Below are 55601 nucleotides of genomic sequence, written 5' to 3'. Positions count from 1 at the left end.
CACTGGAAATCGACATCCAGATGCGTAAGGACGGCTTCAACGACCTGCGTACTTCGGGCCTGCTCAAGGCCATGCAAGGCATCACCAGCCTTGAAGAAATCAACCGGGTCACCAAGGACTGAACATGGCGGTCAAAGCAGCGAAAATCAGCGTATATGCCTGGGAAGGCACAGACAAAAAAGGCACAAAAATGACCGGCGAATTGACCGGCCAGAATCCCGCGCTGATCAAGGCCCAGTTACGCAAGCAAGGCATCAACCCGGGCAAGGTGCGGAAAAAAACCGCGTCCATTTTCAATGCCGGTAAACGCATAAAGGCCTTGGACATTGCCCTGTTTACCCGGCAGATGGCGACCATGATGAAAGCCGGCGTACCGTTGCTGCAATCGTTCGACATTATCGGCGAGGGCTTCGATAACCCGAACATGCGCAAACTGGTGGACGAGGTAAAACAGGAAGTCGCGGCCGGTAACAGCTTCGCCGCGGCCCTGCGCAAAAAGCCCCAGTATTTCGATGAGCTGTACTGCAACCTGGTGGATGCCGGCGAGCAGGCCGGTGCTCTGGATACCCTGCTGGAGCGGGTGGCGACCTACAAGGAAAAGAGCGAAAGCCTCAAGGCCAAGATCAAGAAAGCCATGACCTACCCGCTGGCGGTGGTGTTCGTCGCGATCATTGTGACCGGGATTCTGCTGGTCAAGGTTGTGCCGCAGTTCGAGTCGGTGTTCTCGGGGTTCGGCGCCGAACTGCCAGCGTTCACCGTGATGGTCATCGGCTTGTCGGAGTTCCTGCAGGCCTGGTGGTGGATGGTGCTCGGCCTGTTGGGTGCGCTGGTTTTCGGCGTCCGCCATGCCTTTAAAAAGTCCCCGGGCTTTCGGGACCGGATGGACACTTGGCTGCTGAAACTGCCGTTGGTTGGCGCGCTCATGTACAAGTCCGCCGTGGCCCGTTACGCCCGCACCTTGTCGACGACGTTCGCCGCCGGCGTGCCACTGGTCGAAGCCCTGGATTCAGTGGCAGGCGCAACCGGCAACATCGTATTCAAGCGAGCGGTATTACGCATCAGGCAGGATGTTTCCACCGGCATGCAGCTGAATTTTGCGATGCGCACCTCCGGTATATTTCCGAACATGGCGATCCAGATGACGGCCATTGGCGAAGAGTCTGGCGCACTGGATGACATGCTCGACAAGGTCGCGAGCTTCTATGAAGACGAGGTGGATAACATGGTCGATAACCTGACCAGTCTGATGGAGCCTTTCATCATGGTGGTGCTGGGGGTTATCGTCGGCGGCCTGGTGGTAGCAATGTACCTGCCCATCTTCCAACTTGGCTCAGCGATCTGATATGTCCTTGAACGAATTTCTGAGTCACAACTCGCTGGCCTTCGTGATCACCGCATGGGTGATCGGTTTGCTGATCGGCAGTTTCCTCAACGTGGTGGTCTGGCGCCTGCCGAAGATGCTTGAGCGTGAATGGCGCTTGCAAGCCCATGACGTCCTGGATTTGCCACCCGAAGCCCCCGGCCCGGCTTACAACCTGATATTGCCTCACTCCGAGTGCCCCGACTGTGGCCATCGGATTCGAGCGTGGGAAAACATTCCCGTGCTCAGTTATCTGTTTTTACGCGGGCGATGCTCGAACTGCGCGACGCCGATCAGCAAACGTTACCCGCTGACCGAACTGGCCTGCGGCGTGCTGTCAGCGTTCGTCGCCTGGCATTTCGGTTTCGGCTGGCAGGCCTGCATGGTGCTGGTCCTGAGCTGGGGCCTGTTGGCGATGAGCCTGATCGACGCCGAGCACCAGTTGTTGCCGGACGTGCTGGTGCTGCCGTTGATATGGCTGGGATTGATCGTCAACAGTTTCGGGCTCTTCGTTTCACTGCATGACGCGCTCTGGGGCGCGGTGGCCGGCTACATGGCGCTGTGGACGGTGTTCTGGCTATTCAAGCTGATCACCGGCAAGGACGGCATCGGCTACGGTGACTTCAAGCTCTTGGCGATGCTCGGCGCCTGGGGCGGCTGGCAGATCCTGCCGCTGACCATCCTGCTGTCATCGCTGCTGGGCGCCATCATCGGGGTGATTTTGCTGCGCCTGCGGGACGCAAAAACCTCGACGCCGCTGCCCTTTGGCCCCTATCTGGCGATTGCCGGCTGGATTGCCTTGCTCTGGGGTGGTCAAATAACCGGCTTCTATTGGCAGTTTGTCGGTTTGAAATGAATACCCCTGTGGAAAAACCCTGGATTCTCGGCCTGACCGGCGGCATCGGCAGCGGCAAAAGCGCGGCCGCCCAGCACTTCATTGATCTGGGCGTGCACGTGGTGGACGCCGATCATGCGGCTCGCTGGGTGGTCGAACCCGGTCGCCCGGCACTGGCGAAGATCGCCGAGCACTTTGGCCCCGGCGTGCTGCAAGCCGACGGCCAACTGGATCGCGCGGCGCTGCGCAAGCTGATCTTCGAAGTGCCGGATGAACGCCGCTGGCTCGAAGCACTGTTGCATCCGCTGATCGCCGAAGAAATCGTCCACCATCTGGCCAAGGCACAATCGTCTTACGCGATTCTGGTTTCGCCGCTGCTGATCGAGTCCGGGCAGTACGCCATGACCCAACGGGTCCTGGTGATCGATGCCCCGGAACAGTTACAGATCGAGCGCACCCTGCAGCGTGACCAGACCAGCGAACAGCAGGTCCAGGCGATCCTCAAGGCACAGTCCAGCCGACAGGACCGCGTGAACCATGCCGACGATGTGGTGGTCAACGACCGCGACCTCGCCTGGCTGCACAGCGAGGTCGAACGCCTGCATCACTTTTACCTTACTTTGCGTGGAGGCCAGTCATGAGCCAAACCCCAACCGTCGATTGCCCAACCTGCGGCGCCCCTGTCGAATGGAGCCCCGAGAGCAAGTTCCGGCCATTCTGTTCGGACCGTTGCAAACTGATCGACCTGGGCGCCTGGGCGTCGGAAGAACACAAGATCCCGGTGCCTCCCGATGCCGAGGACGAGATGTTCAGCGGCGACTTCGACCCGCGCCACTAATCCCGCCCCTCAGGGCCGCATAAAGCCATAGTCCTGGCCCTCGTCGAGGTTCTCGGCGAGAAACCGCAACTCATCGGCCAGGTCTTCTATATTGCGTACCGCCTTGCTCTGCTGCACTACCGCACTGAGCAAGGCGCGCAAGCTCAATCCCGGATCGAAGCCCACCTCTTGCGCCACATCCAGACTCTGACGCAACTCCTGCCGGGCCCACTCATACACACTCATGCCATTGCTCCTGAAGGTTTTCCAGAGCATGGATTCGGCAACGTTTTCTGGATTTGATGTGGATCAAGATTTGGGATCGTCGTCTTTCCAGGGCGCCGAAAGGTAGCGGGTGCGATTGAACGTCTCCAGCCATTCGGGGCAGAACACCACCAATGCACTGACCACCATGCCGTTGATAAACGCTTCCGGGAAAATCAGTAGCCACAGGTAGCCGACAAAATCTGTCAGCCAGTACGGCATGGCGAAACGTTCGTCATACCACAGCAGCGTGAGCGCCAGAGTCAGGCACAACAGGGCCGACAACGCAGCGGCAAAAAAACCGGAACAGAAGATATACACAAAGGGATTACGCGGTTGCGCGCGCTCCACCAGGATGGCGCAGCACTCGGTGACCAGCACCGGCAGCAGAATCAGCAGCGCGCCGTTGACCCCCATGGCCGCCATGTCCTGCCGCCCCAGCAGGACCAATCCCGTTTGCGCGACCAATCCGCCGACAATCGCCAACGGCCAATCCAGCAGTAACGTCACCGCCGTCATGCCGATGAAGTGGTAGGACACGCCGGTGTCGAAGTCCCGTCGCACCAGCCAGAGCATGAACAGCGCGAACACCGTGCCGAACAATAGATGCTGGCGGCGGCTGTCGCTGAACAGTTCGACCCAGGGTGCTCGCGCAATGGCCCAGATCAGCACCGGTACGTAGATCAACCACCCCACCGTCAGGGTTTCGGAGGACAGTAACTCGGCACCGATCATGGCTGGGCACACTCCCTTGTCTTGCCGAAAGAGAACAGGGCCTTAGTCTACACCGCCCTTCGTATGCCCTTCGACTTCAGGTCGGCACACACAATTGTGGTGAGAGGATTGGGGTACATATCCGTTTTTGCGGTAACGGCTACCTATGGTTCCGCCCTTACGGCGAGTCACTTTCGAAAAGCGCGAAAGTAACCAAAGCGCTCTTGCCCCTTTCGTTCGGTGCGTGAGGCGTGCATCGCAAAAGCAAAAGCGAGGCGGCCTACCGGCCGGCCTGACTTCAAGTGCACGCATTTCCCTGTAGGAGCTGTCGAGCGAAGCGAGGCTGCGATCTTTTGATCTTGCCGTGGCTCTGCTTTGGTTTTTGATCTTGATCTGCCCCTTTCCCTGAGGCCGAACGCAGGCGTTGCGCAGGGGGCTCCGCGGCATGGATACCGCGGTAGCCGCCCCCGCCGTAAGGGCGGAACCATAAGCAGCCATTACCGCAGAAACGGATATGTACCCGATCAAAAAGAACCAGCGATTGTTACGTTTCCTGTAAGGCTGAATCAGGCCGAGGCCCCTTTATCGGTCGTGGGCAAAGCCTAGAATTGAGCCATCGAAATCAACACGGAGTACGGAAAAATGAAAACCCTGATCAGCCTGTTTTTGACCCTCGCCGCCACCTCGATCTTGGCCGCCGGCAACGAGCCAGCCGCCACCTCGTACAACCCGGCGCAGCCGCTGGACATCGCCAAGGTGGTTTCAGTGACGAACACCGCAACTGCCTGCGGGGTTGTGCCTGCGACCATGGAATATGTCGATCATCAGGGCCAGACCCATCGCGTGACATACGAAGTCATGGGTGACTGCACCACAGATCTGTGACCGCGGGCTCATAACAGCTTCCACGTGTAGCTGAGGATCAGGCGGTTTTCGTCGATATCACTGCGGTAGTTGGAACGCGCCATCACATTGCGAACACGGATGCCGAGGCCTTTGAGGCTGCCGCTCTGCAGCACATAACCGATGTCCAGATCGCGTTCGCGGTCCTTGCCTTCAAAGCCCTTGCCGGTGTCGACGTTATTGCCGGTGATGTAACGCACGGTGCTGGTCAGGCCGGGCATGCCGAGGGCCGCGAAGTCGTAGTCGTAACGCGCTTGCCAGGAGCGTTCATCGGTGTAGGCGAACTCGTAGGTCGGCACTTCATTGCCCAGTGGCGAGATGTTGGCAAACACCCGCGGGAAGGCGCTGTCGCCGAACATGCCCTGATAGCCGAGATAAAACGTGTGGCCGCCGCGCTTGGCCGACAGCAAGGAGAAGAACGCCTGGTTGTCGATATTGCCCAGCAACTTTTTGCCGTCTTCGCGCGAATCGTAATAGCCGAGGTTGGCACCCAAGGTCCAGTCGCCCATCGGCTGGCTGTGTTTAAGACCGAGAAAGCGCTGGCTGTAGATATCTTCCAGTTGCCCGAACCAGGCACTGACCGAGCTGCGTTTGTCATTGAAGGCGTAGTCGGCGCCAGCAAAGTTGAAACCATCGCTGCTGACCTGACGCTGCGGAACATGACCGAGCATGGCTTGCATCTTTTCGTCGCCGGCCTCGTTGCGCAGGCTGGTTGAATTCAAGTGGCCGCCTTGCAAGGTCAGGCCATCGATTTCACTGGAGCTGATGCTTGCGCCCTGATAGCTGGGCGGCAGCAGCCGGATATCGCTGAAGGCCAGCACCGGCAGGTTGGGTTGCAACTCCCCCACTTTCAACTCGGTCTTGGAGTAACGCATCTTCAGCGCACCTTCCAAACGGCTGTAATCATCTGCCGCGCGACCATCATCGTGCACCGGCAGCAAACCGGTATTGACCCGGTCCGGGCTGCTATCGAGTTTGAGGCCAAGCAGGCCGATGACATCCACACCAAAACCGACCGGGCCCTGGGTATAACCGGATTTGACGTTGAGGATGAAGCCCTGCGCCCACTCTTCAGCCTTCGACTGTTGATTGGCCCCGACGATGTCCGAGAAGTCCCGGCTGAAGTAATAGTTACGCGCCTGCAAGGTGGCCGTGGTGTCTTCGATGAAGCCGCCCTCGGCGGCCATTACGCCACTGGAAAAACCCGAGACGACCGCCAGGGACAACACTGAACCGGTTGCTGGAAAAATCTGTTTCATCGCTGTTCTCTTATTGTTATTGATCGACAGGTTGAAGTGCTCCACCCGTGGCGGATTCGCCGCGAGGGATGGTGAAAACGGACAAGGATCGGGGTTGCGGTTACTTACTCGATCAGCGCGCCCCGCTCCTGCGCAGGAGCCGCTTGAGTCGCCGGCACGGGGCGCCGGGCACTCAACAGCACGTGCGTGACCATGCCGAAAATCAGCCCCCAAAAAGCGGCGGACAAACCAAACAACGACATGCCCGAGGCGGTGGTGAGAAAGGTCACCAGCGCGGCTTCGCGATCACTCGGTACGGCCATTGCGCCGGCCAGCGCCCCGGCTATCGCCGCGAACAGCGCCAGCCCGGCCAGGGCTGCGATCAGCTCCTTGGGGAACGCCGAAAACAACGAAACCAGCGTGGCACCGAAGATCCCCAGCACCAGGTAACACAGCCCGCCCACTACTCCAGCCACATAGCGTTTGCGTGGATCTTCATGGGCCTCGCGACCGGTACAAATGGCCGCGGTAATCGCCGCCAGATTCAACCCGTGGCAACCGAACGGCGCCAACAGCGCAGTGCCCAACGCGCTGCTGGCGATAATCGGGCCGGCTGGCGTTGGGTAGCCGCTGGCACGCAGCACCGCCATGCCGGGAACAAACTGGCCGGTCAGCGCCACCATCACCAGCGGCAAGGCGACATTCAGGGTCGCACTCAGGCTGAACGCGGGGGTGATCCATACCGGTGTGGCCAAACCGATCACCAGTGCTTCGCGGTGCAAATCACCGGCGAGAAACGCAATCGAACAACCCACCAGCAGCACCATCAACACCGCATAGCGCGGCATCACCCGCTTGCAGATCAGGTACGTGGCAAACATCGCCAGCACCAGCAGCGGCTTGCCTTGCAGCGAGACGAACAACCCCGTGCCGAAGCTGAACAGAATCCCCGCCAGCATCGCCGCCGCAATCGCCCCGGGCAGTTTGCCGATGATCCGGTCAAACGCCCCCGACACCCCGACCAGAAAGATAATCAGGCTGCTGATCAGGTAAGCGCCCACCGCCTCCGGCATGGAGATCCCCGGCAACAGGGCCACCAGCAACGCCGAGCCCGGTGCCGACCACGCGATGATCACCGGAACGCGGTAACGCAGGCTCAAACCGATGCCGAGCACGGCGCTGCCGATGGAAATCGCCCAGACCCAGGACGACAACACTTCCCGCGAGAGGTGCGCGGTCTCGGCGGCCTGAAAGATGATCACCAAGGGGCCTGCGTAGGAAATCACCGTGGCGATGAATCCGGCGACGGCAGCAGACAGGGAAAAGTCCTGGAATAACGCTTTCATGAAACCTCGCCGCAAGACGCGTCAGGCGATCCGTGGCACAGGCCCGGTCGCTCTTGTTCGGAAAAATGTGTGGGTGACCAGGCCGGCGACACGGCCGGGTTCAGGCGCTGGTCGGCGCCAGCGTCTGGGCGGCACCTTTGGCGCTGCGCTGACTGCTGATGGCGAACACGGTCATGGCGAGAGCGGCCACCGCACCGGGCAAGGCAAACGCCATGAAGTTCAGTTGCAGCGGCAGACTGATCCCCAGCAAGGCACCGCCCAGCAGCGGACCGACGATCGCGCCGTTGCGGCCGATGCCCGACGCCCAGCCCAAACCGGTGGAGCGGATGGTCATGGAGTAGAACTGCGCGGCGCAGGCGTACAACAGAATCTGCGAACCGATGGTGGTGGCGCCGGCAAGGGCGATCAGCAGGTACAACACCGGCATCGGGCTGTTGAAGCCCAGCAAGGTGATCGATACCGCAGCAACGACGAAGAACACCGCCAACACACGCGGCAGGTTGAGCTTGTCGCCGAGTACGCCACCGCCGACCGCGCCGAAAATGGCACCGAAGTTGAGTACCAACAGGAACGACAGACTCGAGCCCAGGCTGTAACCGGCGTTGGCCATCAGTTTCGGTAGCCAGGAACTCAAGGCGTAGACCATCAGCAAGCAGCAGAAAAACGCCAGCCACAGCATCAGCGTGCGCAGCGCACGACCCTCGCGGAACAGTTGCAACACCGGGGTGCCAGTGCCCTTCACTTCGCTCATGTGCAACTGATCGCTAGCGAGTGCAACGTAAGCCGGGTCAACCCGCTCCAGAACGTTACGCGCCTCTTGATTGCGCCCCTGACGCAGCATGAAACCCACCGATTCAGGCAGGAAGTACATGATTAACGGCAACAACAGCAACGGCAGCACCGCCACGTAAAACACCGACTGCCAGCCGAAACTGGGGATCAGTACGATGCCGAGCCCCGCCGAGAGCATGCCGCCCACCGAGTAACCGCTGAACATGATCGCCACCAGCGTGCTGCGGATTTTCTTCGGCGCGTACTCGTTCATCAGCGCCACGACATTGGGCATCACCCCGCCAATGCCCAGCCCGGCAATGAACCGGCAGAGGCCAAACTCGGTGGGGTTACGAGCAAAACCATTGAGCACGGTAAAACCGCTGAAGAGCATCACGCACAGGGTGATGGCTTTCTTGCGGCCGATCTTGTCCGACAGCGGGCCGAAAAACAGCGCCCCGAACATCATCCCGAACAGTGCATAACTTCCCAGTGCGCCAGCTTGCAAGGGACTGAGCCCCCACTCTTTCATCAGCATCGGCAACACCACACCGTAGATCACCAAATCGTATCCGTCGAAGATGATGATCAGGGCGCACCAGAACAGCACCATCCAGTGAAAGCGGTTGAATCGAGCGTTGTCGATCACCTCATGTACGTCGATCTTGCGCATGGCATCTATCTCTTGTTGTTGTTTTTTTAAGAGTCGGTAACGCGGCTAACGTCCGTACAGCCGAGGGTAGAGACGCCGGGCACGGGGCAATAGCCGCTTTGCGCAGATCGCTATCCGTTTTGTGCAATGCCCTGTAGCAATCCTGTAGAGGGTTGATTCATGGACTAGACTCACGCGGTTGGTGATGGAGTTGAACGTCAAGAGCAGAGGGCCGTCCACGACTGACGCCAGGTTTGCTCGAAGCAATGCGCGATCTGCAAGCTGATAGCTGCACCTGCAGGGTCCATCTATCGGTAGTCAGCGACTGGCATAGGTGAGGCTTGGGTCATGGCAAAGGACAAGAAGAAAACCCCTGTTAAAAGCAACTCCGCTGAACCCTTGAAACTGAAGAACAAAGACTATCTTGAGCAGTTACGCCGACTGCATGTCGAACTGGTCAAGTTGCAGGAATGGGTGAAACAAAAGGGCATCAAGATCTGTATCGTCTTCGAAGGGCGGGATGGCGCCGGCAAGGGTGGGACGATCAAGGCGCTCACTGAGAGGGTGAGCCCGCGTGTCTTTCGGGTGGTGGCGCTACCTGCACCGACCGATCGCGAGAAGAGCCAGATGTATATACAGCGCTACCTGGCGCACATGCCCGCGGCTGGCGAAGTGGTGATCTTCGATCGTAGTTGGTACAACCGCGCAGGGGTCGAGCGTGTGATGGGATTTTGTACCGATGATCAGGTGACCCGTTTCCTGGCCCTGGCCCCCCTCATGGAACGCATGATGGTCGACTCGGGCGTCATGCTGTTCAAGTATTGGCTGGAAGTCAGCGAAGAGGAGCAGACTCGCCGGCTCGAGGCGCGGATCAAGGATGGCCGCAAAACCTGGAAACTGACGCCCATGGATCTCAAGTCATACAGCCGCTGGTATGACTACTCGCGCGCACGTGACGACATGTTCAAATGGACCGACACCGATCATGCTCCGTGGCTTGTGGCCAACTCGAACGACAAGAAGCGGGCTCGCCTCAACATCATCTCTGATTTGCTCAGCCGTATTCCGTACAAGAATGTACCGCGCGAGAAGGTGATTTTGCCCAAACGGCAGAAATCAGGCGGCTATCGTGAACCGGATTATCCGCTGCGGCGAATTCCGGAAAAATTCTGACCGGCACGTTCAAGCGGATCTGCGCTGTACACCAAAGGGCCACAGTCCTATGAGCCATTCGGATGCTTCGCCTCCCGTCCCGGAACCGGGACGCATTGCCCATCGCAACACCGGCGGCGACACCGGTTGGAGTCGTTGGCTGCCCGGACTACGCACGCTGCGCGGTTACAAAATAACCTGGTTGCGGCACGACCTCGTGGCCGGACTGGTGCTGACCACGATGTTGGTGCCTGTCGGCATCGCCTACGCGGTGGCATCGGGCGTACCCGGCATCTATGGCCTTTACGCGACCATCGTTCCGCTGCTCGCTTATGCGCTGTTCGGACCCAGCCGGATTCTGGTGCTGGGGCCGGATTCCTCGCTGGCTGCCGTCATTCTCGCCGTCGTGCTGCCACTGTCCGGCGGTGATCCGCATCGTGCCATCGCCCTCGCGAGCATGATGGCGATCGTATCGGGGGTGGTGTGCATCCTGGCCGGCATAGCGCGCTTGGGCTTTGTCACGGAGCTTCTTTCCAAACCGATCCGCTACGGGTACATGAACGGGATCGCGCTGACGGTATTGATCAGCCAACTGCCCAAGTTTTTCGGTTTTTCGATTGAATCCGACGGCCCGCTGAGAAACCTGTGGGCGATCGCTACAGCGATAATGGAGGGGAAAACCAACTGGGCCGCCTTCATGGTCGGCGCAGCTACTCTGGCGGTGATCCTGTTGCTCAAGGGCAACAAGCGCGTGCCGGGCATTCTGATCGCCGTGGCAGGGGCGACCGTCGCCGTGGCTGTGCTGGACCTTGCAGCGCGTGCGGGAGTGTCAGTTCTTGGCTCTCTTCCGCAAGGCTTGCCTGCGTTCGCCATCCCCTGGATCACCCGCGATGACATCGTCCCCGTCCTGATCGGCGGCTGCGCCGTTGCCCTGGTTTCGTTCGCCGATACCAGCGTGCTCTCACGTGTCTATGCGGCGCGGACCCGCACCTATGTGGACCCGAACCAGGAAATGGTGGGCCTCGGCGTCGCCAACCTGGCCGCCGGATTTTTTCAGGGTTTTGCGATCAGCAGCAGTTCGTCACGTACGCCCGTGGCCGAGGCTGCAGGCGCCAAAACCCAGTTGACCGGCGTCATCGGCGCGCTTGCTGTTGCCTTACTGCTGGTGGTGGCACCAGACCTGTTGAAGGATTTACCTACCAGCGCACTGGCTGCGGTGGTGATCGCCTCCGCCATCGGCCTGATTGAAGTCACCGACCTGCGACGCATTTATCGAATCCAGCGTTGGGAGTTCTGGCTGTCAATCGTCTGCACCATCGGCGTGGCCGTGCTGGGTGCGATCGAGGGGATCGGCCTGGCCATCGTGATCGCCGTCATCGAATTTCTGTGGGATGGCTGGCGTCCTTACTCTGCCGTCCTGGGACGCGCAGACGGCGTGAAGGGTTATCACGACATCAAGCGCTATCCCGACGCGCGCCTTGTACCCGGCCTGGTCCTGTTTCGCTGGGATGCGCCGTTGTTTTTCGCCAACGCCGAGTTGTTCCATGACCGAGTGCTGGACGCCGTGGCTGCATCGCCTACGCCAGTGCGCTGGCTGGTTGTTGCGGCGGAACCCGTCACCAGCGTGGACGTGACCTCCGCCGACATGTTGGCGGAACTGGACGAAACGTTGCACGCGGCGGGTATCAAGTTGTGCGTGGCCGAGATGAAGGACCCGGTCAAGGACAAGCTGAAGCGATTCGGGCTTTTTGCGCGGCTTGGCGAAACAGCGTTCTTTCCAACAATAGGCTCTGCAGTCGACAGCTATCTCGCGATACATCCGGTGGATTGGATGGGTCGGGAGGACAAGAGTCGCTGAGCGGCATGTTCACCGGCTCACTTGCGACCAGGGCTGGACTTACCAAATGCAGGCCCTTGCCACTCTCTACAGGAGGTAATCCATGGTTCCCATACCCATGCTCGAAAAGGTTTTTTCCCGAGACCTGCTCGATGTGCTGATTCGTGCCGGAGTGATTGCCGTTCTGGTGATGTTCTGCTTTCAGATATTCAGCCCGTTCCTCGATCTGATGCTGTGGTCGGTGATCCTGGCAATCACCCTCTACCCCTTGCAAGTCAGGTTCAAAAGCAAGATGGGGAATAAAGACGGGCTCACCGCAACGCTGATCGTATTGGTCGTCATCAGTATTCTTATGGTGCCTATTTATTTGTTGGGAGCCTCGATTGCGGATTCCGTGGAGAAGGTCATGACCATGGTCAAGACCGACAGTTTCCATATTCCGCCACCCTCCGATGCGGTAGCCAGCTGGCCACTGGTGGGCGAGCCTATTTATAACTTGTGGGCGCAAGCCGCCACTGACCTGCCCGATCTGGCACACAAGTTCATGCCGCAGATCAAAGGTGTCAGCCTCTCCCTGCTGAGCAAGCTTGCGGGTGTCGGCATGGGGCTCCTTTTATTCATCGTCGCCCTGATTGTTGCCGGTATTTTTTTAGCGTATGGAGAAAGCGGCCATCGTAGCGCGGTGCAAATCGTTACGCGTTTCAGCGGTCCGATCAACGGGCCGAAAATCGCCGATCTGTGCACCGCGACCATCCGGGCAGTGGCGTTGGGGGTGGTCGGCATCGCGTTCATCCAGATGCTGTTGGTGGGCATCGGTTTTGTGTTCATGGGCGTCCCCGGCGCCGGCCTTCTCGCCTTGGCAGTGCTGCTTCTTGGCATCATGCAGTTACCGGCCACCCTGATTACCCTTCCGGTCATCGTCTTTGTTTTCATGAGCGAAGGTGCCAGTACGGCGACCATTGTGTTTGCCATTTATGTCTTCATCGCGGGATTGGTCGATAACGTCCTCAAACCGCTGCTGCTGGGTCGTGGTGTCGATGTGCCGATGCCCGTGGTGCTGATCGGCGCCTTGGGCGGCATGGTCACGGGCGGTATCCTCGGCCTGTTTATCGGCCCTGTGATACTCGCGGTCGGCTATCAGCTGTTCTGGGAATGGGTGGATCAAGCGCAAGAACCCGGGCCAGATAATCAGGGACAGACCTGACACGGCGACAGAGGATATTCGGTGATGAACACCCATAGGCATGCCAGAAAAAACGGCTGAAGAAATCCCGACAGACTTTTTTCTTTTGCGACAGACTTATTATTCAGATCACATTTGAACGCTAAGCTTGGGCCTATGGATGATTCAGATTATTTACGCCTGCTGACCATTGCGGCCGAGCAAGCCAACACGTTCCTCTCCAATGCCCGCAAATGGGAGCGTGAGCGTTGGGTTTGCCAGCGCCTGCTGCAAGGCCTGAACATTCCCTATCGCGCCGACGAATTTGCCCCCGCCGGGGAGCCACCGGACGTGTTGTTCCGCGACGCGAACTTCGAAGTGTTCTTCGTGCTCGACGAGGGCCGACGCCTCAACGACGAATGGCGCGACGAGCTGCAACGTCGACGCAGCGCGTTTTCCCTGAGCCAGCTAGTGCGCCGCGAGGCGAAGCCCCGGCGCATCCCGGCCAATGAATTTCTGCTGAGACTGGCGCCGACCTTGCGCAAAAAAGCCCACAACTACAAAGAGCGTGGCATGGACCTGGGGGATCTGGACATCATCGCCTTCGCCAGCCTCAAGCGCGAAGTGCTGGACCTCAACAGCCACTTTCCGCCGCCCACCGAATACCTGCGTCAGGGCTGGCGCTCGTTGTCGCTGGTCGGCCCGACCTTCGCCCGAGTGTTGTTCGCCCACCCGGAAGCCCCGGATTTCCTGCGCAGCAACCTGGGGCGCAGCATCGTTTTCGACGTCGGGATCAGCCTGTGAGTCCGTTGCAGGAGTTGGTCGCCGAGTGTTACAAAGTGGAATCATTCGCCATTCCCGCCAGCAACTATGCTCCGTTCCATACCGGATAGGTCGCGACATCGCTGCGCGCTGTAGCGTCTACACATTCAGCAACGTCTACCTGACGAGGCCTTTATGACCAGCCGCCTGAACCCCGACGACCAGAAGCATGTCGAAGAGTACCTGAACCTGTCCCAGCACCAAGTCGAGCGCCGGCCTTTCCGGCCGTGGATGCTCCTGGTGCTGGTGTTGGCAGTGACCATGGGTTTAGGCCTGTTGAGCCGACTTATCAGTTACCTGACGCTATGAGCTGCATCGCGCTCGCTCGGTTGACTGCACCGATTTCTTTTAGCCTTGCGAGATATCCCCATGACTCATCGTATTGTCATCGTTGGCGGCGGCGCCGGCGGTCTGGAGTTGGCTACCCGTCTGGGTAAGACTCTGGGCAAACGCGGCACGGCCAGTGTAATGCTGGTCGACGCGAACCTGACCCACATCTGGAAACCGTTGTTGCACGAAGTGGCGGCAGGTTCCCTGAACTCTTCCGAAGACGAACTCAACTATGTTGCCCAGGCAAAATGGAACCACTTCGAGTTCCAGCTGGGGCGTATGAGCGGGCTCGATCGCGCACAGAAGAGAATCCAGCTGGCCGCCACCTACGACGAGGCCGGTCTGGAGCTGGTGCCGGCGCGTGAAGTGCCTTACGACTCGCTGGTGATTGCCGTCGGCAGCACCACCAACGACTTCGGCACTCAAGGCGCGGCGCAGCACTGTCTGTTCCTTGATACCCGCAAACAGGCTGAGCGCTTCCATCAGCAACTGCTCAATCACTACCTGCGCGCCCATGCCGGGCAAACCGACACGGTGCAACAAATCAGCGTGGCCATCGTCGGCGCCGGTGCCACCGGGGTCGAACTGGCAGCGGAACTGCACAACGCAGCCCATGAACTCGCGGCCTATGGCCTGGACCGGATCAAACCGGAAAACATGCACATTACCCTGATCGAAGCCGGGCCACGGGTGCTCCCTGCGCTACCGGAACGGATCGGCGGCCCTGTGCATAAAACCCTGGAGAAACTCGGGGTCAACGTCATGACCAATGCGGCAGTCAGCGAAGTGACGGCAGACAGCCTGATTACCGCCGATGGCCAAGTGATCAACGCCAGCCTCAAAGTCTGGGCCGCCGGGATTCGTGCGCCGGGCTTCCTCAAGGACATCGATGGCCTGGAAACCAACCGCATCAATCAGCTGCAAGTATTGCCGACCCTGCAAACCACCCGCGACGAGAACATCTTCGCCTTCGGTGACTGCGCGGCCTGCCCACAACCGGGCACTGATCGCAATGTGCCGCCGCGTGCCCAAGCTGCGCACCAGCAAGCTTCGTTGCTGGCCAAATCGCTGAAACTGCGGATCGAAGGCAAAGCCCTGCCGGAGTACAAATACACCGACTATGGTTCGCTGATTTCGCTGTCGCGTTTTTCGGCTGTGGGTAACTTGATGGGCAACCTGACCGGCAGCGTCATGCTCGAGGGCTGGCTGGCGCGGATGTTTTACGTATCACTGTATCGCATGCACCAGATGGCGCTATATGGCGCGTTCCGCACGGCGATGCTGATGCTGGGTAGCAAGATTGGTCGCGGGACTGAGCCGCGGCTGAAGCTGCACTAACACACATCCATTGTGGGAGCGGGCTTGCTCGCGAAGAGGTCAGTACATTCAACATAGATGTTGTCTGTGCTACCGCTTTCGCGAGCAAGCCCGCTCCCACATTTGTTCTTCATCAACCCGAAGATCTGTGTCTCACTGTATCTCCTCCACGGATTCCATCCCTTCGCTTACAAAGCCCCCCTTGCGCGACACAGTAGCGATACACCATGCCCGCTAAATGGCCACACCCGAGCAAGGCACTGCCTGCTTCGGTCATCGCCGCACTCACGTGGCGTCCTTTATCGAGCGGTTGTGTTGTGCAACCCAGGAGATTTGTAATGTCCCGTACCACTACTCTCAGCAAAAACACCGTTGGCCTGCTCGGCGCTGTCCTGGCCGGCGGCGTGATGTTGTCCGGCTCCGTATTCGCTTCGCAGCCGCTGACTCAAGGCTACCTGCTGGCCTCGGCGGAACAGGTCGTGAAGACGCCGGAAGGCAAATGTGGCGAAGGCAAGTGCGGCGATGCCTCGATGGCCCGGACCGATACCGATGATGACGGCCAGGTATCCCGCGCGGAGTTTTTGAAAGTGGCGCCCAAGGCCGATTTCGACAAGATCGACACCAACCATGACGGCCAAATCTCGGAACAAGAGGCTTTTGATAACGTGAAAGCCAACTACGAAGCCAATGGCAAAAAAATGCCAAAGGGCTTGTTCGAGCACCTGAAAGACAATAGTTAAGCCTCTGAAGGCCCAAGCCCTGCCTCTGCGTCGAGAAGCAGGGCTTTTTTGCATTTGCAGCAGACAAAAAAAATCCCCGTATCTTTCGATACGAGGATTTTTAATATGGTCGGGGTAAGGGGATTCGAACTCCTGACATCCTGCTCCCAAAGCAGGCGCGCTACCGGACTGCGCTATACCCCGGTAAAAAAAAGGCACCTTTTAAAGGCGCCTTCTGCGAACAGAGCTTTTGGCGTCTGATCTTAAGATTCGATTCCAGCGTTAACTGGTTTCAAAAATGGTGGGTCGTGTGGGATTCGAACCTACGACCAATTGGTTAAAAGCCAACTGCTCTACCAACTGAGCTAACGACCCAAAAATGGTCGGGGTAAGGGGATTCGAACTCCTGACATCCTGCTCCCAAAGCAGGCGCGCTACCGGACTGCGCTATACCCCGGTTTGAAATTGGCTCCGTGACCAGGACTCGAACCTGGGACCCAATGATTAACAGTCATTTGCTCTACCGACTGAGCTATCACGGAACTACACATTTCAATTTACAACTTTGAAGCTTTACTGCGTTCTCTTCGACCCGTTCGCATCGCTGCGTTCGTGTGTCTGAGGCGCGCTATTCTACAATCTTCAGCACCTCTGTCAACCCCCTAAATTGCTTTCAAGTTAATGATTTGCAACTTATTTTGGATTCCAGCTTGGGGAGCGGAAACCCTGGCGGGTGACTGACTGCGGGGCGCACTTTACAAGCCTTTTCCTTTGAGTTCAACAGCCTGGCGAAAAAAAGGCCTCGCGATGCGAGGCCTCTTTCAATTTCTGCCGGCGGGAATCAGACGAAAACGATTTCGTCGTTTTCCACGGTGCCCTTGGCCGTCTCGCCTGGCATGTATCGACCCGACAGAATCAGCTGTGCCAACGGGTTCTCGATCCAGCGCTGGATCGCCCGTTTGAGCGGCCGTGCGCCATAGACCGGGTCGTAACCGACGGCGATCAACTTATCCATCGCTTCCGGGCTCAGCTCAAGCTTCAGCTCGCGCTCGGTCAGGCGGCTACGCAGACGACCCAACTGGATCTCGGTAATGCCGGCGATCTGATCCCGAGCCAGCGGCTCGAAAATCACCACTTCGTCGACCCGGTTGATGAACTCCGGCCGGAAGTGCGTGGAAATCGCATCCATCACCGCAGCCCGCTGCGCTTCGCGATCCCCTACCAGCTCCTGGATCTGCACCGATCCGAGGTTGGAGGTCATGACAATCACCGTATTTTTGAAATCCACCGTGCGGCCATGGCTGTCGGTCAAACGGCCATCTTCGAGCACTTGCAGCAAAATGTTGAACACGTCCGGGTGGGCCTTCTCGACCTCGTCCAGGAGGATCACCGAATAAGGCTTGCGACGCACTGCCTCGGTCAGGTAACCGCCCTCTTCATAGCCCACGTAGCCCGGTGGCGCACCGATCAGTCGAGCCACGGAATGTTTCTCCATGAACTCGGACATGTCGATCCGCACCATCGCCTCTTCGGTATCGAACAGGAATTCGGCCAGCGCCTTGCACAGCTCGGTTTTGCCGACACCGGTCGGGCCGAGGAACATGAACGAACCGCTCGGGCGATTCGGGTCGGACAACCCGGCGCGGGAACGCCGCACCGCGTTGGAGACAGCGATCACCGCTTCGTCCTGACCGATCACACGCTGGTGCAACAGGCTTTCCATCTTCATCAGTTTTTCGCGCTCGCCCTCGAGCATTTTCGCCACGGGGATGCCGGTCCACTTCGACACGACTTCAGCGATCTCTTCTTCAGTCACCTTGCTGCGCAGCAACTGGTTTTCGCTTTTGCCGTGCTGGTCGACCATTTGCAGGCTGCGCTCCAGGTCCGGGATCACCCCGTATTGCAGCTCGGCCATGCGGTTCAGGTCGCCTTTACGGCGTGCGGCTTCCAGTTCCTGACGGGATTGTTCGATTTTCTGCTGGATCTGCGCCGAACCCTGGACTTCGGCTTTTTCCGAGTTCCAGATTTCTTCGAGATCCGAGTATTCGCGCTCGTGACGGGTGATTTCTTCCTGCAGTTTTTCCAGACGTTTCTTCGCCGCGTCGTCGCTTTCTTTCTTCAGCGCCTGGGACTCCACCTTCAGCTGAATCAGGCGACGCTCCAGGCGGTCCAGCACTTCCGGCTTGGAGTCGATCTCCATGCGGATGCGGCTGGCGGCTTCGTCGATCAGGTCGATGGCTTTGTCCGGCAGCTGGCGGTCGGTGATGTAGCGATGACTGAGTTTGGCCGCGGCGATGATCGCGCCGTCGGTGATCGCCACCTTGTGGTGAACCTCGTAACGCTCTTTCAGGCCGCGCAGGATGGCGATGGTGTCTTCTTCGCTCGGCTCATCCACCAGGACTTTCTGGAAACGCCGCTCAAGGGCCGCATCCTTCTCTATATATTGGCGGTACTCGTTGAGCGTGGTCGCGCCGACGCAGTGCAGTTCACCACGAGCCAATGCGGGCTTGAGCATGTTGCCGGCGTCCATCGAGCCTTCGCCCTTGCCAGCGCCGACCATGGTGTGCAGTTCGTCGATGAACAGAATGATCTGCCCTTCCTGCTTCGACAGTTCGTTGAGCAAGGATTTGAGGCGTTCTTCGAACTCGCCGCGGTATTTGGCACCGGCAATCAGCGCCCCCATGTCCAGAGACAACAGACGCTTGCCTCTCAGGCCATCCGGCACTTCGCCATTGATGATGCGCTGGGCCAGGCCTTCGGCGATGGCGGTTTTACCCACGCCAGGCTCACCGATCAGCACCGGGTTGTTCTTGGTGCGGCGCTGCAGGACCTGAATGGTGCGGCGAATTTCGTCGTCACGGCCGATCACTGGATCGAGCTTGCCTTCTTCGGCGCGCTTGGTCAGGTCGATGGTGTATTTGTCCAGCGCCTGGCGTGATTCTTCGTGGTTGGCGTCATTGACTGCCTCACCGCCGCGCAGGTTGTTGATCGCATTTTCCAGGGCTTTTTTGCTCACGCCCTGGCCCAGCAACAATTTGCCGAGCTTGCTGTTCTCGTCCATCGCGGCGAGCAGCACCAGTTCGCTGGAGATGAATTGGTCACCCTTCTGCTGGGCCAGGCGGTCAGCCTGGTTGAGCAGGCGCGCCAGATCCTGGGACATGTTCACGTCGCCGGTCGGGTTCTGGATTTTTGGTAGCTGATCGAGGGCTTTGGTCAGCTCTTTACGCAAGCTGTTGACGTCAAAACCCACCTGCATCAGCAGCGGTTTGATCGAACCACCCTGCTGTTCAAGCATGGCCTGCATCAAATGCGCCGGCTCAATGGCCGGATGATCGAGGCCGACGGCCAGGGATTGGGCGTCGGACAAGGCTAACTGCAACTTGCTGGTTAAACGGTCTATACGCATGGGTCACCTTCCTTTTGAGCAGGCCGGACCTATAAACATCCTGAATGAAGAAACCTGCCAGATACCGCTATAGATGCGGTCGATTCTGGGAGATTCAAGCGTCGTGATGTTGATGCAGATCAGAGAAGTCTAGCGTTCAAGCCAGACCAAGGAGGCAAACCGGCCGGTGCGTGGACTACGGCGGTAAGAAAAGAAGCGAGGATCGGTCACGGTGCATAAACCGCCACCATAAACAGCGGTAACCCCGCGAGCGGCCAGACGTAAACGCGCCAGCTCATAGATGTCGGCCATGAACTTGCCGGCATTCTGGCTCGGCACAAAGGCTTTGGCGGCTTCAGGCAATTGCTGGACGAAGGTATCGCGTACTTCCGGGCCGACTTCAAAGGCTTGTGGGCCAATGGCCGGGCCAAGCCAGACCAGCACGTCTTCGGGCGTTACAGCCAGACTGTCAAGGGTCGCCTCCAGCACACCCGCCGCCAACCCGCGCCAACCGGCATGGGCGGCAGCGACGCGGGTGCCGGCACGGTCGCAAAACAGCGCCGGAAGGCAGTCGGCGGTCATCGCGGTGCAAGCGATACCGGGTGTAGCCGTCCAGCTGGCGTCAGCGGTGGCTACCAGGCCTGGATCCGCTTGGGCCACGACAATGCCGTGAACCTGCTTTAACCAGGCTGGTTGAATAGAGAAATGATCGGTGAGGCGACGGCGGTTTTCGGCGACAGCTTCGGGGTTGTCGTCGACATGATCGCCGAGGTTGAGGCTGTCGAACGGCGCCAGACTGACGCCGCCCGCACGGGTGGTAACGCAGGCTTTCACCCCGGCAGGCGCAGGCCAGTCGGGAATCAGCCAGTCACTCATCCGATGAACGCCTCGCGGTCTTGCTTGAGCAGCGACAGCAACCAGACGAAGTCATCCGGCAGAGGCGATTCCCAGCTCATGCGTTTACCGGTAGTCGGATGATCCAGCTCCAGGAACCGCGCATGCAGCGCCTGACGCGGAAAGTTCTTCAGGGATTCGACCATGGTCACACTGGCAGCCGGCGGAATACGGAAGCGACCGCCGTAGGCAGGGTCTCCGACCAACGGGTAGTTGATGTGCGCCATGTGTACGCGAATCTGGTGCGTACGGCCGGTTTCCAGCTTCACCCGCACGTGAGTGTGGGAGCGGAAACGCTCGAGCACGCGGTAATGGCTGACGGCTTGCTTGCCACCTTCCATCACGGCCATGCGCTGGCGTTGCTGGCCATGACGACCGATCGGCGCGTTGATCTTGCCACCGGCTGTCACGACACCAATCACGATGCACTCGTAGATCCGGCTTACGCTGCGGCTCTGCAATTGCGTGACAAGCTGTGTCTGCGCCTGAATGGTCTTGGCCACCACCATCAAACCGGTGGTGTCCTTGTCCAGGCGATGCACGATACCGGCGCGGGGCACATTGATGATGTCCGGCACGTGGTGCAGCAAAGCGTTGAGCAAGGTGCCATCAGCGTGGCCGGCAGCCGGATGCACCACCAGGCCCGCAGGCTTGTTGATCACCAGGATGTCGTCGTCTTCATAGACGATGTCCAGCTCGATGTCTTGAGCGATCCATTCGCCCTGAGCTTCCTGCTCGGCAGTCAGTTCAAGAATGGCGCCACCGTGAACGATGTCTCGCGGGCGGATAACCGCCCCATCCACAGTCAGGCGGCCGTCTTTGATCCAGGCGGAAAGGCGCGAGCGCGAGTGCTCAGCGAATAATTGTGCGGCGACTTGATCGAGGCGTTGGCCGCCCAATTCGGACGGCACCTCTGCGCGAAGTTCAATTTTATCGGACATGCTCAGACTAGGCGTCGGCACAGCCTTTGGTTTCGGCTGCGCGCTTGTGGTTAAATACGGCGTCTTTTGCCCCGAGGCTTTTCAACGGGGCACTCATCATAACAGGACGGCCCCGCCCAAGACAGCGGCCGTCATAGGGACGCAAGCCGCCATGCAAGTGAAACACCTGCTGCTGATCGCCATCCTCGCATTGACCGCTGCTTGCTCATCGAAGGAAGTCGTAGACGAAAACCTGAGCGAAGTCGAGCTGTACCAGCAGGCTCAGCACGATCTGGACAACAATAGCTACACCGCTGCCACAGCCAAGCTGAAGGCCCTGGAGTCACGTTATCCGTTCGGTCGCTACGCCGATCAGGCTCAACTCGAGCTCATCTACGCCAACTATAAGAATACCGAGCCTGAGGCTGCGAAATCCGCCGCCGAGCGTTTCATTCGCCTGCACCCGCAGCACCCGAATGTCGATTACGCCTACTACCTCAAGGGTTTGACTTCTTTCGACCAGGACGTCGGCCTGCTGGCGCGCTTCCTGCCGCTGGACATGACCAAGCGTGACCCGGGCGCCGCTCGCGACTCCTACAACGAGTTCGCCCAGCTGACCAGCCGCTTCCCGAACAGCCGCTACTCGCCGGACGCCAAGCAGCGCATGATCTACCTGCGCAACCTGCTGGCTTCCTACGAGATTCACGTTGCCGACTATTACCTGACCCGTCAGGCCTATGTCGCCGCCGCGAACCGTGGTCGTTACGTGGTGGAAAACTTCCAGGAAACACCTTCGGTCGGTGACGGCCTGGCAGTGATGACTGAAGCCTACCAGCGTCTGCACCTGGACGAACTGGCCGCAACCAGCCTCGAAACCCTGAAGCTCAACTACCCGAACCACCCAAGCCTGGTGGACGGCCAGTTCGTGCCCTCGAAGGACGAAGCCGACAACCGTTCGTGGCTGAGCAAGGCCACCCTGGGCCTGATCGAATCCCGTCCGCCGCTGCCACCGGGTGAAACCCGCGCCAACCAGGACGTGCAGAGGCAGTTCCAGGACGCCAAGGACTCGATTCCGAACGAGCTCAAGCCTAAAGATGAAAACGGCGATGTGATCGAAGAAGAGCAGCACGAGTCTGAAGCCAACAACGCCGACCGCTCGTGGTTCAGCTACATGACCTTCGGCGTGTTCGACTGACGCTGAGTGTTGTGCCAAGAAGGCGCCTTTCGAGGCGCCTTTTTTATTACCGGATTTCAGGGGTGAGCGTATTGCGCTGTGCGACCGACCCGTCCTTGGCTAAACTGCCAATTCACTACTCAAAAAGCAGCTCACCATGCTTCGTTTATTATTCTGGATCGCACTGATTGCCGCTGCGGTATGGCTCTGGCGCAAGTTCAAGGCCCCGGTTTCGGGCGCCAACACGCCGCGAGAGCAAGATGCTCCGCCCATGGTACGTTGCGCTCATTGCGGCGTACATCTGCCCCGCGACCGCGCGCTGAGCCTTCAACAACAGTGGTATTGCAGCCAGGCTCACCTTGAGCAAGGCCCGGGTTCCAGTGATCGCTGAGACGTCCAGTCCCGGCAACAAACAGGCCCAGCGACTGCTGCGCCTCTATCACCTCTACCGTTTAAGCATCGGCATCACCTTGGTGCTGTTGATCTCCAGCAATATGGACAGCCAGTTGCTGACGTTTGCCAATGACGACTTGCTGCGCAACGGCAGCTGGTTGTACCTGGTGCTGAATATCCTGCTGGTGGTCTTTCTGGAGAACACCCGTCGCCCGGCGCAGTTGTTCGGTCTGGCGCTGGTCGATGTCCTGCTGCTATGCGGTCTGTTCTATGCCGCTGGCGGCATGCCCAGCGCCATCGGCAACCTGTTGATCGTGTCAGTGGTCATCAGCAATACCCTGCTGCGCGGGCGCATCGGCCTGCTGATTGCGGCTGTTGGCGCCCTTGGCATCGTGGGTTTGAGCTTCCTTCTGAGCTTCAGCCACCCCACCAGTCCCAATGATTACCTGCAAATCGGCACGCTCGGTGCTCTGTGCTTTGTCGCGGCATTGCTGGTGCAAGGCTTGATCCGAAGAGTTGAAGTCAGCGAAACCCTGGCCGAGCAGCGGGCCAGTGAAGTGCTCGGCCTCGAAGCCCTCAACGCACTGATCCTGCAACGCATGCGCACGGGCATTCTGGTGCTCGACGACCAACGGCGTGTGCAACTGGCCAATCACAGCGCCTTGACCTTGCTGGGGCAGGAAAAACTCGATGGCCAACTGATCGACGACCATTCGATGCCTTTGGTCGAGCGACTCCAACTTTGGTTCAACAATCCGACTTTGCGCCCGCAAAGCCTGAAAATCGCCAGCAATGGCCTGGAGCTGCAACCGAGCTTCATTGCCCTGGACCAAAGCCCGCACCACCAGACGCTGGTTTTTCTCGAAGACCTCGCCCAAATCGCCCAGCAGGCCCAGCAACTTAAACTCGCCGCCCTCGGCCGCCTGACTGCCGGTATTGCCCATGAAATCCGCAATCCACTAGGCGCCATTAGTCATGCCGCGCAGTTACTGCAGGAATCCGAGGAACTGAACGGCGCGGACCGGCGTCTGACGCAGATTATTCAAGACCACTCTCAGCGAATGAATCGGGTAATCGAAAATGTCCTGCAACTGTCCCGTCGCCAGCAAACCGTGCCGCAACGGCTGGATTTGCGGCCATGGCTGGAGCACTTCGTGGCCGAAACCCGCGAGGGTGCGACCGAGCGTCAGCTAGTTCACCTGCGAATCGGTTCGGGGGACTTCACAACCCTGATGGATCCGAATCAGCTGACCCAGATTCTCGACAATCTGTTGCGCAACGCCTGGCGCCATAGTGCCCTGAACCATGATCAGGCGCAGGTCTGGCTCGAGTTGTTTATTGACCCGGACAGCCAGTTGCCTACCCTTGAAGTCCTGGACAATGGCCCCGGCGTGGCGCCGGACCAGCGCTCGCATTTGTTCGAACCGTTCTTCACCACCAGCAGCCAGGGCACTGGCCTGGGGCTTTATCTGTCCCGTGAGCTGTGCGAAAGCAATCAGGCCCGCCTAGACTTCAAACCACGCCAAGGCGGCGGCTGCTTTCGCATCACTTTTGCTCACGGACGGAAACAAAGTTGAACATGAGCCCACGGCAAAAAATCCTGATCGTCGACGATGAGCCGGATATCCGCGAACTCCTGGAAATTACCCTGGGACGGATGAAACTCGATACCTTTAGTGCCCGCAACCTCGCAGAAGCGCAAGCTCTGCTGGCACGGGAGACATTCGACCTGTGCCTGACCGACATGCGCCTGCCCGACGGCACCGGTCTGGCACTGGTGCAGCATATCCAGCAGCGCTATGCGCAAGTGCCAGTGGCGATGATTACCGCCTACGGCAGCCTGGAAACGGCAATCAACGCCCTCAAGGCTGGCGCCTTCGATTTTCTGACCAAACCGGTCGACCTCACCCGTTTGCGCGAACTGGTCACCAGCGCCTTGAGTCTGCCGGCACCAGGCGGTGCCAGCAGCGTCATCGACCGTCGGCTACTGGGCGACTCCCTGCCAATGCGCAGTCTGCGCAAACAAATCGACAAACTGGCCCGCAGCCAGGCCCCGGTGTACATCAGCGGCGAGTCCGGCAGCGGCAAGGAGCTGGTCGCCCGACTGATCCACGACCAAGGCCCACGCGCCACCCGACCATTTGTGCCGGTGAACTGCGGGGCGATCCCTTCGGAATTGATGGAAAGCGAATTTTTCGGCCATCGCAAAGGCAGTTTCAGTGGTGCCATCGAAGACAAACCCGGGCTATTCCAGGCCGCCCATGGCGGCACTTTGTTCCTCGATGAAGTGGCAGACCTGCCACTGGCAATGCAGGTCAAACTTTTGCGGGCCATTCAAGAGAAAGCCGTGCGTAGCATCGGTGGACAGCAGGAAACCGTGGTGGATGTGCGCATTCTCTGCGCCACCCACAAAGACCTCGATACCGAAGTCGCCGCCGAACGCTTTCGCCAGGACTTGTACTACCGCCTTAATGTGATCGAATTGCGGGTACCGCCCTTGCGCGAACGCCGCGACGACATTGAGCTTCTGGCCAACAATATGCTCAAGCGACTGGCAACTGGCACTGGCCAACCCGCGGCAAAACTCCACCCGCAAGCCCTCGACGCACTGAAAAGCTATCGTTTTCCAGGAAACGTGCGGGAGTTGGAGAACATGCTTGAGCGGGCCCACACCTTGTGCGAGAACAAACAGATCGAAGCCAGCGACCTGCGGCTGGCCGAAGGCAACTGCAACCCGGATGGCGGCGTGCCGGACCTGACGCAGATCGACAACCTGGAAGCCTATCTGGAAAACGTCGAACGCAAACTCATCCTCCAGGCCTTGGAAGAAACCCGCTGGAACCGCACGGCAGCGGCTCAACGGTTGAATCTGTCGTTTCGGTCGATGCGTTACAGGCTCAAGAAATTGGGGCTGGATTGAGGGCCTCTTCGCGGGCAAGCCTCGCTCCTACAGATTTGATGTCGTTCACAAACTTATTGATCGACTCAAACCTGTAGGAGCGAGGCTTGCCCGCGAAGGCGATCTGACCGACAACAAAAATCATGCGGTCAAATACGCCCGGCCGGCGCATACGGCGCAGGGTCGATAATCGGCGCCCTGCCCAGCATCACATCCGCAAACAACTGACACGACGCCGGCGCCAGCACCAACCCATTGCGGTAGTGCCCGCAGTTAAGCCAGAGCCCGTCAAACCCCGGCACCCGACCGATATAGGGAATCCCTTCCGGCGACCCCGGCCGCAACCCGGCCCAATGCCCCACTACCTCGGCATCCGCCAGCGCCGGAATCAACTCCACCGCCGAAGCCTTCAGGCTTTCCAGCGCGGTATCGGTCGGCGTTTTATCGAAGCCTTCATGCTCCAGCGTACTGCCGATCAGAATGTGCCCGTCACGCCGAGGAATGGCATAACGACCCTTGGCCAGAACCATGCTTGGGAGGAAGTCCGCCGCGCACTTGTAGAGAATCATCTGGCCTTTGACCGGCTCGACCGGCAGTTCCAGGCCCAGGCTTTTCAGCAAGTCACCGCTCCAGGCCCCTGCGGTCAAAACCACCTGATCACCCGCAATGGCCCCCATCGAAGTCTGTACCCCGACCACCGCAGCGCCCTCACGAATAAACCCGCTGACCTCGCACTGCTCATGAATTGTCACGTTCGGCAGCGCCAGCAAGGCTGCCTTGAGGGATTTCACCAACCGTGGATTGCGCACATTGGCCACATCGGCCATGTAGATCGCCCGCGAAAAACCAGCGCCCAATACCGGCACCGCATCATGTGCCGCAGAGATATCCACAGCCCGCAGCGGACGGTTTTCCCGTTTGGCCCAGGCGAGCGCTTCGGCTTCGTCATCCAGGTCCAGCCAGTACAACCCGGTGGTGTGCACTTCAGGATCGACACCCGTGGCGGCGAACAGACGTTCCGCCAGCTGTGGATAAAAATCCTGGGACCAATGAGCCAGCGCAGTGACCGCCGGGCTGTAGCGCCACGGGTAGAGTGGCGAAACGATCCCGCCACCGGCCCAGGACGACTCCTGACCGACATTCGAGCGGTCCAGCAGCACGACGCTCTGTACTTCGGAGGCGAGATTGAACGCCGTCAGCAGGCCAATCACGCCGCCGCCGACAATCACCACTTGCTGTTGCCTGCTCATGTTCTGATCCAACCGTTCAATAGACAGAAGGCGCAAAGGGCGCCTGAAAAATAAACTCAGCGACCCCAGCAATCCTTGGTGGTCAGGCCGGACGTTGCATTGACCATGCCCCGAACGCCAGTATTGGTCAGCGTGAAATTACCGCACTTGTCGCTCGCCATGCTCGAACCGGCCTTGCGTGTTGCCGTCAGCAGGAAGGTCTGATCGGTCAGGGTCGGGGTGATGGTATAGAAATCATTGCCGGCGCTCAGACCGGTGGCATTGGTATAGACATTATTCTTCGAATAGAAGCGCTCCAGGATCTGTGCCTGCTCGGAAAGCAGACCCGCCACTTCAGTACGACGGCCCTTTTTTACATACTCGGTGAGGCTCGGATAGCCAATGGTGATGACGATCCCGATGATCGCAATCACGATCATGATTTCGATCAGGGTAAAACCTCGATTGGATCTGCACATGCCTCAACTCTCACTTACTGTATTTGTCGCCACATGATGCGACGGCCGCTGCCGCCACCGGATTTTTCCACCAGAGTGGTCACGCCACCGCCGGAGTCGTTCACAATCTTGCGGGATGCGTCATTGACGACCGCATTCAGGGTCGGGATCCCACCAGTGAAGATCACCCCGCTGGAAATCGTGTCAGTGCTGTCGACCACCCCGTCAGCATTGGTGTCGAGCACCGCATAGTTGAGCATCTTACCGCTGAACGCATCGAGTTCGACCAGTTTGCCGGAGCCGAAGCCGGCACAGGGGTCAACGGTATCCATACTGGCCGTGGTAAAAACGATTCGCCCTGCCACGAGACTGGCCTGATTGATCACCCGCTCCCCCGTCAGTACGTTGTTGTAGACCAGCGGCAAGTACCAGCCTTTCTTTGCCGGGTAGGTCACCTCATTCTGGCTGGTGGTGATGAATTGCCCGCTGCTGCCAGAGAACACGCCGGTCACCGCCTGCGCCTGCAAGCTGGAAGTGGTGATTTGCCCCGCGCCACCCTCCGCATCCCATACCGCGTAGAACGCCTGCAGATCCTTATTGGTCTTGTCGGCGCTCTCATTGAGTTTGCCGGTGCCGAAAAACACTTGCTTGCCGCCCGATGCATGATCGGCGAGCAGCGGTTGTACCGTGATCGGCTGAGTCGCGCCGCCCGCGGTGGTGAACAACGGCTTGCCGGAAAACGCCACACCCCAGGTATCGGTGGTGGTGCCGCTCAAATCGAACTTCCACAACCGCCCTTTCAGGTCGCCCCCATAAGCGGCCTGCACCACATTCTGCGAGTTGACCCGCAGCTTCACCGACGACAGGCCGTTGGTGGTTTCTGTACTGTCGACCACGATTTTCTTGATCAGCGAGCCGTCGCGGATATCCACCACATAAAGTGCTGCCACCCCGGAGTTGCTGCCATAACCGTTGGAGATAAACGCGGCCCAGCGACCATCGGCCAAGCGTGCCACTTCGGGGCGCGCATAGGCATAACCCAGATCATTGAAAACGTTCGCCGTACTGGCTGTGGTCGGCGCACTGATTTCCCACAACGCGTTAATCACGTTACCGGCCGAGGCGTCGAACAGTTGCAGCGCATAGAAGGTTTTGCCGCCCGCCCCTGTTCCACCAATCGCCAGGGTTTTCCAGGCGCTGTTGAGTTGGGCATCGAACACGCCGACTTGACCGTCGACCAGATATTTGTGGCTCACACCATTGATGTAAGTGGGGTCAGAGATATAGCGCAATGATGGCAGCACACTGGAGGGCATATAGCCGTAGCGTCTGACACCATTGGTCGAGTTGATGACGTTTACAAAACCGTCGTTGGCGTTCACCACCAGGCTGGCATTCATGTTGGCGGCTTTGGTAGCCAGATAGGTGCTGTAGGTAGTATCCCCTACCAGATCGGACGCGGTTTGGTCCGTGGGCGCGGCCAGTACGAGAGGCGAATTGATGATATCGCCGAGCAATACACTGCGCGCTCTCAACCCGGTTTTGTTGGTGCCCTTGCTCCACTCCACCAAATCGCTGCCTGTAATACCGACGGGCAGGCTCTGGTTGAGGGAAGTCTGTTGGACCGTAGAGAAATTGTTATAGGCCAGGGTAACGACGGCGTTGGTCAGGGTGTTCCAGGACTGGTAGGTCGGGACGGTAGCACCGGGCACGATGGTGGTGTCGGTCGTCCACAGTACCGCGGCCGTGTTCACCGCGCCCGCCGAGGTGAAGCCAAAAGACTTGATGGTGCCGCGCCAGTCCTTGGGGTCGTAGGTGGTCTGGAAGTAGGCTGAGTTGCCGGTCAGGGTCGTGCCGCTGGTAACGCCGCTGCCACCTGATCCGGCCTTGGAGGTGATGTCGCTCAAAGCCGAAGAAAGTGCACTGTTCAGTCCCGTGCCATCAGTCGCTTGGTAGTACCTTCCCTGTCCGTAGGTCGCGGCGTCCGCCAACATCTGGTTTGCCGCGGTAAAACCCACGGTATAGGTATTCATGTTCTGCCGGGAAAAATCCACGGCGTTCCAGCTTTTGCCTGTGGCATCGGTTCCCGTGGAGCGCATGTCGATGTCGAAGGCAAACTTGGCGATGTCATCCAGGTAAAGGGTATCGCCCTCCTTGTCACCGAAAGGATTGGCGCCATCATTACTGCTGATACCGTCCCAATTCGGTAACTGGCTTCTACCCAGCGGATCGTCAGTCGGAAAGGTATGGTCGAAGGTCGGCAAACCACTAGTGATTACCACGCCGTAATTTCTCTGGCAGCGATACTGAATCGGACTGGTGTAGGTGGTAGGCGTCGAGTTGTTGTATGGCGTCATTCCACGGAAATAGCGGGTGATCTCGTAATAGGCTTCAGCCAGCGGCGTATCCGCCTGCGCGCTCAGCTCGTCGATTCCGGCGATCAGATCGTTGTAGTTGGCATCGGCCTGAGCCTGGGTCACGGTGCCACTGACAGCCGACAAATCACTGACCGAACGAACGATATAACCGCCGTCATTCTTATGGTTGCCGACCGCCAGGTTGAACGTCGACAGACCGATACGCAGCGAGCGGTTGCTGGTCACCAACGCCTTGGAAACGTTGCGCGCTACATTCATCCGGTAATCATTGGGGATCGAGCCATCGGTGAAATCCCGGTCGGAGTTGTTGGCCAGGCTTATCAGATAGGACAGGTAATTCGCCGTATAAAGCGTGTCTTCGCTCCCCACCGGATCGGGAAGCTTGAGGCAAAGCGACTCCAGACCGAGAAGGCTGTTTTTATAAAAACCGTACCATCCATCCTTCGTGCATGTTCCATGAGTCAAACTCGACAAGGGAATATTGCCATCGGCCATGCCAAGCTCACGGCCTTTGTTGCACGAACCATTGGAGAGGCAAATAGTCACCGGGGTGCGAGCAATCGTCGGGTCGAAGCCTGCCGCCCAGATAATGCTGTTCATACTCTTCGAGTCGTCGAGCAATAGCATCACATTGGGCGCCACGGCGGCGGCGTTCAACAGCGGCGAATCCGAGGGCGTGAAGGCGTAAGTCGGCGCTGCCAGATAAAGGCTCAACGCCGCGCCGCAGAACAACTGCAACAACCAACGGCGCCAGCCTGTGCGGGCCTCAGTACTTCGCATAGATACTCTCCACCACACTGCGCGAATTGCCCGCGATGCCCACGGCGGTCACCCGGTACAGCGTTGCCGACGTGTTGCTCGGTACGTTCACGGCCGTCAGGGTGGTGCCGATGTTCTGCACCCCGTAAAAGCCGCTGCCGGAGGCGATCCAGGTCACCCCCGAAGTGGAGTTGAACCCGGCGGCGGTAATGACCGACGCTTCAGCCGGCGGCGCACATTGGCTGGTACCGCTGCAAACCGGTAATGAATAGGTATTCAACTGCACCGCGCTTTCCCCGACGCGCAACGTCGCTTCCGCGCCCTGGAACGATTGGTTGCGCAGGATCACGCTGCCGGCCATTTTTTCCTGCAACGTAGCGCTCTGCATCGACGAAAGACCGATCAACGTCAGCACCAGAAGAAACACCAGACTGACCAACAGTGCCATGCCGCGCTGGGCGTGAGGGGTCATGGGAGAAATATTCATCGGCCCTCCCCTCATTGCAACCGGTTGCGCAAGGCGGCAACCACGTTGAAGGTTTGATCGCTGACCCGGTGGTTCGGGTCGGTCAGTGTCAGCGTCAGTCGCACACTTCGGATTCGTGCCGGATCGGATGGGTTGCTGCTGTAGCTGGAGGCAGCCGTATCCGTGGCGGAGCTCGCGAGGCCGAAGCTCACCTTGAACGCACTGACATTGTTCACCAGCACCTGCTGGGTCGGCGTGCCGGCACCAGAGCCCATCAGCAGTTGATTGTTGCTGAAGCTGTAGATCAGCCGCCGGATCGGAAATGCCAACTGCCCGGATGTTGTCGTTCGTAGGCCGGAGTAGGCCGTTGCAGTGTTGCGACAGTCCGAAACCACCGTCCAGGTCGGCACCCCGCCACTGCCGCCGACATCGGCGGTGACAAGCGTTAATTTGAGGTTGGCATTGTCCCAACTGATCGGCGTGATCTGACTGGCATTGAAATTCCCTGCCGAGCTGGCGTCGATAATCGTGCCCAGGCAACCGAACATGCCGACCATGCGGATTTCCTGAATCATTTTACTCAGGACGAACCGTGCATCTTCCTGCATGCCGGCGGCGGTGTTCTGGCTGATGTAAGTGTTTTTAGCCGCGATGAAAATCTGCGCCACACCCAGAATCACGACCAGACTCAACGCCAGGGCGATCAGCAACTCGATCAGGCCGAAACCTCTGCTGGTTCTGTTCATGGTGTCGTCGCCGGATCAACGGTGGCGCGACTGGTAAGGACAAAACTGCGGCGCGAGTCGGCGGTATTGGCGGCCCGTGAGTCGTCCCAGGTGATGGTGATGGTGTACACCCGTTGGTTTCGGGTGATGCTGCCGGTCGCCGTGGCGCCGCCGAAATTGACGATGTTGCTGGTGAAATCGTAAAGGTCCTGATCCCGGGCCACGCTCAGGTTGCCCGAGGTCGGTGGCGTGACGGTGTAATCGGCGCCGGAGTTGGCGCGAATGCGGTCCATCATGTCGTAGGCGATAAAACTCGCCTGGCTGGTCATCCGCGAGCTGTCGGTGTACTTCAGCGCATTGAGCTGAATCGCCGCCGCGCCCAATAACCCTACGGCCAGAACCAACAACGCGACCAGTACCTCGATCAGCGTCATGCCCTCCTGTGCGCGCTTGCTCCAACCCCTCATCCGCAACTTCCACCCAATAGAATTCGTCCGTTCAAACACACATTCAGCGTCCTGCTCTGTGCCCCCAGTACATAACTGATCACGACGGCCGTGGACGGCGCCGACAAACCGCCCAGATTGTTGAAATCAATAGCAGTCACTCCTGAGGTTAGCGTCAGAGTGGCGCCACTGCTCATCGCCGGAACAACCCGCAATACATTGGCCGGATTGCCGGTACCGTCATAAACGGTCAGCTCGCCGGTCCAGACACTGCCACCGGCTGTCGGGCGAACCCGGGTGGTGAGGCCCCGGTCAATCGCCTCAAGCCGGGCGAAATTGAGCGCGCGTTGCAGGTCGCCGATCTCGGTGTCGGCCTTGGTGCTTTGCACCGAGCGGGTAAACGCCGGAACAGCCAGGCTGATCAGGATCAGAAACACGGCGAGCGTGATCAGCAGCTCGATCAGCGTGAAACCTTTTGTACGATGATCCATCGGTGCCCTCCGTTGCCGTCGGCTATACCTGCTTCTACACGCTAGAACATTCGACCGACAGATGTACGGTTGTTTTGCCATTACTCGCGCAGGGATCGCGCGGACCGCAGCACTCCAGGGAGGGAGATAACATGCATCAGCAAGGTTTCAGCCTGATCGAACTGCTTATGGGACTGACAATTGTCGGGATTGTTCTGCTGTTGGTCAGTCCGGCGTTCGCCGCACTGACAGAATCGAACCATCGAGAACAGGCGGCGCAGTCGATTGTCAGTGGTATGCGTAATGCCAGAACCGCTGCCATCACACGCAATCAGAGTGTGGTGATACACGGAATCAACGGCGACTGGGGCCAGGGTTGGCGGATCATTCTGGATGTCAGCGGCAAAGGCCCGGAGGACAGCAGCAATCCGCTGCTGATTGAGAACGCGAGTAGCACCCGGGTGCCGATTGTCGGCAATTGGGCGGTCAGGCGTTTCGTGCGTTTCAGTAGTCTGGGCGAACCGTTGATGCCCGGACGGGCCTTTCAAGCGGGGACATTGCACCTATGCGCAAGCCACGAACCGGTGAGTCAGCTCCAGGTGGTACTGGCCCGGACCGGCCGCGTAAGCCTGCGCAGCGATAAAACTGAACAGGCGCTGTGCGCTAAGAAAAAAAGCGTTAAAGCAAAGAGCGCACGCGCAACTCTTTAGGCATGGAGAAGGTGATGTTCTCTTCACGCCCGGCCAACTCATCGGCCCCGGTGGCACCCCAAGCCTGCAACTGCTGGATCACGCCACGCACCAATACTTCCGGAGCGGAGGCACCAGCGGTGATGCCAATACGCTCGACACCATCGAACCAGCTCTTTTGCAGGTCTTCGGCGCCGTCGATCAGATAGGCCGGGGTGGCCATGCGTTCAGCCAGTTCACGCAGGCGATTGGAGTTGGAGCTGTTCGGGCTGCCGACCACCAGCACCACGTCGCATTCGTCTGCCAGCTGCTTGACGGCATCCTGACGGTTTTGCGTGGCGTAGCAGATATCGTCCTTGCGCGGGCCGCCGATCGCCGGGAACCGAGTACGCAGGGCGTCGATCACGCGACTGGTATCGTCCATGGACAGGGTGGTCTGGGTGACGAAGGCCAGTCTTTCAGGGTTGTTTACCTGCAGCTCGGCGACATCTTTCTCGTCCTCGACCAGATAGATCGCGCCACCATTGCTGCCATCGTACTGGCCCATGGTGCCTTCTACTTCCGGATGGCCGGCATGGCCAATGAGGATGCATTCACGACCGTCGCGGCTGTAACGCGCGACTTCGATGTGTACCTTGGTCACCAGCGGGCAGGTAGCGTCGAACACCTTCAGGCCACGGCCTGCGGCTTCGGTACGCACGGCCTGGGAAACGCCATGGGCGCTGAAGATCACGATCACGTCGTCCGGTACCTGATCCAGCTCTTCAACGAAGATCGCCCCACGGGCGCGCAGGTCTTCGACGACGAATTTGTTGTGGACCACTTCGTGGCGCACGTAGATCGGCGGCCCGAAGACTTCCAGGGCGCGGTTGACGATTTCGATCGCCCGGTCCACACCGGCGCAGAAGCCACGGGGGTTGGCGAGTTTGATTTGCATGCTGTGCCTCGTGTCTTGCGCGCAAGAAATAGTAATGCCACCTGTCATTCGAACACCGGGCTCGAAAACAGTGAAAATCTTAATGTGGGAGCGGGCTCGCTCGCGAAAGCGTCATCACATGTAACATCAATGTCGACTGACACACCGCTTTCGCGAGCAAGCCCGCTCCCACATTGGACCGAGTTCGGTCAGTTACAGCGCTTTGACGTTGAAGATCTCGACGTCAAAGGTCAAGGTTTTACCGGCCAGCGGGTGGTTGAAGTCGATGGTCACTTGGGCGTCATCGAATTCTTTCACCACACCGGGCAGCTCAGTATTGGCCGCATCGTTGAAGATCACCAGCAAGCCAGGCGACAGCTCCATATCCTTGAACTGCGAGCGCGGGATGATCTGTACGTTTTGCGGGTTCGGCTGACCAAAGGCGTTTTCCGGCTCAATGGTCAGGGTGCGTTTGTCGCCGGCCTTGAAGCCGAACAGCGCGGCTTCGAAACCTGGCAACAGGCTGCCGTCGCCAACCTTGAAGGTCGCCGGGGCTTTGTCGAAGGTACTGTCGACGGTGTCGCCGTTCTCCAGGCGCAACGCAAAGTGCAAGGTGACTTCCGTGTTCTGGCCAATGCGTTGCTCAGCCAATACCTGTTCAGTCATGAACGGTTTCTCCGGTCTTTTTACTTTTGAACATATCCAGCGCAAGCATCACGGCACCGACAGAAATTGCACTGTCGGCAAAGTTGAATGCCGGGAAATACCAGCGGTTCTGCCAATGCACCAGAATGAAATCGATCACATGGCCCAAGGCAATGCGGTCGTACAGGTTACCCAGCGCGCCACCCAGCACCAGCGCCAAGGCGACTGCCAGCCAGGTTTCGTTGCGCCCCAGGCGCTTGAGCCAGACTACCAGCACCGCACTGACCACCACCGCGATCAGGGCGAACAGCCAGCGCTGCCAACCCGAGCTGTCAGCCAGGAAACTGAACGCCGCGCCAGTGTTGTAGGCCAGGGTCCAGCTGAAGTAATCGGGGATCACCACGATTTGCTGGTACATGCTCAGCGAGCCTTCGAAGTAGAACTTGCTGGCCTGGTCGATGACCAGGACCAGCAAACTCAACCAGAGCCAGCTCAGCCGTCCGAAACGGCCAACGGCATTAGGCATAGTGACGAACCTCGCCAGCGCCGCTGATGTTGTCGACGCAACGACCGCAGATTTCCGGATGCTCCGGGTTCACGCCGACGTCTTCACGGCAGTGCCAGCAACGGGCGCACTTGGCATGGCTCGACTTGACCACTTTGAGCTTCAGGCCGCCGACTTCGGTGACCACCGCGTCTGCCGGAGCCTGCACGAACGGTGCAACGGTGGCAGTCGAGGTAATCAACACGAAGCGCAGTTCGTTGCTCAGCTTGGCCAGATCGGCGCTCAGCGCGTCTTCGGCGAACAGCGTCACTTCGGCTTGCAGGTTGCCACCGACGGCCTTGGCCGCACGCTGGATCTCCATTTCCTTGTTGACCGCCACCTTCACCGCCATGATCCGCTCCCAGTAGGCGCGGTCCAGCTCGAAGCCTTCCGGCAATTCGGTCAGGCCTTCGTACCAGGTGTTGAGCATCACAGACTCGTTACGCTCGCCCGGCAGGTACTGCCACAGCTCGTCGGCGGTGAACGCCAGGATTGGCGCGATCCAGCGCACCAGCGCTTCGCTGATGTGGTACAGCGCGGTTTGCGCCGAACGACGGGCCTTGCTGTTGGCGCCAGTGGTGTACTGACGGTCCTTGATGATGTCGAGGTAGAAACCACCCAGCTCCTGCACGCAGAAGTTGTGGATCTTGGAGTAGACGTTCCAGAAGCGGTATTCGCCGTAGTGCTCTTGCAGCTCGCGTTGCAGCAGCAGGGTGCGATCCACGGCCCAACGGTCCAGCGCCAGCATTTCTTCGGCCGGCAGGATGTCGGTGGCCGGGTTGAAACCGGTCAGGTTGGAAAGCAGGAAGCGCGCGGTGTTACGGATGCGCCGGTAGGCGTCCGCACTGCGTTGCAGGATCTGCTCGGAAACCGCCATTTCACCCGAGTAGTCGGTAGAAGCGACCCACAGACGCATGATATCGGCGCCCAAGGTGTCGTTGACCTTCTGCGGCGCGATCACGTTGCCCAAAGACTTGGACATTTTGCGGCCGGACTCGTCGACGGTGAAACCGTGGGTCAGCAGCTCGCGGTACGGGGCGTGGTCGTCGATGGCACAACCGGTCAGCAACGACGAGTGGAACCAGCCGCGGTGTTGGTCCGAACCTTCCAGGTACAGGTCGGCGCGTGGACCGGTCTCGTGGCCCATCGAGTGCGAGCCGCGCAGGACGTGCCAGTGCGTGGTGCCCGAGTCGAACCAGACGTCCAGGGTGTCGCTGATCTTGTCGTACAGCGGCGCTTCTTCACCGAGCAACTCGGCGGCGTCCATCTTGAACCAGGCTTCGATGCCTTCGACTTCGACGCGCTGGGCAACGATTTCCATCAGTTCGACAGTGCGTGGGTGCAGCTCGCCGCTTTCCTTGTTCAGGAAGAACGGGATCGGCACGCCCCAGTTGCGCTGACGGGAGATGCACCAGTCAGGACGGTTGGCGATCATCGAGTGCAGACGCGCCTGGCCCCAGGCCGGAACGAATTTTGTCTCTTCGATGGCTTTGATCGCCCGCTTGCGCAGGGTTTCGCCGGTTGCAGGCTCTTTGTCCATGCCGATGAACCACTGCGCGGTGGCGCGGTAGATCAGCGGGGTCTTGTGACGCCAGCAGTGCATGTAGCTGTGTTCAATGGTTTCGGTGTGCAGCAGCGAGCCGACTTCCGACAGTTTGTCGACGATGGCCGGGTTGGCCTTCCAGATGAACTGGCCGCCGAAAAACTCCAGCGACGTCGCGTACACGCCGTTGCTTTGCACCGGATTGAGGATGTCATCGTTGACCATGCCATAGGCTTTACAGGTCACGAAGTCGTCTACGCCGTAGGCTGGCGAGGAGTGAACCACACCGGTGCCCGCGCCCAGTTCGACGTATTCGGCCAGGTAAACCGGCGACAGACGATCGTAGAAGGGGTGACGGAAGTTGATCAGTTCCAGTGCTTTACCGGTGGTGGTCGCAATGACCGAACCTTCCAGGCTGTAGCGGGCCAGGCACGACTCGACCAGCTCTTCAGCCAGCACCAGCAGTTTGTCGCCGACGTCGACCAGGGCGTAGTTGAACTCTGGGTGAACGTTCAGCGCCTGGTTGGCCGGGATGGTCCACGGGGTGGTGGTCCAGATCACGATCGAAGCAGGTTTGCCCAGCGATGGCAGACCGAACGCGGCAGCCAGTTTGGCTTCGTCAGCAATCGGGAACGCCACGTCGATGGTCGCGGATTTTTTGTTCTCGTACTCGACTTCCGCTTCAGCCAGGGCCGAACCACAGTCAAAGCACCAGTTCACAGGCTTCAGGCCCTTGAACACGAAGCCACCCTTGACGATTTCCGCCAGGGCGCGGATTTCACCGGCCTCGTTTTTGAAGTCCATGGTTTTGTACGGGTTGGCGAAATCGCCCAACACGCCCAGACGGATGAATTCGGACTTCTGGCCTTCGATCTGCTCGGTGGCGTAGGCACGGCACAGTTCACGGGTTTTGTCCGCGCCCAGGTTCTTGCCGTGGGTCACTTCGACTTTGTGCTCGATCGGCAGGCCGTGGCAGTCCCAGCCCGGAACATAAGGCGCGTCGAAACCCGACAGGGTTTTCGAGCGGATGATCATGTCCTTGAGAATCTTGTTCAGCGCATGACCGATGTGAATCGTGCCGTTGGCGTACGGAGGACCGTCGTGAAGTACGAACTTCGGACGATCCTTGCCAATCTCGCGCAACTTACCGTACAGGCCAATGCTGTCCCAGCGCTGCAGAATCTGCGGTTCGCGCTGAGGCAGGCCGGCCTTCATTGGGAAGGCGGTGTCCGGAAGGTTTAGCGTGGCTTTATAGTCGGTCATTTAAGGCTCTTCATTAGCGATTGGCGCTAGGTGCGACAGGGCACGGGCGGCGGCGACATCCGCATTGATCGCCGTCTTAAGCGCCTCCAGAGAGGCGAAACGCTGCTCTTCACGCAGCTTGTGGTGGAAAACCACCGTCAAACGCCGGTCATACAGATCGCCGGCAAAATCTAAAAGATGTACTTCAAGGTGGGCTTTGCCATCACCTTGGACCGTTGGCCGCACGCCGATATTGGCGACGCCTGGCCAGGTCTTGCCGTCGATGTCGACGTTGACCAGATAAACCCCGGACAGCGGCACACGACGACGCTTGAGTTGTATGTTGGCGGTCGGCGTACCGAGCTGGCGCGCAAGCTTCTGGCCATGCAGGACCCGCCCGGCAATCCGGTACGGACGACCGAGCAGCCGCTCGGCCAAGGCAAAATCGGCAGCGGCCAGGGCGTTACGCACCTGAGTGCTGCTGACACGAATGCCGTCCAGCACAACGGTCTGCGCCGCTTCGACGGTAAACCCCTGAAGGACGCCGGCCTGTTGCAGGAAATCGAAATCCCCTAGCCGGTCACAGCCGAAACGGAAATCGTCGCCGACCTCCAGATGCTGCACGCCGAGGCCGTCCACCAGAATAGTATCGACGAATTCGTTGGCGCTGAGTTTGCTCAGGCGCTGATTGAACGCCAGGCACAGCACCCGGTCGACGCCCTCTTCGGCCAGCAGCTGCAGTTTGTCCCGCAAGCGGGCCAGACGGGCCGGGGCGGTGTCCGGGGCGAAGAATTCTCGCGGCTGCGGCTCAAAAATCACCACGCAGCTGGGCACGCCCAACTCGAGCGCACGCTCACGCAGCCGGGCCAGGATAGCCTGGTGACCACGGTGAACACCGTCAAAGTTGCCAATAGTGGCGACACAGCCCCGATGCTGGGGGCGCAGGTTGTGGAGGCCTCGAACCAGCTGCATAACGCGCTTCTTGCTCATAAAGTGGTCGATTATAACCACACCCGGCGGCCGACGACAGGCAACACCGTAACCCAAAGTGATCGAGCCGACAAAACTGCCGGCCCGCCCGTGTTTATCGAGACAAAAGCCTCAGTTCAAGGCCTTGCGATTGAAGTCGCGCAAACGGAAGCCCATCAACAGCAACATGCCGAAATAGACCGCCACGCCGGCGATCACCAATGCGCCCAGACGCAGCAAACGCTCCAGCATATGCCCTTCCGCCCAGGCGGGCATAAAGTGCATTGCGCCCAGCAATACCGCGGACATCACCGAAACCGCCACCAACAATTTGAGCCCGAACTTCGCCCAGCCCGGCTGCGGCTGATACATCTGCTGCTTGCGCAACTGATAGAACAACAGTCCGGCATTGATGCAGGCGCCCGCGCTGATGGCCAGAGCCAGACCAGCATGAGCCAGCGGACCGATCAGCACCAGGTTGAAAAGCTGAGTGACGATCAGGGTGAAAATCGCGATTTTTACCGGAGTCCGGATGTTTTGTTGCGCATAAAAGCCTGGCGCCAGCACTTTGATCACGATAATCCCCAGCAAACCGACGGAATAGGCAATCAACGCGCGCTGAGTCATGGCCGCATCGAATGCGCTGAATTGGCCGTACTGGAACAACGAAACCGTCAGCGGCTCAGCCAGAATCCCCAGCGCCAGGGCGCACGGTAATACCAGCATGAAGCACAGGCGCAGCCCCCAATCGAGGATCCGCGAGTATTCGTGGCGATCCTGGCTGGCATAAGTCCTGGCCAGGGTCGGCAGCAGAATCGTGCCCAGTGCCACACCCAGCACACCGGATGGCAATTCCATCAGGCGATCGGCGTAATACATCCAAGAAACGGAACCGGCCACCAGAAACGAAGCAAATATGGTGTTGATGATCAGCGAAATCTGGCTCACCGAAACGCCGATGATCGCTGGCAACATCTGCTTCATGACCCGCCAGACACCGCTATCGCGCAGACTCAGGCGCGGCAGCACCAACATGCCGATCTTCTTCAGGTGCGGCAGTTGAAACAGCAACTGAGCCAGACCACCTACCAGAACGGCCCAGCCCAGCGCCATTACCGGCGGATCGAAATACGGCGTCAGGAACACCGCAAAGACGATCATGCTGACATTGAGCAGGGTCGGCACGAAGGCCGGGACCGAGAAGCGGTTCCAGGTATTGAGGATCGCGCCGGCCAATGAAGACAGGGAGATCAGCAATATATAAGGAAAAGTGACCCGCAGCAGATCGGTGGTCAGCTCGAATTTTTCCGGGGTCGTGACGAAACCCGGCGCCGTAGCCCAGATGACCCAAGGCGCAGCGAGCATGCCCAGCGCGGTGACCAGCGCCAGCACCAGCGTCAGCAGGCCCGAGACGTAGGCAATGAAGGTTCGCGTCGCCTCCTCGCCCTTCTGGCTTTTATATTCGGCGAGAATCGGCACGAACGCCTGGGAAAATGCTCCCTCAGCGAAGATTCGCCGCAGCAGATTGGGCAGTTTGAAGGCGATAAAGAAGGCGTCGGTCGCCATTCCCGCACCAAATGCGCGAGCGATAAGGGTGTCGCGAACGAACCCCAACACCCGGGAAACCATCGTGATAGAGCTGACAGCGGCCAACGATTTGAGCAGATTCATTGAAAGAGTTTTTGCCTGTCGATAAACAGCAGGCGAACAACGCGCCCACTTATGCGATACTCCGCGCCGCAACAGCACAGAGCCAAAGCTCGCGAGTTTACAGGTCGCACGCCGGAAAGAAATATCCCGGCGCTCTATACCTGCCACTTAGCGGATCGTCTCAACCGCCCTTGACAAGACATCAACTCATCGGCATGATTCGCGGCCTATTTTGTTTGCTATTTCCTAAAAAGTCTTTCGAGGAGCTCGACGGTGGCCAACACACCTTCCGCCAAAAAACGTGCAAAACAGGCTGAGAAGCGTCGCAGCCACAACGCCAGCCTGCGTTCCATGGTTCGTACCTACATCAAGAATGTAGTTAAGGCCATCGACGCAAAAGACGCTGCCAAAGCTCAAGCTGCTTACGTTCTGGCTGTGCCAGTTATCGACCGTATGGCCGATAAAGGCATCATCCACAAGAACAAAGCTGCTCGTCATAAGAGCCGCCTGAATGGCCACGTAAAGGCCCTGAACGTTGCCGCTGCTGCCTAAGCGACACGCTCATTAAAAAACCGACCTCAGGGTCGGTTTTTTATTGCCTGCGATTTGGCAAACACCACGCAAAAAAAATGTGGGAGCGAGCTTGCTCGCGAAGGCGGCGTAACAGTCAACATAGATGCTGAATGTCAGCCAGTCTTCGCGAGCAAGCCCGCTCCCACATTTTGATCCTTGCTAGCTTATTGAGCGTGTGCCCACGGCAAAATCGGAATCGCCGTCACCGCATTCTGCGGACTGCCCTCGATCAAACGATCGCTATAAACCAGGTACACCAGCGTATTGCGCTTCTTATCGAGGAATCGCACCACTTGCATGGTCTTGAACACCAGGGACGTGCGCTCCTTGAACACCTCCTCGCCATCCTTGAGCTCACCCTTGAAGTTGATCGGCCCGACCTGACGGCACGCAATAGAAGCTTCAGCGCGATCCTCGGCCAGACCTAACCCACCCTTTACCCCGCCAGTCTTGGCGCGCGACAGGTAGCAAGTCACGCCATCCACTTTCGGATCATCAAACGCCTCGACAACGATACGGTCGTTCGGGCCGACGAACTTGAACACCGTCGACACCTGGCCAATTTCATCAGCCGAAGCCAACAGCGGCATCGCCAACAACAAGCCCAATAATCCTTTTGCCACACGCATTCAGGTATTCCTTCAGACCAGAATCAGGTTATCGCGGTGAACCAGTTCCGGCTCCGCCATGTAACCCAGCAGACCGACAATCGCCTCAGACGACTGACCGATGATTTTTTGTGCTTCCAGAGCACTGTAGTTAGCCAGGCCACGGGCAATTTCACGACCGTCCGGCGCCACGCAGACCACCATTTCGCCGCGACGGAAACTGCCCTGGACCAGTTTGACGCCCACCGGCAGCAAACTTTTATTGCCCTGGGACAACGCCGTCACCGCCCCCGCATCCAGCACCAGCGTGCCGCGGGTTTGCAGATGCCCGGCCAGCCACTGCTTACGCGCCGCCAGCATGCCGCGCTCAGGTGACAACAAGGTACCGATGCGCTCGCCAGCCTTGAGACGATCCAGCACGCGATCAATGCGCCCGCCGACAATGATGGTGTGCGCACCGGAACGCGCCGCCAGACGCGCAGCGCGCAACTTGGTCTGCATGCCGCCACGACCCAGCGCACCGCCCGTGCTGCCAGCCACCGCATCCAGTGCCGGATCATCGGCACGCGCCTCGTAAATCAGCTTGGCATCGGGATTGTTGCGCGGATCAGCGTCGAACATGCCGTCGCGATCGGTGAGGATCACCAGCAAATCAGCTTCAACCAGATTCGCCACCAACGCTGCCAACGTGTCGTTGTCGCCGAAACGGATTTCGTCAGTGACCACGGTGTCGTTCTCGTTGATCACCGGGATCACCTTGAGCTCGACCAGCGCGCGCAAGGTACTGCGAGCGTTCAGGTAGCGCTTGCGGTCGGACAAATCGTCGTGAGTCAGGAGAATCTGCGCGGTATGTCGGCCATGCTCGGCGAAGCTCGACTCCCAAGCCTGCACCAACCCCATCTGACCGATGGCGGCAGCGGCCTGCAACTCGTGCATTGCACTGGGTCGTACAGTCCAGCCCAAGCGGCTCATACCCGCCGCCACTGCCCCGGAGGACACCAGCACCAGCTCAACTCCCGCCTCGTGCAGGGCAACCATCTGTTCGACCCAGACACCCATTGCCGCGCGATCCAGGCCTTTGCCGTCCGCCGTCAGCAAAGCGCTGCCGATCTTCACGACCCAACGCTGCGCACCTGTCACCTTGCTCCGCATCATCTTCAACCTTAGCTTGAGGACAGCACGACCCAGCGCTGCCCGTAACGTTATTCGTGACTACCGATTTCCAGATACTAAAACGCCGCTCTAGTGAGCGGCGCTTAAGTTTATCGCAACGAATCAGTCACGCACGTAAATGATTTCCGGACCGTCTTCGTCATCCACATCTTCTTCGTCCCAATCGTCGTCACCGATGTCATGAACCGACTTCACGCCACTGCGACGCAGGGCACGCTGATCGTCCAGCGCCTGCAGCTGGGCACGCGCTTCATCTTCGATACGCTGATCGAGCTCGGCCAGCTCTTCCTTGTAGGCCGGGTCGTTAGCCAGACGATCGGCACGATCTTCCAGGTAACGCATGATGTCATGGCAAAGACGCTCGGTGCCTTGCTTGGCAATCGCGGAGATCACGTAGACCGGACCGGTCCACTCCAGACGATCAACGATTTCCTTGACGCGAGCATCGTGCTCTTCTTCAAGGATCTGGTCGCATTTGTTCAGCACCAGCCAGCGATCACGCTCAGCCAGGGACGGACTGAACTTGGTCAGCTCGCTGACGATCACTTCAGCGGCATCCGGAGCACTGGTGTCATCCAGCGGCGCCATGTCGACGAGGTGCAGCAGCAGACGGGTACGCGACAAGTGCTTGAGGAAACGAATCCCCAGGCCTGCGCCGTCGGAAGCACCTTCGATCAGACCCGGAATGTCCGCCACCACGAAGCTTTTCCAGCGATCGACGCTGACCACACCCAGGTTTGGCACCAGAGTGGTGAACGGGTAGTCGGCGACTTTCGGCTTGGCGGCCGATACCGAGCGAATAAAGGTACTTTTGCCGGCGTTCGGCAAACCGAGCAGACCGACGTCCGCCAACACCTTCATTTCCAGTTTCAGGTCGCGCTGCTCACCCGGTTTGCCCGGCGTGGTCTGGCGCGGCGCCCGGTTGGTGCTGGATTTGAAACGAGTATTACCCAGACCGTGCCAGCCACCATGAGCCACCAACAGACGCTGGCCGGCCTTGGTCAAGTCGCCGATCACTTCCTGAGTCGCGGAATCGATAACGGTAGTGCCAACTGGAACGCGCAGCACCAGCTCCTCACCTTTCTTGCCGGTGCAGTCAGTGCTGCCGCCGTTGGAACCACGCTCGGCATCGAAGTGCCGGGTGTAACGGTAGTCCACCAGGGTGTTGAGGTTTTCGTCGGCGACCATGTAGACCGAGCCGCCATCACCACCATCACCGCCGTTCGGGCCGCCGTTTTCAATGAATTTTTCGCGACGGAAGCTCATGCAACCGTTGCCGCCGTCCCCGGCCTTTACTCGAATCGATACTTCATCAACAAACTTCATAACAAAACGCCTCTCGCCATACGGACGAGCCGAAAAAACCTAGACATAAGACTCTTGCAAAAATGAGCGCAGCGACCTCAATCAACGACCGCCAATACAGCGCTGGAGCCCATCACAAACAGCTTTGCAAGAGACTCACCCCACAAACGAAAAAGCCCCGTCGCAAGACAGGGCTTTTCCAGCAACTACGTAATTATGCCGCGACGACGTCAGTCTTCGGGACAATGCTTACGTAACGACGACCGAAGGCGCCTTTTACTTCGAACTTGATCACGCCGTCGATTTTAGCGAACAGAGTGTGATCTTTGCCCATGCCAACGCCGTAGCCAGCGTGGAATTGGGTGCCGCGCTGACGCACGATGATGTTGCCCGGAATGATAACCTGGCCGCCATACATCTTCACGCCAAGGCGTTTGGCTTCTGAGTCGCGACCGTTACGGGTACTACCACCAGCTTTTTTGTGTGCCATGAGTTCAATTCTCCTAGTGAGGAATTAGGCTGAAATTAAGCCTGAATACCGGTGATTTTGATCTCGGTGTACCACTGGCGGTGGCCCATACGCTTCATGTGGTGCTTACGACGACGGAACTTGATGATGCGGACTTTATCGTGACGACCTTGGGAGATCACTTCAGCCACAACGGTAGCGCCAGGAACAACTGGAGCGCCGATATTCACGTCGTCGCCATTGGCAACCAACAGAACGCGATCAAAAGTAACGGATTCGCCGGTAGCAATTTCCAGTTTTTCGATCTTCAGGTATTCACCTGGAGCAACTTTGTACTGCTTGCCACCAGTAACGATTACTGCATAAGACATGGTATTTCTCCGATAATCCTGCTCACCCAGCTCTTTATAAGAAGAGGTATTGGCTGGCATGGCTGCATAAGGCTGGAAGGCCTGTTTGCAATTGCGTAAGGCAGGTGCTGCCCAGGAAGTTCAGGGTGCGCGATTGTACGCAAGCTGCTTGAGCGTTGCAAGTGGTCGTCTATCGTGCCTTGACACCCGCCGACGTGGGTCCTAGCATGCCGCGCAACCCTTCTGGAGCAACTGTCGCTGATGCAACCCCAAGCTTTCTACCGCGCGGTGGCGGACGATTTTAGCGCCGTCGACGGCATCATCAAGAAACAGCTGACTTCCCGAGTGCCGCTGGTATCGAAAATCGGCGACTACATTACCTCGGCCGGCGGTAAACGCCTGCGCCCGTTGCTCGTGCTGCTGTGCGGCAAGGCACTCGGCCGCGAAGGCGATGACCTGCGTCTGTTGGCCGCGACCATCGAGTTCCTGCACACCGCCACCCTGCTGCACGACGACGTCGTCGACATGTCCGGCATGCGCCGTGGCCGCTCGACCGCCAACGCCATGTGGGGCAATGCACCAAGCGTGCTGGTGGGCGACTTCCTGTATTCGCGCTCTTTCGAAATGATGGTCGAACTGGGCTCCATGCCGGTGATGAAGATCCTTTCGCAAGCCACGCGCATCATCGCTGAAGGCGAAGTGTTGCAGCTGTCGAAGGTCCGCGACGCCAGCACCACCGAAGAAACCTACATGGAAGTCATCCGCGGCAAAACCGCGATGCTCTTCGAAGCCTCGACCCACAGTGCCGCCGCTCTGGCCGGTGCCTCGCCAGAACAGAGCGAAGCACTGCGCACCTTCGGCGATCACCTGGGGGTGGCCTTCCAATTGGTCGACGACCTGCTGGATTATCGTGGCGACGCCGAAACCCTGGGCAAGAACGTCGGCGACGATCTGGCCGAAGGTAAACCGACGCTGCCGCTGATCTACACCATGCGCGAAGGCACTCCGGAGCAGGCCGCACTGGTTCGTCGGGCGATCCAGAAAGGTGGCATCGAAGATCTGGAAAGCATTCGCGAAGCTGTTGAAGCTTCCGGTTCGCTGGATTACACCGCGCAACTGGCCCGCGATTATGTGGCCCGTGCGATCAAGTGCCTCGACGCCCTGCCCGCCAGCGAATACCGCGATGCGCTGGTTGAGTTGAGTGAGTTCGCAGTCGCCCGCACGCATTAAGATCAAAAGATCGCAGCCTTCGGCAGCTCCTACAGGTGTCCACAAAACCCTGTAGGAGCTGCCGAAGGCTGCGATCTTTTGCTTTCAGCTCCCTGCGCCTGAAAAACCCTATACAATGTGCGCTTTTTAGCGATCCTGAATCCAAGGAGCCTTAGTGAGCACGCTGCCACCCTGCCCAAAATGCAATTCCGAGTACACCTACGAAGACGGCACCCAGCTGATCTGCCCCGAGTGCGCCCACGAATGGTCCGCCAGCGGTGAAGCCGAAGCGGCGTCCGATGACACAGTGAAAAAGGATTCGGTCGGCAATGTCCTGCAGGACGGCGATACCATCACCGTGATCAAGGACCTCAAGGTCAAAGGCACATCGTTGGTGGTCAAGGTCGGCACCAAGGTCAAGAACATCCGCCTGTGCGATGGCGACCACGACATCGACTGCAAGATCGATGGCATCGGCCCGATGAAACTCAAATCCGAGTTCGTCAGAAAAGTCTGAATCTGCTGCATTCCATCCCGCGCCCGGCGCGGGATGGTGCTTCGCCCTTCCCCGCATCACCCAGCATTCCCGCGCAATAGCCAAACGCCATTCGTTTTGACACCCAGCCATTTCCCCACAGAAAAAAACACAAACCGCCAATAGGCCCTTGCTATTTGATGAATAAGAATTATTCTCATTGAAACCCATCAAAGGAGATGAGACTCATGACTTATTTGATCGATGCCTGGCTGGACCGCCCACACCCCTACCTCAGAATCCTGCATCGGGAAACCGGGGAAGTTTGTGCGGTGCTTGAAGAAGAAGCCTTGAACGAGCTGCAGGATCAGGGTGATCTGGACGTCAACGGTTTAAGTTCCAGCGAGCCGGTGGTGCTCAAGGAACTGGTGCGCAATCTGTTTCTGTTCTGCTATGCCCGGGCGTTGCGCCCGACGAATGAGCTGCACAACAAGATTGAACTATGAAAATGCAACATGTCGGAGCGAGCCCTGTGGGGGCGGGCTTGCTCGCGAAGAGGTCATGACATTCAACATCATCGCTGAATGACACACCGCATTCGCGAGCAAGCCCGCTCCCACATGACCGAGCCCGTTCCGACACTCAGGTCTTACAGAACGTCGAGCAGTTCGACGTCGAATACCAGTACGCTGTGCGGCGGAATGCTGCCAACGCCTTGAGCGCCGTAAGCCAGTTCGCTCGGCACGTACAGACGCCATTTGCTGCCGGCGTTCATCAGTTGCAGGGCTTCGGTCCAGCCAGCGATAACGCCGCCTACCGGGAATTCTGCAGGCTGACCACGATCGTAGGAGCTGTCGAACACAGTGCCGTCGATCAGGGTGCCGTGGTAGTGAGTGCGCACTTGGTCTTCACGGGTCGGCTTGGCGCCTTCACCTTGAGTCAGCACTTCGAATTGCAGGCCGGAAGCCAGAGTGGTGATGCCTTCGCGCTTGGCGTTTTCCGCCAGGAAAGCCAGGCCTTCGCCAGCAGCGGCTTCAGCCTTGGCTGCAGCTTCGGCTTGCATGATTTCGCGGATAACCTTGAAGCTGGCGGACATTTCTTCCTGACCCACACGGCTTGGCTTGCCGGCGAACGCGTCGGTCAGGCCAGCCAGGATTGCGTCCAGGCTAACGCCCGGTGGCGGATTGTCACGCAGCTGGTCGCCCAACTGACGGCCAATGCCGTAGCTGACGCGGGTTTCATCGGTGGACAGATTTACTTCGGACATGACACTGCTCCGTTGTGCGGACGGCCCTGGAACTTGCCGTGCATGCACAGCGCATCCCGGAGCGCCCGGAATCAAAAGGGCGAGCAGACTAGCACAGATGCCGTCACGTTGATGAGCCGTGTCGGGCCTGTCACGCGGAACGGAAAGTGATCGGTACTTTCAGGCTTTCCTCGGTGCTGGCACCGCACATTTCATCCTGAACCGAGGTATGCACGACGTTGAACGACAACTTGGGAAAGGCATGAAGCACTTCACGCGCATGCTCGACCGAGCGCAGATGCAATATCTCGCCGTGCGCATCGCGCAATGGATGCCCCGCGCCATGCATCCGTGCCTCCAGCACGTAAAACACGCCTTCCATCGAGATCAGGTTCAGCTCATCGACCTTTCCGGCGACGGCATACGCATTCAACTCTTGCAGGTTCATGAGCGCACCTCAGGCAGTGGCGAGCCAGGACCTCTACATGGATATGCCTCGGCGGACCAAAGTACAAGCCACAGACGACACCACCCGTCTGTTTCACAAAACTGTGGGAGCGTGGCTTGCCCGCGATGGCATTACCGCGGTTTATCGTCAGACCGAGGTGATGCTATCGCGGGCAAGCCACGCTCCCACAAGGATCAGTCGATCAGTGCTTGGTCAGCTTGTCCAGATAGCCCATGGCAAACGCCGACACCACGAAGGTCATGTGAATGACCACGTACCACTTCAAATGCTCGGGATCGACGTTCTTGGCGTCCATGAAGATCCGTAGCAGGTGGATGGACGAAATCGCCACGATGGACGCCGCGACCTTCATCTTCAACGAAGACGAATCCATGGTGCCTAGCCAGTTGAGCTTTTCCTTGCTGTCGTCGATATCCAGCTGAGAAACGAAGTTCTCGTAACCGGAGATCATCACCATCACCAACAAGCCGCCCACCAGCGCCATGTCGATCAGCGACAGCAGGACCAGAATCAGATCCGACTCGGCCATCGAGAACACGTTAGGGATGACGTGGAAGACTTCCTGGAAGAATTTCAGTGCCAACGCCAGCAAGCCCAGGGACAAACCGAAATAGATCGGCGCCAGTAACCAACGGGAGGCGTACATTGCATTTTCGATAAAGCGTTCCATTGAATCTCACACAAGGGGCTGGAAATGGCGGCGAGTATAACAGCCACCTGTTACACCCAGAAACCGCCGGAAAATCCGTAACCTGCGTGTGTGTGACAAAGTTTTTCTGCTAGTGTCCAGATGATTGACAGGTCAGCGACGTCGGACAGGAAGACTGGAAATGGATGTGCGATTGCCGTTAACGAGTGCCGGGCTTTGCTTCGCATTGTTGCTCGGTGGCTGCTCACCCAGCGATGAGAAACGCCAGGTCAGCCTCGAAGAAAAGATCGCACAGTTCGAACAATCCCTGGAGACGATCGAGGACCCCAAACTCAAGGATGCCGTGGCCGAGCTAGGCGGTTCCCTATTGTTACTCGAGCGCGCACAACTCAAACTCGACACCAAACCAGTGGTCACCGAATACGGCGAAGACGCCCTCGCCGTGCTCAAGCACTACCCCACACCCCAGGCCTTGGTCGACACCTACATTAACGGTCTGTTCGTGTTACACAAGGAGTCCAGCTCGGATTACCTGACCGATCTGCAACCGGTATTCCCCTTCAACTTCAACATTCCGGGCGCGTTCCTTTTTCCTCATGGCCTGGAATGGCAATCGGTGACCCTGAGCAACAAGCGCGTCATCGCGTTTCAGCCGGAATGGTCGGAAACCGATCCCGGCATCCAGCTGAGCCCGTCGAGCTCCAACCTGACCCACCCCGATGATTTGACGGTGACCTACCCCTTCATCGAAGGCCTGGAAGTGGACAAGAAGAGCCAACCACAACCGGTGAGCCTGCAAGGCAAGGTGGAAGTCATCTCCCCGCGCCGGCTCTACAGCTTCGATCTGACGAAAAAGGACGTCGGCCAGACTCGCACTAACGACAATCTCAGTGTCACCTTATTGAAACTGGGCAATAACTACGCCGAAATCGAATTCAGTAACAGCGCGCCGCTGGCCCCCGAGGTACGTGACATATCACTCACCCCATTGATCGTTCAGGCCAGGGACGCCACCGGGCAATTCCTCTCTCGTTCAGGTGCGATCAACGAAACCGCCGCCCAAATTGCGTTTTATCAAAAACAACTGGCGCAGATGCAACTGCAGAAGGCGTGGAGCGAAGCGTTCGAAAAACAGCTCGATGACGAGCAGCGTGCGTTTGAAAAGCAACAAACCCGGCATTACACCAAGGTCTACTTCAATGGACCGATCGACACCATCGAAGTCAGCTTGCTGGACTTCTCGGCGGTCACGGTGACCCACAAGGACCTGAACCTGCCGATACGCCGCTTCGACCCGCACACCACGAAAAAAACCATCCAGCCGCTGACCTTGCCGGTGGTGGTGTATGACGACCAGGCTGCGACTTGGCTCAAGGGCGCAACGTTGAGCGAGGAGCAACTGAAAAAAAGCATCAGCATCAGTCAGTCGGTCGATGACCCAAGTGCCGCCCGCATCGAATTCAATCACCCCAGAAGCTTCAATGACGAATTGCTCGGCACCTCTTTCAATCCCGGCGAAAGCCCGGTGACGTTCTTTATCCAAGACCGCAATGACCAGCGCGATGGGCCGATAGAGCTGCCGCCGGAGGCGTATGAGGTCGATCCGATCCGCGGCGCCATCACCTATGATCTGAACCTGTTTCCGCAAACACCGGCCTACGCCGTGGGCTCCATGCCGCACTTTCTGGCGACTATCGACCAGCAAACATACGACGCCCGCCAGTTGCCCAAAGGCCTGGAATTCAAAGGGAATGCGTTGGTGGTTGATTTGAAACTGTTTCCCGCCCAGGACTGGCGTTTTTTCGCCAAGGACGACAGCGGCAATTATTTGAAAGAGATTCTGTCGGTCAGTCACGACGCGAGCGCACAAGGCCCGGCGTTATTTGCAGTGCATTACTTCTATGGCCAGCCCACACGCCTGGAAACTTATCAGCGAACGAACCTCACCACCGTGCAATATGGGTTTGAGGTCAAACTCGACAAGGCTGAGCCAGGCAGCCTTGATCAATAGCCTGTTCAGTGCTCGGGCCGAAACTCGGGTCCGCTAAGGTTGCGGTAACGACCACCATTGATCTCTCGCAACTGGGCTTGCAGATGCAGGCACCAGATTTGCGGGTCGTCGGCCAGCTCGTAACCATGCAAGGTCAGACTTTCAACGATGGTGTCGAGGATCGATTCCGCCACGACCGGCCCACGGAACGGGCCTTGGGCCTTGATGGCAGAAGGCTGCTCGCCGGCCATTCCGGCGGCGAAGAGCAAGGTCCACATGCCCGTATCTCCCGCCAGCGGGCGGATAGCACATTCGATACGGGTCACAAGGCCCAGGCATTGACGGGTGAGACAGAGGTTGCGCGACATGGCGGCGACCCTCGGTAGATCCGGTATTCAGCCTCCACGGGAAGGCTGTCTCGATCCAGTGATTACTGTCGATATCCTTGAGCAGATAATAGAAGAAAAGTCTGGCTCGCACGCGAACCAGAATCAGAAGGTGCCGAGTGGTCGCTGCGTGAATATTGACGCCATTTCGATGGCGCTCTTTTGCATTGAATACAGTCTGCAAAACACTACAGAACCTGTGGGAGCGGGCTTGCTCGCGAAGATGGCATAACAGTCGACATTGATGTTGAATGTTAGTCAGTCTTCGCGAGCAAGCCCGCTCCCACACGGGGGATTGTGTCAGGCCGGTTTGATTTCCAGCATCGCTTCCTGCGCCAACTCCTTTTCGGCTTCCTTGAGGTCTTCCTCGCTGATCATTTCCGCAATCACCCGCAAGCGTTCCACTACCCGCGCGTTGATGCTGCCTTCAGGGAATGCGCCATTCTCATCCGGCGCACCGGCCGGCTCGCCGACCAACAGGCTCAGAGCCTCGTCGGCCTGGCGCACCGCGTAGACATGGAACTGCCCCGCGCGTACCGCCGCCAGCACCTTCTCGTCGAGCATCAGCGTGGCAACGTTGGCCTGAGGAATGATCGCCCCTTGCTCCCCCGTCAAACCACGGGCTTCGCAGAGCCGGAAGAAACCTTCGATCTTCTCGTTGACCCCACCCACCGCCTGCACTTCACCGAACTGGTTGATCGAACCGGTAATCGCGAAACACTGCTTGAGCGGGGTTTTCGACAAGGCCGAGATCAGCGTGCATGCCTCCCCCAGAGACGCGCTGTCACCGTCGACATAACCGTAGGACTGCTCCAGGGCGATACTCGCGGAAATCGCCAGCGGAAATTCCTGGGCATAACGGCTGCCCAGATACCCGGTAAGGATCATCACGCCTTTGGAGTGAATCGGCTGACCGAGGTTGACCTCGCGCTCGATGTCGACGATGCCGCTGCCGCCCGGATAAACCGTGGCGGAAATCCGCGCCGGTATCCCGAAGGCCGAATCGCCGACTTCCAGTACCGTCAGCCCGTTGCACTTGCCAACCGCCGCGCCATCGGTGTCGATCAGGATGATCCCGGCCAGCATGTCATCGAGAATCCGCGCCGAAACACGCCCGGTACGGGTGGCCTTGGCCTTGAGCGCACGCTCGATGTGCCCGGCGTCAGTCATGTCGTCGCCCGCCAGGTCGCGAATGAAATCCGCCTCGCTGACCAGCTGGAACAGATCGCCGATCCGCGCCGACAATCGCCCCTGGTGCTCCGCCAGACGCGCGCTGTAAGTCGCCAGACGCGCCACCGCATCGGCGGTCAGCGGCGCCATGCCTTCCTCGGACGTACGGGTTTTGAGCAACTGGGCGAACTGCTCCAGGCTCTCGTCGACCATCGGGATGTCTTCATCGAAATCCACCAGGACACGAAACATCTCCTGGAAGTCCGGATCGAGGTCTTGCAGCGTGTAATACAACTGCCGGGCGCCGATGATCACGACTTTGACCTGCAACGGAATGTGTTGCGGTGTCAGCGTCACAGTGGCCAGACGGCCCAGCTCGCCCAGCGGCGATTCCATTTTCAGCTTGCGCGATTGCAGGGCGCGTTTGAGCGCATCCCAGACGAAAGGCTCGCTGAGCATTTTTTCCGCTTCGAGGATCAGAAAACCGCCGTTGGCCCGGTGCAGCGCACCCGGTCGCAGCTGCCGATAGGTGGTGTAGAGCGCGCCTTGGTCGGTGCTGTATTCGATGCGACCGAACAGGTTGTCGTAGGTCGGGTGCGGTTCGAAGACCACTGGCGCACCGCCGCTGAACGGATGACCGACCACCAGGCTCGGGGCGTATTGCTCTTCGAGCAATTTGCGGGCGATGGCGTCGGTCTTGCTGTCGTCCACCAGTTGCTCGACCACCGTCTTGAGCAGGTACACCTGCATCGCTTGCAGGTAACCGCAAACGCCTGCGTTTTCCGCGTACTTTTCCGACAGCGGAGCGAGCAATGGCTGCAAGGCCAGGGTGATGGTTTCTTCGTTGAGCTGACGCAGTTGATTGCTCGACTCGCGCTTCCATTGCGGCAGGCTGGCGAGTTCTTCGTTCAACCGCTCTTCCAGCCCGGAAATGTCGTCATGAAAACGTTCGCGCTCGGCTTCCGGCAACTGGGCGAATTCCGCCTCATCCAGTGCCTTGCCTTCGCTCATCGGGGTGAAGGCGATGTTGCTGCTGTCGCGGTACAGCGCGACCTCTTTCTCCAGCGCCAGACGCTCGATCACATCCAGTGCACGGTCATAACGCTGATTGAAAGCGCGGTCGATGGCGCTTTTCTTCTGCTGGTAGGACGGGTGCTCGAACACCGCCGGAAAGGTCGCCAGCAGGTTGTCGATCAAGCCGTTGATATCACCGATGAAGGCACCGGCGGTGCCCGACGGCAATTCCAACGCACGAGGCTCGCGTGGCTCATCGAAATTATTGACGTAAACCCAGTCCGCCGGGGTCTGCAGGCGCTTGCCTTCGGCCTTGAGGTAGCGTTTGACGAACGAAAACCGGCCGGTGCCGGGCTCGCCCATGACGAATACGTTATAACCGGGGCGTGGCATGGCCACACCGAACTGCAAGGCTTCAACCGCACGTTCCTGGCCAAGCACACCGCGGAAGGGCTCCAGATCATTGGTGGTAGAGAAGCTGAACTGTTCAGCGGAAAACGGACGGGTCAGCGCTTCAGGCGCTAGACGCAAGCTGGCAGCAACAGGATCAGGCATCGGGCTTCCTTACATCAGGCGGGGCAGATAGCGGCATTCTGGCGCTGCCCGTACCTCACTGGCAAGGCGCACCTCAAGCCAAAGCCTGGACAATCCCTCAGTCTCGGGCCGAAGGGGTCAAAATCAATGTTTTCAGGGAATGTTTCGCAAAAAGTAACGGAACCCCCGGAACCTGCCTAAACTCCAAGCTGCGCGGCTGGATGATAACCGGCCCACTGGCACCATTAGGGGCCAGCACCCTTGTCCATTGGTATGCACACAAAGAGAACATAGCTATGAAACGGATTCTTCTCGGTACTCTCTTCACCGCTGTATCCATCAACGCCATGGCTCAGGCGCCAGGCGGTCCGGACTGCGGTTGGGGCAACATGCTGTTCGAAGGTCAGCGTGGCACCCCGGCACACTTCCTGGCATCCACCACTAACGGCACTTCCGGTAACGCAACGTTCGGTATGACCTCCGGCACCAACGGTTGCTCGACTAATGCATCGCTGACCTATGGCGGCAAATCCTGGATCGCCATGAATGGCATGATGAACGAGTTGTCCGAAGACATGGCCAAAGGTCAGGGCGAAGCGCTGACCACTTACGCCGTGGTACTGGGCGTGGCGCCGGAAGACCGTGCGCATTTCGCCGCTGTGACTCATCAGCACTTCCAGCAAATCTTCAGCAAAGCTGACGTGACCGCTGATGACGTGCATACCAACACCCTGGCCGTGCTGAAAAGCGACCCTCGTCTGGCCAAGTACGCTACTCAAGCTTAATCTCGACCGGCCCGCTCCTTTCGGGGAGCGGGTTTTGTTTTTTGGACCTGGCCCTTTTGGTCTGCCCCTTTGGGTAATACCAGTCAGTTAAGGTGCGAAACCTGTGGGAGCGGGCTTGCTCGCGAAGGCGATGTGTCAGGCAACATCAATGTTGACTGTGCCG

Annotated in this window: 56 protein-coding genes and 4 tRNA genes (1 of these 60 running past the window's edge); 25 read left to right on the top strand and 35 right to left on the bottom strand. The window is 58.8% G+C overall.

The features are described 5' to 3' along the window. The 5 genes in view from pilB to yacG are tightly spaced (at most 2 nt apart) and all read left to right on the top strand, a layout consistent with a single transcriptional unit that may run on beyond the window. Positions 1-122: the 3' portion of a type IV-A pilus assembly ATPase PilB gene (pilB, locus tag PMI36_RS24560; RefSeq protein ID WP_008068483.1), read on the top strand. It extends 1579 nt beyond the left edge of the window; only the last 122 of its 1701 coding nucleotides appear in the window; the start codon falls outside the window, past its left edge; its stop codon occupies positions 120-122. Between the two features lie 2 nt (positions 123-124). Continuing rightward, positions 125-1342 carry a type II secretion system F family protein gene (locus tag PMI36_RS24565; RefSeq protein WP_008068473.1) on the top strand — a complete coding sequence of 406 codons (1218 nt, stop codon included), beginning with the start codon at positions 125-127 and terminating at the stop codon, positions 1340-1342. Between the two features lies 1 nt (position 1343). Then, complete coding sequence (locus tag PMI36_RS24570; protein WP_008068471.1) at positions 1344-2216, top strand: prepilin peptidase; 873 nt, start codon at positions 1344-1346, stop codon at positions 2214-2216. Further along, positions 2213-2836 carry a dephospho-CoA kinase gene (coaE, locus tag PMI36_RS24575; protein ID WP_008015123.1) on the top strand — a complete coding sequence of 208 codons (624 nt, stop codon included), beginning with the start codon at positions 2213-2215 and terminating at the stop codon, positions 2834-2836. The genes PMI36_RS24570 and coaE overlap by 4 nt, the downstream gene beginning before the upstream one ends. Next, entirely contained in the window at positions 2833-3033 is a 201-nt protein-coding gene (gene yacG / locus PMI36_RS24580) for a DNA gyrase inhibitor YacG (RefSeq protein WP_008015124.1), read from the top strand. The genes coaE and yacG overlap by 4 nt, the downstream gene beginning before the upstream one ends. Positions 3034-3042: 9 nt before the next feature. On the opposite strand, the gene PMI36_RS24585 is transcribed toward yacG, so the two are convergent. Continuing rightward, positions 3043-3258: a hypothetical protein gene (locus PMI36_RS24585; protein WP_007938959.1), complete on the bottom strand. Its 216-nt coding sequence runs from the start codon at positions 3256-3258 to the stop codon at positions 3043-3045. 63 nt (positions 3259-3321) lie between these two features. After that, positions 3322-4011 carry an energy-coupling factor ABC transporter permease gene (locus PMI36_RS24590; RefSeq protein ID WP_008068468.1) on the bottom strand — a complete coding sequence of 230 codons (690 nt, stop codon included), beginning with the start codon at positions 4009-4011 and terminating at the stop codon, positions 3322-3324. Positions 4012-4632: 621 nt separating this feature from the next. On the opposite strand from PMI36_RS24590, the gene PMI36_RS24595 reads away from it, so the two are divergent. Beyond that, the gene (locus PMI36_RS24595; RefSeq protein WP_008068466.1) at positions 4633-4875 is read left to right on the top strand and encodes a DUF2790 domain-containing protein; all 243 of its coding nucleotides are present in this window, start codon (positions 4633-4635) and stop codon (positions 4873-4875) included. Positions 4876-4883: 8 nt separating this feature from the next. Here PMI36_RS24595 and PMI36_RS24600 read toward each other — a convergent pair whose 3' ends face one another. From PMI36_RS24600 to PMI36_RS24610, 3 genes are all read right to left on the bottom strand, one after another. Further along, complete coding sequence (locus tag PMI36_RS24600) at positions 4884-6152, bottom strand: OprD family porin (RefSeq protein WP_008068460.1); 1269 nt, start codon at positions 6150-6152, stop codon at positions 4884-4886. A 104-nt stretch (positions 6153-6256) separates the two neighbouring features. Further along, a complete protein-coding gene (locus PMI36_RS24605; protein WP_008068459.1) occupies positions 6257-7477 on the bottom strand; it encodes a benzoate/H(+) symporter BenE family transporter in 1221 nt (406 codons plus the stop codon). Between the two features lie 100 nt (positions 7478-7577). Next, entirely contained in the window at positions 7578-8921 is a 1344-nt protein-coding gene (locus tag PMI36_RS24610; protein ID WP_008068457.1) for an aromatic acid/H+ symport family MFS transporter, read from the bottom strand. A gap of 327 nt (positions 8922-9248) precedes the next feature. Between PMI36_RS24610 and ppk2 the strand changes: the two genes are divergently transcribed. The 7 genes from ppk2 (at position 9249) to PMI36_RS24645 (ending at position 16260) form a co-directional block, all read left to right on the top strand. Next, positions 9249-10073, top strand: coding sequence for a polyphosphate kinase 2 (ppk2, locus tag PMI36_RS24615; RefSeq protein ID WP_008068447.1), 825 nt, complete (start codon positions 9249-9251; stop codon positions 10071-10073). A gap of 49 nt (positions 10074-10122) precedes the next feature. After that, positions 10123-11910 carry a SulP family inorganic anion transporter gene (locus PMI36_RS24620; protein WP_008068446.1) on the top strand — a complete coding sequence of 596 codons (1788 nt, stop codon included), beginning with the start codon at positions 10123-10125 and terminating at the stop codon, positions 11908-11910. Positions 11911-11992: 82 nt separating this feature from the next. Beyond that, positions 11993-13093 carry an AI-2E family transporter gene (locus tag PMI36_RS24625; RefSeq protein WP_008068445.1) on the top strand — a complete coding sequence of 367 codons (1101 nt, stop codon included), beginning with the start codon at positions 11993-11995 and terminating at the stop codon, positions 13091-13093. A gap of 135 nt (positions 13094-13228) precedes the next feature. After that, complete coding sequence (locus PMI36_RS24630) at positions 13229-13855, top strand: DUF1780 domain-containing protein (RefSeq protein ID WP_007901952.1); 627 nt, start codon at positions 13229-13231, stop codon at positions 13853-13855. 153 nt (positions 13856-14008) lie between these two features. Next, entirely contained in the window at positions 14009-14182 is a 174-nt protein-coding gene (locus tag PMI36_RS24635) for a DUF3094 domain-containing protein (protein ID WP_007901951.1), read from the top strand. Between the two features lie 60 nt (positions 14183-14242). Beyond that, the gene (locus PMI36_RS24640; protein WP_008068444.1) at positions 14243-15541 is read left to right on the top strand and encodes an NAD(P)/FAD-dependent oxidoreductase; all 1299 of its coding nucleotides are present in this window, start codon (positions 14243-14245) and stop codon (positions 15539-15541) included. A gap of 317 nt (positions 15542-15858) precedes the next feature. Beyond that, positions 15859-16260, top strand: a complete 402-nt coding sequence (locus PMI36_RS24645; RefSeq protein ID WP_008068435.1) for an HvfA family oxazolone/thioamide-modified RiPP metallophore — start codon at positions 15859-15861, stop codon at positions 16258-16260. Between the two features lie 106 nt (positions 16261-16366). On the opposite strand, the gene PMI36_RS24650 is transcribed toward PMI36_RS24645, so the two are convergent. From PMI36_RS24650 to rluD, 7 genes are all read right to left on the bottom strand, one after another. Then, positions 16367-16443 (bottom strand) — tRNA-Pro (locus PMI36_RS24650). A gap of 95 nt (positions 16444-16538) precedes the next feature. Continuing rightward, a tRNA-Lys gene (locus tag PMI36_RS24655) sits at positions 16539-16614 on the bottom strand. A 5-nt stretch (positions 16615-16619) separates the two neighbouring features. Next, positions 16620-16696 (bottom strand) — tRNA-Pro (locus PMI36_RS24660). Positions 16697-16705: 9 nt separating this feature from the next. After that, a tRNA-Asn gene (locus PMI36_RS24665) sits at positions 16706-16781 on the bottom strand. Positions 16782-17080: 299 nt separating this feature from the next. Continuing rightward, positions 17081-19645 carry an ATP-dependent chaperone ClpB gene (clpB, locus tag PMI36_RS24670; RefSeq protein ID WP_008068434.1) on the bottom strand — a complete coding sequence of 855 codons (2565 nt, stop codon included), beginning with the start codon at positions 19643-19645 and terminating at the stop codon, positions 17081-17083. Positions 19646-19774: 129 nt separating this feature from the next. Continuing rightward, positions 19775-20500: a peptidoglycan editing factor PgeF gene (pgeF, locus tag PMI36_RS24675; RefSeq protein ID WP_008068433.1), complete on the bottom strand. Its 726-nt coding sequence runs from the start codon at positions 20498-20500 to the stop codon at positions 19775-19777. Further along, the gene (gene rluD / locus PMI36_RS24680) at positions 20497-21459 is read right to left on the bottom strand and encodes a 23S rRNA pseudouridine(1911/1915/1917) synthase RluD (RefSeq protein WP_007901932.1); all 963 of its coding nucleotides are present in this window, start codon (positions 21457-21459) and stop codon (positions 20497-20499) included. Before rluD ends, pgeF begins: the two co-directional genes overlap by 4 nt. Positions 21460-21610: 151 nt before the next feature. Here rluD and PMI36_RS24685 point away from each other — a divergent pair, with 151 nt between their 5' ends. The 4 genes from PMI36_RS24685 to PMI36_RS24700 all read left to right on the top strand — a co-directional run bounded on the left by PMI36_RS24685 (position 21611) and on the right by PMI36_RS24700 (position 25925). Further along, the gene (locus tag PMI36_RS24685; RefSeq protein ID WP_008068432.1) at positions 21611-22633 is read left to right on the top strand and encodes an outer membrane protein assembly factor BamD; all 1023 of its coding nucleotides are present in this window, start codon (positions 21611-21613) and stop codon (positions 22631-22633) included. A 136-nt stretch (positions 22634-22769) separates the two neighbouring features. Continuing rightward, complete coding sequence (locus PMI36_RS24690) at positions 22770-23003, top strand: PP0621 family protein (protein WP_007901926.1); 234 nt, start codon at positions 22770-22772, stop codon at positions 23001-23003. Beyond that, complete coding sequence (locus tag PMI36_RS24695) at positions 22993-24582, top strand: sensor histidine kinase (protein WP_008068431.1); 1590 nt, start codon at positions 22993-22995, stop codon at positions 24580-24582. The genes PMI36_RS24690 and PMI36_RS24695 overlap by 11 nt, the downstream gene beginning before the upstream one ends. A gap of 2 nt (positions 24583-24584) precedes the next feature. Further along, entirely contained in the window at positions 24585-25925 is a 1341-nt protein-coding gene (locus PMI36_RS24700) for a sigma-54-dependent transcriptional regulator (RefSeq protein WP_008068430.1), read from the top strand. A 128-nt stretch (positions 25926-26053) separates the two neighbouring features. Here PMI36_RS24700 and thiO read toward each other — a convergent pair whose 3' ends face one another. Genes thiO through PMI36_RS24735 form a run of 7 tightly spaced genes read right to left on the bottom strand, consistent with a single transcriptional unit; the run spans position 26054 to position 32856 of the window. Then, positions 26054-27154: a glycine oxidase ThiO gene (thiO, locus tag PMI36_RS24705; RefSeq protein WP_008068428.1), complete on the bottom strand. Its 1101-nt coding sequence runs from the start codon at positions 27152-27154 to the stop codon at positions 26054-26056. Positions 27155-27210: 56 nt separating this feature from the next. Further along, complete coding sequence (locus PMI36_RS24710) at positions 27211-27612, bottom strand: type IV pilin protein (RefSeq protein ID WP_008068426.1); 402 nt, start codon at positions 27610-27612, stop codon at positions 27211-27213. Between the two features lie 14 nt (positions 27613-27626). After that, complete coding sequence (locus PMI36_RS24715; protein WP_008068416.1) at positions 27627-30749, bottom strand: pilus assembly protein; 3123 nt, start codon at positions 30747-30749, stop codon at positions 27627-27629. Beyond that, positions 30736-31215 carry a pilus assembly PilX family protein gene (locus PMI36_RS24720; RefSeq protein WP_008068415.1) on the bottom strand — a complete coding sequence of 160 codons (480 nt, stop codon included), beginning with the start codon at positions 31213-31215 and terminating at the stop codon, positions 30736-30738. The genes PMI36_RS24715 and PMI36_RS24720 overlap by 14 nt, the downstream gene beginning before the upstream one ends. An 11-nt stretch (positions 31216-31226) precedes the next feature. Further along, positions 31227-31940: a PilW family protein gene (locus PMI36_RS24725; protein ID WP_008068414.1), complete on the bottom strand. Its 714-nt coding sequence runs from the start codon at positions 31938-31940 to the stop codon at positions 31227-31229. Continuing rightward, the gene (gene pilV / locus PMI36_RS24730) at positions 31937-32386 is read right to left on the bottom strand and encodes a type IV pilus modification protein PilV (RefSeq protein ID WP_008068413.1); all 450 of its coding nucleotides are present in this window, start codon (positions 32384-32386) and stop codon (positions 31937-31939) included. Before pilV ends, PMI36_RS24725 begins: the two co-directional genes overlap by 4 nt. Continuing rightward, on the bottom strand, positions 32383-32856 hold the full coding sequence (locus PMI36_RS24735; RefSeq protein ID WP_008068412.1) for a GspH/FimT family pseudopilin: 474 nt from the start codon (positions 32854-32856) through the stop codon (positions 32383-32385). The genes pilV and PMI36_RS24735 overlap by 4 nt, the downstream gene beginning before the upstream one ends. Before the next feature lie 131 nt (positions 32857-32987). Here PMI36_RS24735 and PMI36_RS24740 point away from each other — a divergent pair, with 131 nt between their 5' ends. Beyond that, complete coding sequence (locus tag PMI36_RS24740; RefSeq protein ID WP_008068410.1) at positions 32988-33545, top strand: GspH/FimT family pseudopilin; 558 nt, start codon at positions 32988-32990, stop codon at positions 33543-33545. Here PMI36_RS24740 and ispH read toward each other — a convergent pair. From ispH to murJ, 6 genes are all read right to left on the bottom strand, one after another. After that, positions 33514-34461, bottom strand: coding sequence for a 4-hydroxy-3-methylbut-2-enyl diphosphate reductase (gene ispH / locus PMI36_RS24745; RefSeq protein ID WP_007901894.1), 948 nt, complete (start codon positions 34459-34461; stop codon positions 33514-33516). The two genes, PMI36_RS24740 and ispH, sit on opposite strands and share 32 nt — an antisense overlap. A gap of 192 nt (positions 34462-34653) precedes the next feature. Continuing rightward, positions 34654-35091 carry an FKBP-type peptidyl-prolyl cis-trans isomerase gene (gene fkpB / locus PMI36_RS24750; RefSeq protein WP_176466970.1) on the bottom strand — a complete coding sequence of 146 codons (438 nt, stop codon included), beginning with the start codon at positions 35089-35091 and terminating at the stop codon, positions 34654-34656. A gap of 7 nt (positions 35092-35098) precedes the next feature. Further along, complete coding sequence (lspA, locus tag PMI36_RS24755; protein WP_007901890.1) at positions 35099-35611, bottom strand: signal peptidase II; 513 nt, start codon at positions 35609-35611, stop codon at positions 35099-35101. Continuing rightward, complete coding sequence (gene ileS / locus PMI36_RS24760; protein ID WP_008068405.1) at positions 35604-38435, bottom strand: isoleucine--tRNA ligase; 2832 nt, start codon at positions 38433-38435, stop codon at positions 35604-35606. The genes lspA and ileS overlap by 8 nt, the downstream gene beginning before the upstream one ends. After that, entirely contained in the window at positions 38436-39386 is a 951-nt protein-coding gene (gene ribF / locus PMI36_RS24765) for a bifunctional riboflavin kinase/FAD synthetase (RefSeq protein WP_008068404.1), read from the bottom strand. 129 nt (positions 39387-39515) lie between these two features. Beyond that, positions 39516-41054 carry a murein biosynthesis integral membrane protein MurJ gene (gene murJ, locus PMI36_RS24770; protein ID WP_008068401.1) on the bottom strand — a complete coding sequence of 513 codons (1539 nt, stop codon included), beginning with the start codon at positions 41052-41054 and terminating at the stop codon, positions 39516-39518. 252 nt (positions 41055-41306) lie between these two features. Between murJ and rpsT the strand changes: the two genes are divergently transcribed. Continuing rightward, the gene (gene rpsT, locus PMI36_RS24775; protein ID WP_007901883.1) at positions 41307-41585 is read left to right on the top strand and encodes a 30S ribosomal protein S20; all 279 of its coding nucleotides are present in this window, start codon (positions 41307-41309) and stop codon (positions 41583-41585) included. Between the two features lie 185 nt (positions 41586-41770). On the opposite strand, the gene PMI36_RS24780 is transcribed toward rpsT, so the two are convergent. The 5 genes from PMI36_RS24780 to rplU all read right to left on the bottom strand — a co-directional run bounded on the left by PMI36_RS24780 (position 41771) and on the right by rplU (position 45532). Beyond that, positions 41771-42235 (bottom strand): CreA family protein, encoded by a 465-nt coding sequence (locus tag PMI36_RS24780; RefSeq protein WP_008068400.1) that lies wholly within the window; start codon positions 42233-42235, stop codon positions 41771-41773. A gap of 12 nt (positions 42236-42247) precedes the next feature. Continuing rightward, a complete protein-coding gene (gene proB / locus PMI36_RS24785; protein ID WP_032830120.1) occupies positions 42248-43366 on the bottom strand; it encodes a glutamate 5-kinase in 1119 nt (372 codons plus the stop codon). A gap of 123 nt (positions 43367-43489) precedes the next feature. Beyond that, positions 43490-44713, bottom strand: coding sequence for an Obg family GTPase CgtA (gene cgtA, locus PMI36_RS24790; RefSeq protein ID WP_007901876.1), 1224 nt, complete (start codon positions 44711-44713; stop codon positions 43490-43492). Positions 44714-44906: 193 nt separating this feature from the next. Then, positions 44907-45182, bottom strand: coding sequence for a 50S ribosomal protein L27 (gene rpmA, locus PMI36_RS24795; protein ID WP_007901871.1), 276 nt, complete (start codon positions 45180-45182; stop codon positions 44907-44909). 35 nt (positions 45183-45217) lie between these two features. Beyond that, entirely contained in the window at positions 45218-45532 is a 315-nt protein-coding gene (gene rplU / locus PMI36_RS24800; RefSeq protein WP_007901869.1) for a 50S ribosomal protein L21, read from the bottom strand. Between the two features lie 240 nt (positions 45533-45772). Here rplU and PMI36_RS24805 point away from each other — a divergent pair, with 240 nt between their 5' ends. The 3 genes from PMI36_RS24805 to PMI36_RS24815 all read left to right on the top strand — a co-directional run bounded on the left by PMI36_RS24805 (position 45773) and on the right by PMI36_RS24815 (position 47701). Continuing rightward, positions 45773-46741: a polyprenyl synthetase family protein gene (locus PMI36_RS24805; RefSeq protein WP_008008687.1), complete on the top strand. Its 969-nt coding sequence runs from the start codon at positions 45773-45775 to the stop codon at positions 46739-46741. A gap of 154 nt (positions 46742-46895) precedes the next feature. After that, on the top strand, positions 46896-47237 hold the full coding sequence (locus PMI36_RS24810; protein WP_007970912.1) for a zinc ribbon domain-containing protein YjdM: 342 nt from the start codon (positions 46896-46898) through the stop codon (positions 47235-47237). A gap of 206 nt (positions 47238-47443) precedes the next feature. Then, the gene (locus PMI36_RS24815) at positions 47444-47701 is read left to right on the top strand and encodes a PA4570 family protein (protein WP_008068398.1); all 258 of its coding nucleotides are present in this window, start codon (positions 47444-47446) and stop codon (positions 47699-47701) included. Positions 47702-47844: 143 nt separating this feature from the next. Here PMI36_RS24815 and PMI36_RS24820 read toward each other — a convergent pair whose 3' ends face one another. The 3 genes from PMI36_RS24820 to PMI36_RS24830 form a co-directional block, all read right to left on the bottom strand. Then, positions 47845-48462 carry an FKBP-type peptidyl-prolyl cis-trans isomerase gene (locus tag PMI36_RS24820; RefSeq protein WP_007901858.1) on the bottom strand — a complete coding sequence of 206 codons (618 nt, stop codon included), beginning with the start codon at positions 48460-48462 and terminating at the stop codon, positions 47845-47847. A 130-nt stretch (positions 48463-48592) separates the two neighbouring features. Next, the gene (locus PMI36_RS24825) at positions 48593-48889 is read right to left on the bottom strand and encodes a DUF6482 family protein (RefSeq protein ID WP_007901853.1); all 297 of its coding nucleotides are present in this window, start codon (positions 48887-48889) and stop codon (positions 48593-48595) included. A 202-nt stretch (positions 48890-49091) separates the two neighbouring features. Further along, the gene (locus PMI36_RS24830; RefSeq protein WP_007901849.1) at positions 49092-49580 is read right to left on the bottom strand and encodes a TIGR00645 family protein; all 489 of its coding nucleotides are present in this window, start codon (positions 49578-49580) and stop codon (positions 49092-49094) included. A gap of 160 nt (positions 49581-49740) precedes the next feature. On the opposite strand from PMI36_RS24830, the gene PMI36_RS24835 reads away from it, so the two are divergent. After that, entirely contained in the window at positions 49741-51570 is a 1830-nt protein-coding gene (locus PMI36_RS24835) for a hypothetical protein (RefSeq protein WP_008068397.1), read from the top strand. A 5-nt stretch (positions 51571-51575) separates the two neighbouring features. Here the strand turns inward: PMI36_RS24835 and PMI36_RS24840 are convergent, their stop codons facing one another. Continuing rightward, on the bottom strand, positions 51576-51917 hold the full coding sequence (locus PMI36_RS24840) for a PA4575 family protein (protein WP_007901845.1): 342 nt from the start codon (positions 51915-51917) through the stop codon (positions 51576-51578). Here PMI36_RS24840 and PMI36_RS0129380 point away from each other — a divergent pair. Further along, a complete protein-coding gene (locus tag PMI36_RS0129380; protein WP_032830119.1) occupies positions 51916-52167 on the top strand; it encodes a hypothetical protein in 252 nt (83 codons plus the stop codon). The genes PMI36_RS24840 and PMI36_RS0129380 overlap by 2 nt on opposite strands. A 68-nt stretch (positions 52168-52235) precedes the next feature. Here the strand turns inward: PMI36_RS0129380 and PMI36_RS24845 are convergent, their stop codons facing one another. Further along, positions 52236-54674, bottom strand: a complete 2439-nt coding sequence (locus tag PMI36_RS24845; RefSeq protein WP_008068396.1) for a Lon protease family protein — start codon at positions 54672-54674, stop codon at positions 52236-52238. A 275-nt stretch (positions 54675-54949) separates the two neighbouring features. On the opposite strand from PMI36_RS24845, the gene PMI36_RS24850 reads away from it, so the two are divergent. After that, on the top strand, positions 54950-55438 hold the full coding sequence (locus PMI36_RS24850) for a DUF3015 domain-containing protein (protein ID WP_007901840.1): 489 nt from the start codon (positions 54950-54952) through the stop codon (positions 55436-55438). Positions 55439-55601: the final 163 nt, after the last annotated feature.

It is taken from the genome of Pseudomonas sp. GM79, from assembly GCF_000282495.1.
Lineage (GTDB): Bacteria > Pseudomonadota > Gammaproteobacteria > Pseudomonadales > Pseudomonadaceae > Aquipseudomonas.
The sequence above is the reverse complement of the archived record's forward strand: the minus strand, read 5'-3'. Positions and strand labels throughout refer to the sequence as shown.

Excerpts from the sequence above, each read along its gene's own strand:
- PMI36_RS24690 (WP_007901926.1), top strand. The coding sequence starts at position 22,770 with ATGCTTCGTTTATTATTCTGGATCGCACTGATTGCCGCTGCGGTATGG.
- PMI36_RS24590 (WP_008068468.1), bottom strand. The coding sequence starts at position 4,011 with ATGATCGGTGCCGAGTTACTGTCCTCCGAAACCCTGACGGTGGGGTGG.
- PMI36_RS24595 (WP_008068466.1), top strand. The coding sequence starts at position 4,633 with ATGAAAACCCTGATCAGCCTGTTTTTGACCCTCGCCGCCACCTCGATC.
- PMI36_RS24845 (WP_008068396.1), bottom strand. The coding sequence starts at position 54,674 with ATGCCTGATCCTGTTGCTGCCAGCTTGCGTCTAGCGCCTGAAGCGCTG.
- PMI36_RS24600 (WP_008068460.1), bottom strand. The coding sequence starts at position 6,152 with ATGAAACAGATTTTTCCAGCAACCGGTTCAGTGTTGTCCCTGGCGGTC.
- PMI36_RS24805 (WP_008008687.1), top strand. The coding sequence starts at position 45,773 with ATGCAACCCCAAGCTTTCTACCGCGCGGTGGCGGACGATTTTAGCGCC.
- murJ (WP_008068401.1), bottom strand. The coding sequence starts at position 41,054 with ATGAATCTGCTCAAATCGTTGGCCGCTGTCAGCTCTATCACGATGGTT.
- PMI36_RS24740 (WP_008068410.1), top strand. The coding sequence starts at position 32,988 with ATGCATCAGCAAGGTTTCAGCCTGATCGAACTGCTTATGGGACTGACA.
- PMI36_RS24715 (WP_008068416.1), bottom strand. The coding sequence starts at position 30,749 with ATGCGAAGTACTGAGGCCCGCACAGGCTGGCGCCGTTGGTTGTTGCAG.
- PMI36_RS24835 (WP_008068397.1), top strand. The coding sequence starts at position 49,741 with ATGGATGTGCGATTGCCGTTAACGAGTGCCGGGCTTTGCTTCGCATTG.
- clpB (WP_008068434.1), bottom strand. The coding sequence starts at position 19,645 with ATGCGTATAGACCGTTTAACCAGCAAGTTGCAGTTAGCCTTGTCCGAC.
- pgeF (WP_008068433.1), bottom strand. The coding sequence starts at position 20,500 with ATGAGTGACTGGCTGATTCCCGACTGGCCTGCGCCTGCCGGGGTGAAA.
- PMI36_RS24685 (WP_008068432.1), top strand. The coding sequence starts at position 21,611 with ATGCAAGTGAAACACCTGCTGCTGATCGCCATCCTCGCATTGACCGCT.
- rluD (WP_007901932.1), bottom strand. The coding sequence starts at position 21,459 with ATGTCCGATAAAATTGAACTTCGCGCAGAGGTGCCGTCCGAATTGGGC.
- ispH (WP_007901894.1), bottom strand. The coding sequence starts at position 34,461 with ATGCAAATCAAACTCGCCAACCCCCGTGGCTTCTGCGCCGGTGTGGAC.
- rplU (WP_007901869.1), bottom strand. The coding sequence starts at position 45,532 with ATGTCTTATGCAGTAATCGTTACTGGTGGCAAGCAGTACAAAGTTGCT.
- PMI36_RS24610 (WP_008068457.1), bottom strand. The coding sequence starts at position 8,921 with ATGCGCAAGATCGACGTACATGAGGTGATCGACAACGCTCGATTCAAC.
- PMI36_RS24635 (WP_007901951.1), top strand. The coding sequence starts at position 14,009 with ATGACCAGCCGCCTGAACCCCGACGACCAGAAGCATGTCGAAGAGTAC.
- PMI36_RS24630 (WP_007901952.1), top strand. The coding sequence starts at position 13,229 with ATGGATGATTCAGATTATTTACGCCTGCTGACCATTGCGGCCGAGCAA.
- PMI36_RS24565 (WP_008068473.1), top strand. The coding sequence starts at position 125 with ATGGCGGTCAAAGCAGCGAAAATCAGCGTATATGCCTGGGAAGGCACA.
- PMI36_RS24815 (WP_008068398.1), top strand. The coding sequence starts at position 47,444 with ATGACTTATTTGATCGATGCCTGGCTGGACCGCCCACACCCCTACCTC.
- lspA (WP_007901890.1), bottom strand. The coding sequence starts at position 35,611 with ATGCCTAATGCCGTTGGCCGTTTCGGACGGCTGAGCTGGCTCTGGTTG.
- PMI36_RS24620 (WP_008068446.1), top strand. The coding sequence starts at position 10,123 with ATGAGCCATTCGGATGCTTCGCCTCCCGTCCCGGAACCGGGACGCATT.
- PMI36_RS24640 (WP_008068444.1), top strand. The coding sequence starts at position 14,243 with ATGACTCATCGTATTGTCATCGTTGGCGGCGGCGCCGGCGGTCTGGAG.
- cgtA (WP_007901876.1), bottom strand. The coding sequence starts at position 44,713 with ATGAAGTTTGTTGATGAAGTATCGATTCGAGTAAAGGCCGGGGACGGC.
- yacG (WP_008015124.1), top strand. The coding sequence starts at position 2,833 with ATGAGCCAAACCCCAACCGTCGATTGCCCAACCTGCGGCGCCCCTGTC.
- PMI36_RS24850 (WP_007901840.1), top strand. The coding sequence starts at position 54,950 with ATGAAACGGATTCTTCTCGGTACTCTCTTCACCGCTGTATCCATCAAC.
- ppk2 (WP_008068447.1), top strand. The coding sequence starts at position 9,249 with ATGGCAAAGGACAAGAAGAAAACCCCTGTTAAAAGCAACTCCGCTGAA.
- PMI36_RS24840 (WP_007901845.1), bottom strand. The coding sequence starts at position 51,917 with ATGTCGCGCAACCTCTGTCTCACCCGTCAATGCCTGGGCCTTGTGACC.
- thiO (WP_008068428.1), bottom strand. The coding sequence starts at position 27,154 with ATGAGCAGGCAACAGCAAGTGGTGATTGTCGGCGGCGGCGTGATTGGC.
- PMI36_RS0129380 (WP_032830119.1), top strand. The coding sequence starts at position 51,916 with ATGGCGGCGACCCTCGGTAGATCCGGTATTCAGCCTCCACGGGAAGGC.
- ileS (WP_008068405.1), bottom strand. The coding sequence starts at position 38,435 with ATGACCGACTATAAAGCCACGCTAAACCTTCCGGACACCGCCTTCCCA.
- PMI36_RS24830 (WP_007901849.1), bottom strand. The coding sequence starts at position 49,580 with ATGGAACGCTTTATCGAAAATGCAATGTACGCCTCCCGTTGGTTACTG.
- PMI36_RS24625 (WP_008068445.1), top strand. The coding sequence starts at position 11,993 with ATGGTTCCCATACCCATGCTCGAAAAGGTTTTTTCCCGAGACCTGCTC.
- PMI36_RS24725 (WP_008068414.1), bottom strand. The coding sequence starts at position 31,940 with ATGAACAGAACCAGCAGAGGTTTCGGCCTGATCGAGTTGCTGATCGCC.
- PMI36_RS24825 (WP_007901853.1), bottom strand. The coding sequence starts at position 48,889 with ATGAACCTGCAAGAGTTGAATGCGTATGCCGTCGCCGGAAAGGTCGAT.
- PMI36_RS24570 (WP_008068471.1), top strand. The coding sequence starts at position 1,344 with ATGTCCTTGAACGAATTTCTGAGTCACAACTCGCTGGCCTTCGTGATC.
- pilV (WP_008068413.1), bottom strand. The coding sequence starts at position 32,386 with ATGAGGGGTTGGAGCAAGCGCGCACAGGAGGGCATGACGCTGATCGAG.
- proB (WP_032830120.1), bottom strand. The coding sequence starts at position 43,366 with ATGCGGAGCAAGGTGACAGGTGCGCAGCGTTGGGTCGTGAAGATCGGC.
- PMI36_RS24605 (WP_008068459.1), bottom strand. The coding sequence starts at position 7,477 with ATGAAAGCGTTATTCCAGGACTTTTCCCTGTCTGCTGCCGTCGCCGGA.
- ribF (WP_008068404.1), bottom strand. The coding sequence starts at position 39,386 with ATGCAGCTGGTTCGAGGCCTCCACAACCTGCGCCCCCAGCATCGGGGC.
- PMI36_RS24720 (WP_008068415.1), bottom strand. The coding sequence starts at position 31,215 with ATGAATATTTCTCCCATGACCCCTCACGCCCAGCGCGGCATGGCACTG.
- rpmA (WP_007901871.1), bottom strand. The coding sequence starts at position 45,182 with ATGGCACACAAAAAAGCTGGTGGTAGTACCCGTAACGGTCGCGACTCA.
- coaE (WP_008015123.1), top strand. The coding sequence starts at position 2,213 with ATGAATACCCCTGTGGAAAAACCCTGGATTCTCGGCCTGACCGGCGGC.
- PMI36_RS24820 (WP_007901858.1), bottom strand. The coding sequence starts at position 48,462 with ATGTCCGAAGTAAATCTGTCCACCGATGAAACCCGCGTCAGCTACGGC.
- PMI36_RS24710 (WP_008068426.1), bottom strand. The coding sequence starts at position 27,612 with ATGTGCAGATCCAATCGAGGTTTTACCCTGATCGAAATCATGATCGTG.
- PMI36_RS24585 (WP_007938959.1), bottom strand. The coding sequence starts at position 3,258 with ATGAGTGTGTATGAGTGGGCCCGGCAGGAGTTGCGTCAGAGTCTGGAT.
- PMI36_RS24735 (WP_008068412.1), bottom strand. The coding sequence starts at position 32,856 with ATGGATCATCGTACAAAAGGTTTCACGCTGATCGAGCTGCTGATCACG.
- PMI36_RS24700 (WP_008068430.1), top strand. The coding sequence starts at position 24,585 with ATGAGCCCACGGCAAAAAATCCTGATCGTCGACGATGAGCCGGATATC.
- PMI36_RS24780 (WP_008068400.1), bottom strand. The coding sequence starts at position 42,235 with ATGCGTGTGGCAAAAGGATTATTGGGCTTGTTGTTGGCGATGCCGCTG.
- PMI36_RS24645 (WP_008068435.1), top strand. The coding sequence starts at position 15,859 with ATGTCCCGTACCACTACTCTCAGCAAAAACACCGTTGGCCTGCTCGGC.